The 56,138-nt window shown below is 59.7% G+C and carries 57 protein-coding genes (1 of these 57 running past the window's edge); 49 read left to right on the top strand and 8 right to left on the bottom strand.

Going from position 1 to position 56,138, the window contains the following annotated elements; genetic code table 11:
* Nucleotides 1-210 precede the first annotated feature (210 nt).
* The 4 genes from AC1D1F_RS16860 to AC1D1F_RS16875 form a co-directional block, all read right to left on the bottom strand.
* Nucleotides 211-984, bottom strand: coding sequence for a tetratricopeptide repeat protein (locus AC1D1F_RS16860; protein WP_477678015.1), 774 nt, complete (start codon nt 982-984; stop codon nt 211-213).
* 57 nt (nt 985-1,041) lie between these two features.
* Nucleotides 1,042-1,701, bottom strand: coding sequence for a TetR/AcrR family transcriptional regulator (locus AC1D1F_RS16865; protein WP_477678014.1), 660 nt, complete (start codon nt 1,699-1,701; stop codon nt 1,042-1,044).
* A 103-nt stretch (nt 1,702-1,804) separates the two neighbouring features.
* Entirely contained in the window at nt 1,805-3,088 is a 1,284-nt protein-coding gene (locus tag AC1D1F_RS16870) for a patatin-like phospholipase family protein (protein ID WP_477678013.1), read from the bottom strand.
* Nucleotides 3,089-3,217: 129 nt separating this feature from the next.
* On the bottom strand, nt 3,218-3,715 hold the full coding sequence (locus AC1D1F_RS16875) for a phasin family protein (RefSeq protein ID WP_477678012.1): 498 nt from the start codon (nt 3,713-3,715) through the stop codon (nt 3,218-3,220).
* Nucleotides 3,716-3,928: 213 nt separating this feature from the next.
* Here AC1D1F_RS16875 and AC1D1F_RS16880 point away from each other — a divergent pair, with 213 nt between their 5' ends.
* From AC1D1F_RS16880 to rfbC, 5 genes are all read left to right on the top strand, one after another.
* A complete protein-coding gene (locus tag AC1D1F_RS16880; protein ID WP_477678011.1) occupies nt 3,929-5,914 on the top strand; it encodes an SDR family oxidoreductase in 1,986 nt (661 codons plus the stop codon).
* 97 nt (nt 5,915-6,011) lie between these two features.
* Nucleotides 6,012-7,076 carry a dTDP-glucose 4,6-dehydratase gene (gene rfbB, locus AC1D1F_RS16885; RefSeq protein WP_477678010.1) on the top strand — a complete coding sequence of 355 codons (1,065 nt, stop codon included), beginning with the start codon at nt 6,012-6,014 and terminating at the stop codon, nt 7,074-7,076.
* Between the two features lie 8 nt (nt 7,077-7,084).
* Nucleotides 7,085-7,981 (top strand): dTDP-4-dehydrorhamnose reductase, encoded by an 897-nt coding sequence (gene rfbD / locus AC1D1F_RS16890; RefSeq protein WP_477700781.1) that lies wholly within the window; start codon nt 7,085-7,087, stop codon nt 7,979-7,981.
* Nucleotides 7,982-7,991: 10 nt separating this feature from the next.
* Nucleotides 7,992-8,879 (top strand): glucose-1-phosphate thymidylyltransferase RfbA, encoded by an 888-nt coding sequence (gene rfbA, locus AC1D1F_RS16895; RefSeq protein ID WP_477675923.1) that lies wholly within the window; start codon nt 7,992-7,994, stop codon nt 8,877-8,879.
* The gene (gene rfbC, locus AC1D1F_RS16900) at nt 8,876-9,424 is read left to right on the top strand and encodes a dTDP-4-dehydrorhamnose 3,5-epimerase (protein WP_477675922.1); all 549 of its coding nucleotides are present in this window, start codon (nt 8,876-8,878) and stop codon (nt 9,422-9,424) included. The genes rfbA and rfbC overlap by 4 nt, the downstream gene beginning before the upstream one ends.
* A gap of 13 nt (nt 9,425-9,437) precedes the next feature.
* Here rfbC and AC1D1F_RS16905 read toward each other — a convergent pair whose 3' ends face one another.
* Nucleotides 9,438-11,390, bottom strand: a complete 1,953-nt coding sequence (locus AC1D1F_RS16905; protein ID WP_477697440.1) for a polysaccharide biosynthesis protein — start codon at nt 11,388-11,390, stop codon at nt 9,438-9,440.
* A gap of 35 nt (nt 11,391-11,425) precedes the next feature.
* On the bottom strand, nt 11,426-11,986 hold the full coding sequence (locus tag AC1D1F_RS16910) for a sugar transferase (RefSeq protein WP_477675920.1): 561 nt from the start codon (nt 11,984-11,986) through the stop codon (nt 11,426-11,428).
* A 300-nt stretch (nt 11,987-12,286) separates the two neighbouring features.
* Between AC1D1F_RS16910 and AC1D1F_RS16915 the strand changes: the two genes are divergently transcribed.
* The 35 genes from AC1D1F_RS16915 (at nt 12,287) to AC1D1F_RS17085 (ending at nt 46,773) form a co-directional block, all read left to right on the top strand.
* The gene (locus AC1D1F_RS16915) at nt 12,287-12,610 is read left to right on the top strand and encodes a MarR family EPS-associated transcriptional regulator (protein ID WP_477675919.1); all 324 of its coding nucleotides are present in this window, start codon (nt 12,287-12,289) and stop codon (nt 12,608-12,610) included.
* The gene (locus AC1D1F_RS16920; RefSeq protein ID WP_477675918.1) at nt 12,607-14,070 is read left to right on the top strand and encodes a mannose-1-phosphate guanylyltransferase/mannose-6-phosphate isomerase; all 1,464 of its coding nucleotides are present in this window, start codon (nt 12,607-12,609) and stop codon (nt 14,068-14,070) included. Before AC1D1F_RS16915 ends, AC1D1F_RS16920 begins: the two co-directional genes overlap by 4 nt.
* On the top strand, nt 14,067-15,074 hold the full coding sequence (fcl, locus tag AC1D1F_RS16925) for a GDP-L-fucose synthase (protein ID WP_477700782.1): 1,008 nt from the start codon (nt 14,067-14,069) through the stop codon (nt 15,072-15,074). Before AC1D1F_RS16920 ends, fcl begins: the two co-directional genes overlap by 4 nt.
* Before the next feature lie 15 nt (nt 15,075-15,089).
* A complete protein-coding gene (gene gmd, locus AC1D1F_RS16930; RefSeq protein ID WP_477697492.1) occupies nt 15,090-16,184 on the top strand; it encodes a GDP-mannose 4,6-dehydratase in 1,095 nt (364 codons plus the stop codon).
* A complete protein-coding gene (locus AC1D1F_RS16935) occupies nt 16,181-17,980 on the top strand; it encodes an ABC transporter ATP-binding protein (RefSeq protein ID WP_477697493.1) in 1,800 nt (599 codons plus the stop codon). The genes gmd and AC1D1F_RS16935 overlap by 4 nt, the downstream gene beginning before the upstream one ends.
* Entirely contained in the window at nt 17,977-19,134 is a 1,158-nt protein-coding gene (pseC, locus tag AC1D1F_RS16940; RefSeq protein WP_477675915.1) for a UDP-4-amino-4,6-dideoxy-N-acetyl-beta-L-altrosamine transaminase, read from the top strand. Before AC1D1F_RS16935 ends, pseC begins: the two co-directional genes overlap by 4 nt.
* A 1-nt stretch (nt 19,135) precedes the next feature.
* Nucleotides 19,136-19,780 carry a class I SAM-dependent methyltransferase gene (locus tag AC1D1F_RS16945; protein WP_477675914.1) on the top strand — a complete coding sequence of 215 codons (645 nt, stop codon included), beginning with the start codon at nt 19,136-19,138 and terminating at the stop codon, nt 19,778-19,780.
* Nucleotides 19,777-20,655, top strand: coding sequence for an aldo/keto reductase (locus AC1D1F_RS16950; protein ID WP_477675913.1), 879 nt, complete (start codon nt 19,777-19,779; stop codon nt 20,653-20,655). Before AC1D1F_RS16945 ends, AC1D1F_RS16950 begins: the two co-directional genes overlap by 4 nt.
* On the top strand, nt 20,652-22,679 hold the full coding sequence (locus AC1D1F_RS16955) for an aminotransferase class III-fold pyridoxal phosphate-dependent enzyme (RefSeq protein ID WP_477675912.1): 2,028 nt from the start codon (nt 20,652-20,654) through the stop codon (nt 22,677-22,679). The genes AC1D1F_RS16950 and AC1D1F_RS16955 overlap by 4 nt, the downstream gene beginning before the upstream one ends.
* Before the next feature lie 8 nt (nt 22,680-22,687).
* A complete protein-coding gene (gene pseG / locus AC1D1F_RS16960) occupies nt 22,688-23,830 on the top strand; it encodes a UDP-2,4-diacetamido-2,4,6-trideoxy-beta-L-altropyranose hydrolase (protein WP_477675911.1) in 1,143 nt (380 codons plus the stop codon).
* Nucleotides 23,820-25,094: a UDP-4-amino-4,6-dideoxy-N-acetyl-beta-L-altrosamine N-acetyltransferase gene (gene pseH / locus AC1D1F_RS16965; protein ID WP_477700783.1), complete on the top strand. Its 1,275-nt coding sequence runs from the start codon at nt 23,820-23,822 to the stop codon at nt 25,092-25,094. The genes pseG and pseH overlap by 11 nt, the downstream gene beginning before the upstream one ends.
* A gap of 2 nt (nt 25,095-25,096) precedes the next feature.
* Nucleotides 25,097-26,143, top strand: a complete 1,047-nt coding sequence (gene pseI / locus AC1D1F_RS16970; RefSeq protein ID WP_477675909.1) for a pseudaminic acid synthase — start codon at nt 25,097-25,099, stop codon at nt 26,141-26,143.
* Nucleotides 26,136-26,807 carry a PIG-L deacetylase family protein gene (locus tag AC1D1F_RS16975; protein ID WP_477675908.1) on the top strand — a complete coding sequence of 224 codons (672 nt, stop codon included), beginning with the start codon at nt 26,136-26,138 and terminating at the stop codon, nt 26,805-26,807. The genes pseI and AC1D1F_RS16975 overlap by 8 nt, the downstream gene beginning before the upstream one ends.
* Nucleotides 26,804-26,995, top strand: coding sequence for a hypothetical protein (locus AC1D1F_RS16980; RefSeq protein WP_477675907.1), 192 nt, complete (start codon nt 26,804-26,806; stop codon nt 26,993-26,995). The genes AC1D1F_RS16975 and AC1D1F_RS16980 overlap by 4 nt, the downstream gene beginning before the upstream one ends.
* 40 nt (nt 26,996-27,035) lie before the next feature.
* Entirely contained in the window at nt 27,036-27,770 is a 735-nt protein-coding gene (locus AC1D1F_RS16985) for a cytidylyltransferase domain-containing protein (protein ID WP_477675906.1), read from the top strand.
* Nucleotides 27,770-28,675, top strand: coding sequence for a hypothetical protein (locus AC1D1F_RS16990; protein ID WP_477675905.1), 906 nt, complete (start codon nt 27,770-27,772; stop codon nt 28,673-28,675). The genes AC1D1F_RS16985 and AC1D1F_RS16990 overlap by 1 nt, the downstream gene beginning before the upstream one ends.
* A complete protein-coding gene (locus AC1D1F_RS16995) occupies nt 28,668-29,639 on the top strand; it encodes a Gfo/Idh/MocA family protein (RefSeq protein WP_477697571.1) in 972 nt (323 codons plus the stop codon). The genes AC1D1F_RS16990 and AC1D1F_RS16995 overlap by 8 nt, the downstream gene beginning before the upstream one ends.
* A complete protein-coding gene (locus AC1D1F_RS17000) occupies nt 29,636-30,943 on the top strand; it encodes a DegT/DnrJ/EryC1/StrS family aminotransferase (protein ID WP_477677396.1) in 1,308 nt (435 codons plus the stop codon). Before AC1D1F_RS16995 ends, AC1D1F_RS17000 begins: the two co-directional genes overlap by 4 nt.
* Nucleotide 30,944: 1 nt before the next feature.
* Nucleotides 30,945-31,484 carry a GNAT family N-acetyltransferase gene (locus AC1D1F_RS17005; protein WP_477697585.1) on the top strand — a complete coding sequence of 180 codons (540 nt, stop codon included), beginning with the start codon at nt 30,945-30,947 and terminating at the stop codon, nt 31,482-31,484.
* Entirely contained in the window at nt 31,481-32,236 is a 756-nt protein-coding gene (locus AC1D1F_RS17010; protein WP_477677398.1) for a hypothetical protein, read from the top strand. The genes AC1D1F_RS17005 and AC1D1F_RS17010 overlap by 4 nt, the downstream gene beginning before the upstream one ends.
* A gap of 46 nt (nt 32,237-32,282) precedes the next feature.
* The gene (locus AC1D1F_RS17015) at nt 32,283-33,737 is read left to right on the top strand and encodes a hypothetical protein (RefSeq protein ID WP_477677399.1); all 1,455 of its coding nucleotides are present in this window, start codon (nt 32,283-32,285) and stop codon (nt 33,735-33,737) included.
* The gene (locus tag AC1D1F_RS17020) at nt 33,734-34,402 is read left to right on the top strand and encodes an acyltransferase (protein WP_477677400.1); all 669 of its coding nucleotides are present in this window, start codon (nt 33,734-33,736) and stop codon (nt 34,400-34,402) included. The genes AC1D1F_RS17015 and AC1D1F_RS17020 overlap by 4 nt, the downstream gene beginning before the upstream one ends.
* Nucleotides 34,403-34,468: 66 nt before the next feature.
* On the top strand, nt 34,469-35,116 hold the full coding sequence (locus tag AC1D1F_RS17025) for a class I SAM-dependent methyltransferase (RefSeq protein ID WP_477677401.1): 648 nt from the start codon (nt 34,469-34,471) through the stop codon (nt 35,114-35,116).
* Between the two features lie 70 nt (nt 35,117-35,186).
* Nucleotides 35,187-36,128, top strand: a complete 942-nt coding sequence (locus tag AC1D1F_RS17030) for a hypothetical protein (RefSeq protein WP_477677402.1) — start codon at nt 35,187-35,189, stop codon at nt 36,126-36,128.
* A 10-nt stretch (nt 36,129-36,138) separates the two neighbouring features.
* On the top strand, nt 36,139-37,143 hold the full coding sequence (locus tag AC1D1F_RS17035) for an NAD-dependent 4,6-dehydratase LegB (RefSeq protein ID WP_477677403.1): 1,005 nt from the start codon (nt 36,139-36,141) through the stop codon (nt 37,141-37,143).
* Between the two features lie 46 nt (nt 37,144-37,189).
* Entirely contained in the window at nt 37,190-38,323 is a 1,134-nt protein-coding gene (locus AC1D1F_RS17040; protein WP_477700784.1) for a LegC family aminotransferase, read from the top strand.
* Complete coding sequence (locus AC1D1F_RS17045; protein WP_477677405.1) at nt 38,320-38,937, top strand: acetyltransferase; 618 nt, start codon at nt 38,320-38,322, stop codon at nt 38,935-38,937. The genes AC1D1F_RS17040 and AC1D1F_RS17045 overlap by 4 nt, the downstream gene beginning before the upstream one ends.
* A 14-nt stretch (nt 38,938-38,951) precedes the next feature.
* Nucleotides 38,952-39,944, top strand: a complete 993-nt coding sequence (gene neuB, locus AC1D1F_RS17050) for an N-acetylneuraminate synthase (RefSeq protein WP_477697445.1) — start codon at nt 38,952-38,954, stop codon at nt 39,942-39,944.
* The gene (neuC, locus tag AC1D1F_RS17055; protein ID WP_477697444.1) at nt 39,941-41,119 is read left to right on the top strand and encodes a UDP-N-acetylglucosamine 2-epimerase; all 1,179 of its coding nucleotides are present in this window, start codon (nt 39,941-39,943) and stop codon (nt 41,117-41,119) included. The genes neuB and neuC overlap by 4 nt, the downstream gene beginning before the upstream one ends.
* Nucleotides 41,116-42,192 (top strand): nucleotidyltransferase family protein, encoded by a 1,077-nt coding sequence (locus AC1D1F_RS17060; protein WP_477697443.1) that lies wholly within the window; start codon nt 41,116-41,118, stop codon nt 42,190-42,192. Before neuC ends, AC1D1F_RS17060 begins: the two co-directional genes overlap by 4 nt.
* Complete coding sequence (locus AC1D1F_RS17065) at nt 42,189-43,352, top strand: N-acetyl sugar amidotransferase (RefSeq protein ID WP_477676161.1); 1,164 nt, start codon at nt 42,189-42,191, stop codon at nt 43,350-43,352. The genes AC1D1F_RS17060 and AC1D1F_RS17065 overlap by 4 nt, the downstream gene beginning before the upstream one ends.
* Before the next feature lie 8 nt (nt 43,353-43,360).
* Nucleotides 43,361-44,128: an imidazole glycerol phosphate synthase subunit HisF gene (hisF, locus tag AC1D1F_RS17070; RefSeq protein WP_477676162.1), complete on the top strand. Its 768-nt coding sequence runs from the start codon at nt 43,361-43,363 to the stop codon at nt 44,126-44,128.
* Nucleotides 44,118-44,762, top strand: a complete 645-nt coding sequence (gene hisH, locus AC1D1F_RS17075) for an imidazole glycerol phosphate synthase subunit HisH (RefSeq protein ID WP_477676163.1) — start codon at nt 44,118-44,120, stop codon at nt 44,760-44,762. The genes hisF and hisH overlap by 11 nt, the downstream gene beginning before the upstream one ends.
* Complete coding sequence (locus tag AC1D1F_RS17080) at nt 44,759-45,454, top strand: acylneuraminate cytidylyltransferase family protein (RefSeq protein ID WP_477676164.1); 696 nt, start codon at nt 44,759-44,761, stop codon at nt 45,452-45,454. Before hisH ends, AC1D1F_RS17080 begins: the two co-directional genes overlap by 4 nt.
* Nucleotides 45,455-45,513: 59 nt before the next feature.
* Nucleotides 45,514-46,773 (top strand): hypothetical protein, encoded by a 1,260-nt coding sequence (locus AC1D1F_RS17085; RefSeq protein WP_477697398.1) that lies wholly within the window; start codon nt 45,514-45,516, stop codon nt 46,771-46,773.
* Here the strand turns inward: AC1D1F_RS17085 and AC1D1F_RS17090 are convergent.
* Both AC1D1F_RS17090 and AC1D1F_RS17095 read right to left on the bottom strand, forming a co-directional pair.
* On the bottom strand, nt 46,761-47,252 hold the full coding sequence (locus tag AC1D1F_RS17090) for a hypothetical protein (RefSeq protein WP_477676166.1): 492 nt from the start codon (nt 47,250-47,252) through the stop codon (nt 46,761-46,763). The genes AC1D1F_RS17085 and AC1D1F_RS17090 overlap by 13 nt on opposite strands.
* Nucleotides 47,249-47,812: a hypothetical protein gene (locus AC1D1F_RS17095; protein WP_477676167.1), complete on the bottom strand. Its 564-nt coding sequence runs from the start codon at nt 47,810-47,812 to the stop codon at nt 47,249-47,251. Before AC1D1F_RS17095 ends, AC1D1F_RS17090 begins: the two co-directional genes overlap by 4 nt.
* Before the next feature lie 221 nt (nt 47,813-48,033).
* Here AC1D1F_RS17095 and rfbF point away from each other — a divergent pair, with 221 nt between their 5' ends.
* The 9 genes in view from rfbF to AC1D1F_RS17140 are tightly spaced (at most 56 nt apart) and all read left to right on the top strand, a layout consistent with a single transcriptional unit that may run on beyond the window.
* Nucleotides 48,034-48,810 carry a glucose-1-phosphate cytidylyltransferase gene (gene rfbF / locus AC1D1F_RS17100; protein WP_477676168.1) on the top strand — a complete coding sequence of 259 codons (777 nt, stop codon included), beginning with the start codon at nt 48,034-48,036 and terminating at the stop codon, nt 48,808-48,810.
* A complete protein-coding gene (gene rfbG / locus AC1D1F_RS17105; RefSeq protein WP_477676169.1) occupies nt 48,807-49,883 on the top strand; it encodes a CDP-glucose 4,6-dehydratase in 1,077 nt (358 codons plus the stop codon). The genes rfbF and rfbG overlap by 4 nt, the downstream gene beginning before the upstream one ends.
* 5 nt (nt 49,884-49,888) lie before the next feature.
* The gene (gene rfbH, locus AC1D1F_RS17110; RefSeq protein WP_477676170.1) at nt 49,889-51,211 is read left to right on the top strand and encodes a lipopolysaccharide biosynthesis protein RfbH; all 1,323 of its coding nucleotides are present in this window, start codon (nt 49,889-49,891) and stop codon (nt 51,209-51,211) included.
* A 32-nt stretch (nt 51,212-51,243) separates the two neighbouring features.
* Nucleotides 51,244-52,044 carry a transketolase gene (locus tag AC1D1F_RS17115; protein ID WP_477676171.1) on the top strand — a complete coding sequence of 267 codons (801 nt, stop codon included), beginning with the start codon at nt 51,244-51,246 and terminating at the stop codon, nt 52,042-52,044.
* On the top strand, nt 52,041-52,964 hold the full coding sequence (locus AC1D1F_RS17120; RefSeq protein WP_477676172.1) for a transketolase family protein: 924 nt from the start codon (nt 52,041-52,043) through the stop codon (nt 52,962-52,964). Before AC1D1F_RS17115 ends, AC1D1F_RS17120 begins: the two co-directional genes overlap by 4 nt.
* Nucleotides 52,964-53,896: an NAD-dependent epimerase/dehydratase family protein gene (locus AC1D1F_RS17125; RefSeq protein WP_477676173.1), complete on the top strand. Its 933-nt coding sequence runs from the start codon at nt 52,964-52,966 to the stop codon at nt 53,894-53,896. The genes AC1D1F_RS17120 and AC1D1F_RS17125 overlap by 1 nt, the downstream gene beginning before the upstream one ends.
* Nucleotides 53,893-54,834, top strand: a complete 942-nt coding sequence (locus AC1D1F_RS17130) for a glycosyltransferase family 2 protein (RefSeq protein WP_477676174.1) — start codon at nt 53,893-53,895, stop codon at nt 54,832-54,834. Before AC1D1F_RS17125 ends, AC1D1F_RS17130 begins: the two co-directional genes overlap by 4 nt.
* Before the next feature lie 31 nt (nt 54,835-54,865).
* Nucleotides 54,866-55,831 carry a lysylphosphatidylglycerol synthase transmembrane domain-containing protein gene (locus AC1D1F_RS17135; protein ID WP_477676179.1) on the top strand — a complete coding sequence of 322 codons (966 nt, stop codon included), beginning with the start codon at nt 54,866-54,868 and terminating at the stop codon, nt 55,829-55,831.
* Nucleotides 55,832-55,887: 56 nt separating this feature from the next.
* Nucleotides 55,888-56,138, top strand: partial view of a glycosyltransferase family 2 protein gene (locus AC1D1F_RS17140; RefSeq protein ID WP_477676175.1) — the 5' portion only. 496 nt of this gene lie beyond the right edge of the window; only the first 251 of its 747 coding nucleotides appear in the window; it begins with the start codon at nt 55,888-55,890; the stop codon falls past the right edge of the window.

The raw sequence follows: 56,138 nt of genomic DNA on the forward strand, positions 1-56,138 counted from the left end.
GAGACCCCGCCGACCCCGCCTGAACCGAGCACCGCAGGTTGCCCGTAGCGAAGCGAAGGGACGCAGCAACCAGGGTCGCCTTTTCTTTTGCTTAMTTTTCTTTTGGCGAAGCAAAAGAAAAGTGAGTAGCTGCCGGGCTACCCCCGGCCAGCAACCCTCAGCAAAGGGCGAGGGCGCGCAAGCCGGAGCAAGACCCAGCCAAGCGCAAGCTTAGTCTTCCAACTCCGCCTTAGCCATCTCCACATCCAACCGTTCCGTCGCATCCAGCGCCTTGCTGGCCGCTGCCTGCTCATAAAGCTTGGTGGCCTCTTTCATCTTCTTGTCGCCTTCAAGCATGACCATCCCGTTGGCGTACTCGATCATGCCGATGGCCGAGCCGGGGTGTAGTTTCAGGGCGTCTTTGTAGAGCGACAGGCCCACGTCCTTCTTGGCGCCGTAGGTCATGCCGCCTATCAGCGAGCCGACCTTGTCGATCACCTCGGCGTGGAAGGCCGCCAGCGCGATGTGGGCGTCGGCGTGTTTGGGCGAGAGCTTGATGGCCTGCTCAAGTGCGTTCTTCACCTTGGTGCCAAGGCCCTGGGCCAGGGCCTTGGCCACGCTGATGCCCTGGCTGTAGCGGCCCAGCGCGTAAGCCTGCCAGTACCAGGCGTTGGCGTTCTTCGGGTCGTCTTTTTGCTGGGCTTCGGCGCGGGCGGCGACTTCCATGAAGAGGTCGAGCTTGGCTTTTTCCTTGGTTTCCAGGTAGGTGGCGTACATGCTGGCGGCTTTGTTGGCCACCGTGATGCCGTCTCCGCCGGCCTTGAGGCCGGCGTCAAAGGCCTTCTGGAATTCACCGTTGTGGAACAGCACCCAGGCCTGCAGTACGTCGGCATCCTTGGGTAGGGGCTCGCAGTCGCCTGTGTGCAGGCGGGCCCAGCTCTTTTTCAGGCTGGCGGCATCGAATGCGTAGTCGCCGGCATGGGGAAAAGCGGTCCATTTGGCCATGTGTCTTGTCTCCTGTAAAAATTGTTGGTGTTATCAATGAGGGCTGTTTGAAGGAACTCAAGCCGGGTTGCTGTAAGCGCCGACCAGGGCTTGCAGGTGCGCGCGCTGGCTTTGCTCCAGGTAGGGGATCAGCAGGTTGAGCACGTGGTGCGCGCCGCGCAGCAGCGCGGCCTGGGCGTTGGCGGGCTCCAGCGCATTGCGCGGGTCGCGCACGTACTCGAAGCTGAGCCAGTAGGTGAGCACCACCACCATGCTGGTGGCCGTGGCCTCAACCTCGCGCGAATCGATGGTCACGGCGCCGGCGCGGCTCATGCCGTCGAGCAGGCTCTTGATGGCGCGTGTCTTGTTCTTGAGCACCCACTGGAAGTGGGTTTCCAGCCGGCGGTTCTTGCTCAGCAAGTCGTTGAGGTCGCGGTAGAGGAAACGGTACTGCCAGATCAGTTCGAACAGCGTGTGCATGAAAAACCAGGCGTCCTCCACGTCGCGCACGCCGTCGCTGGCGTTGAGCAGTTCGCCCAGGGATTTTTCATAACGGTCGAACAGCGAGTTGATGAGCTCGTCTTTGGCGGGGTAGTGGTAATAGAGGTTGCCCGGGCTGATGTTGAGCTCGGCCGAGATCAAGGTGGTCGACACATTGGGCTCGCCAAAGCGGTTGAAGAGGTCCAGGGTAACCTCCAGGATCCGCTCTGCTGTTCGGCGCGGCGCTTTTTTCGCCATTTTGTCTACCTCGTATTGTTCTTGAACTCTAACCCGGCGCTGGCCGGCGCGAAACTAGGGAAGTCCACCAAGCCTCAATATCCGCCCATGGAGAACCTTTGGGTTACGCCGGGACCGCCGTGCGGGAAGCCGGTTGCAGTGCATGGCTTAAATCCTCCATCACTTCCTCCAGCGAGGCGATGGCGCGGCCCACGCGGGTGGCGGCCGGCCTCGCGGCCACCAGGTGGCGCTTGGGATCCTCCAGAACGTCCAGGTTCAAGCTCACGCCGTGCCGCGCGAGCTTGGCCGACAGCGTGGTCTTGCGTGAGCGCAGCATCTGCCGGGTCTGCTGGTAGGCGTGCTCGGCCAGTTCGCGGCGCTGACGATAGCTGAAGGTATTGGCCAGGAACAGCTCGGCATCGCGGTGGTCGGGCTCCAGCAGCACGATGTCGGTGTCGGGATAGGCGTGTTCGTAGTGCTTCATGCCCAGCTCCAGCCGCGAATGGATCATGGAGCGGAAGGTCTGGCTCATCACCGCGGGCAGGCCGCCGCTCACGATGCGCGGGATGGCCTGCTTTTCAGGCGGCAGGCCGCGGCGCATGACGCGCTGGTCCATGGCCAGCCGGGGAGCGCGCGTGGAATTGAAAGGCACCAGCGGGTTCAGGCAGAACATCAGGTCTATGCCCTCGTCCATGGCCACGCCGGCGTGCATGGTCTTCTTGAGGGCGCCGTCCACGTAGTAGTGGCTGTCGATCTCCACCGGGGGGAACAGGCCCGGCAGGGCCGAACTGGCCTGGACGGCCTTGGAAATCGGCACATGGTCCCAGCCGGGGCGGCCGAAGGGCGCGGCGTCGCCGCTGTCCAGGTTGGTCGCCACCAGCGTCAGGCGCGTGCGAAGTTGCCGGAAGTCGTTGGTGCGCCCAGGCTTGGAAAACAGTTTTTCGAGCTGCGTGTCGACTTTGTCGTTGGCAAAAATGCCCGTGGGCAGGGCCGGCCCCAGCGCCTCCAGTGCATGCACAAAAGACTTGCGCCCAAAGGTGGCGCGCCACGCGGCCGATGCGGCCAGGCCGGGCAGGGTGATGCCGCGCCGCAAAAATTCGCCATAAGCCGGCACCATCAGCCAGGCCGGGTCAAACACCTCCGAGGCCTGGTCGCCGTTTTCGATAAAGGCAGCGCAGAGTTCGCGTGGTGTCATGCCATTGGCCAGGCCCGCCGCGATAAAGCCGCCGGCCGAGACACCGACATAGTGGTGCAGTTCAGTGAACGAGATGCCTTGCAGGGATTCATCGAGTGCGCAGAGGGCGCCGATCTCGTAAATGGCCCCCAATGGGCCTCCCCCGGCGAGGGCCAAGGCAATGCGCGGCTGGCTCGTGGAGGGTTTGCTTTTTGAACGCTTGGCAGAGGTCATGGAAAGAAAGTGTAGACGGCGGCCCCGGAAATAATTGCTGCTTTGCAGCAAAACCGCGCAGGCGGAGAGGCGCGCACAGGCGTAAAAAAAGGGACGGCATGTCCCTTTTTCTGGTGAAGCTCGAAGTGCTTAAGCCGACTTGCGCGCGGCCGGGCGCTTGGTGGCCGGGGCCTTTTTGGCGGCGGTCTTGGTCGCCGTCTTGGCGGCCGGGGCCTTGCCGCTGAGTTTTTGCACGTTGCGGTTCAGTTCGTCGATGCGGGCGATCAGTGCGTCCACGTCCTTGGCGGAAGGCACGCCAAGCTTGTTCAGGGCCTTGGCGACACGGTCTTCAAAAATGTTTTCGAGCTTGTCCCACTGGTGGCCGGCTTTGGACTGGATGTCGGTGGCCATGGTGGCCATCTTGTTGGTGGCCTCGGAGATTTTCCCTTCGGCGACGGCCTGGGTTTTGCGCTGGATGGACAGGCCTTCCTTGACCAGGGTTTCAAACACTTTGCCGCCTTCTTCCTGCGCCTTGGAGAAGGCGCCCAGGCCGGCCAGCCAGATTTGCTGCGCGGACTCTTTGACGGCGCCCGACAGCTGGGGACCGGATTTTTTGTCGGCGCTCATTTTTTGCAGTTTCTTGACCATGGTGGACTCCAGACAGTGAGGGTTGTGGATTTGCGCGGACAGTATGCCGCATAGACCGGAAAATATAAGCCTTCCCCGCGGCGCTGTTTAGGTGCCCCGCTCTATGGAAAAGCACGCCCCGCGCCGCTGAGCGCGGGTTTCTGCTGAATAGAGAGTCATGCGCTTTAAGCAAGAATCAGTTTTTGATCGACAGTTCAGCGGAGAAAACACAACATGCATTATTTCGTCACGGGGGCCACAGGCTTCATCGGCAAACGCCTGGTCAAAAAACTTCTGGAACGAAAAGGCACGACCGTTCATTTCCTGATCCGCAAGGAAAGCGCCGGCAAAGTGGCGGCACTGAGGGAGTACTGGGGCGTCAGCGCCGCGCGGGCTGTCGCCATCCATGGCGACCTGACGAGCAAGAAACTGGGCGTCAGCAGTGAGGACATCAAAAAGCTCAAGGGCCAGGTTGGGCATTTTTACCATCTGGCCGCCGTCTACGACCTGGGCGCCGACGAGGAAAGCCAGATCGCCGTCAACATCGAGGGCACGCGCAGCGCGGTGGAGTTCGCCAAGGTCATCGATGCCGGGCACTTCCACCATGTGAGCTCCATCGCCGCGGCCGGCCTCTATGAAGGCGTGTTCCGCGAGGACATGTTCGAGGAGGCCGAGAACTACGAGCACCCGTATTTCATGACCAAGCACGAGAGCGAAAAAATCGTGCGCAAGGAATGCAAGGTGCCCTGGACGGTGTTCCGACCCGCCATGGTGGTCGGCGACAGCACCACCGGCGAGATGGACAAGATCGACGGCCCCTACTATTTCTTCAAGCTGATCCAGCGCATGCGCCAGCTCCTGCCGCCCTGGATGCCGGCCGTGGGCCTGGAAGGCGGGCGCATCAACATCGTCCCCGTCGACTTCGTGGTCGACGCGCTGGACCACATCAGCCACAAGACCGGCATCGCCAAAAAATGCTTCCACCTGGTGGACCCGGTGGGCTACCGCGTCGGCGACGTGCTGGACATCTTCAGCCGCGCGGCCCATGCGCCCAAGATGAACCTGTTCATCAACGCCGCCCTGCTGGGTTTCATCCCGCGCGGCGTCAAGAAGAGCCTGATGGCGCTGGCGCCGGTGCGGCGTGTGCGCAACGCGGTGCTGGCCGACCTGGGCCTGCCCGAGGACATGCTGACCTTCGTCAACTACCCGACCCGTTTCGACTGCCGCGAGACCATGGCTGCGCTCAAGGGCGCCGGCATTGAGTGCCCCAACCTCAAGGACTACGCCTGGCGCCTGTGGGATTACTGGGAGCGCCACCTGGATCCCGACCTGCACATCGACCGCTCGCTCAAGGGAACAGTGGGCGGCAAGGTGGTGCTGGTCACCGGTGGCTCTTCCGGCATAGGCCTGGCCGCTGCGCACAAGTTCGCCGAGGCCGGCGCGGTCACCGTCATCTGCGGGCGCGACCAGGACAAGCTCGATGAAGCCTGCAAGGAAGCCAAGGCCAAGGGCTACCAGTTCGTGGCTTACCCGGCCGACATCGCCGACATGGCCGATTGCGATCGTTTCCTCAAGCTGCTGATTGCCAACCACGGCGGCGTCGATTTCCTGATCAACAATGCCGGCCGCTCCATACGCCGCGCGATCGAGGCCAGCTACGACCGTTTCCACGACTACGAGCGCACCATGCAGCTCAACTACTTCGGCTGCCTGCGCGTGACCATGGGCCTGCTGCCCGGCATGGCGGCCAGGCGCAAGGGCCATGTGGTCAACATCAGTTCCATCGGCGTGCTGACCAACGCGCCGCGTTTTTCGGCCTATGTGGCCTCCAAGGCCGCGCTGGACGCCTGGACGCGTTGCGCGTCGAGCGAGTTCGCCGACGTCGGCATCAGCTTCACCACCATCAACATGCCGCTGGTGCGCACGCCCATGATCGCGCCTACCAACCTGTACAACAACGTGCCGACGCTGTCCCCCGAAGAGGCCGCCGACATGATCGCGCAGGCTTGCATCTTCAAGCCGGTGCGCGTCGCCACACGCCTGGGCATCACCGGCCAGCTGATGCACGCGCTGGTGCCGCGCATCGCGCAGATCGCCATGAACACCAGCTTCCGCATGTTCCCCGACTCTTCGGCCGCCAAGGGCGAGAAGGGCGCCAAACCGCAGCTGTCGGCCGAAGCCGTTGCCATGCAGCAGATGATGCGTGGAATTCACTTCTGACCGGGGCGGCGGCCCTTGCCCACGGCCTTCCCGCCGCGAGGCCGAGGGCATAATGTGAGCCGGTGCCGCACTGCAGCGGCGCATGGAAGGTGAGCTCATGATTTTGGTTACGGGGGGAGCCGGATTTATCGGCGCCAATTTTGTCCTTGACTGGCTGGCAGGCAGCGACGAGCCGGTCGTCAACCTGGACAAGCTCACCTACGCCGGCAACATGGAAACACTGGCGCCCCTCAAGGGCGATCCACGGCACGTTTTTGTCAAGGGCGACATCGGCGACAGGGCCCTGGTCGCTGAACTGCTGGCCAGGCACAAGCCGCGTGCCGTGCTCCATTTCGCGGCGGAGTCGCATGTGGACCGTTCCATCGCGGATCCCGAAGAATTTATCCAGACCAATATCGTCGGCACCTTCCGGTTGCTGGAAGCCGTGCGCCAGTACTGGGCCGGCCTGCCGAACGGCGAGAAGGCCGCGTTCCGCTTCCTGCAGGTGTCCACCGACGAGGTTTACGGTTCGCTCAAGCCCGCCGACCCGGCTTTCAGCGAAACCCACCGCTACGAGCCGAACAGCCCCTACTCGGCCAGCAAGGCGGCCAGCGACCACCTGACCCGGGCCTATCACCACACCTACGGCCTGCCGGTGCTCACCACCAATTGCTCCAACAATTACGGCCCTTACCATTTCCCCGAAAAACTGATCCCGCTGATGATCGTCAACGCCCTGGCCGGCAAGCCGCTGCCGGTCTACGGCGACGGCCAGCAGGTGCGCGACTGGCTGTACGTCAAGGACCACTGCAGCGGCATTCGCCGCGTGCTCGAAGCCGGCAAGCCCGGCGAGACCTACAACATCGGCGGCAACAACGAGAAACCGAACATCGACATCGTCCATGCGGTGTGCGCCCTGCTCGACGAGTTGCGCCCGCGCGCCGGCGGTAGCTACCGCGAACAGGTCAGCTTTATCAAGGACCGGCCGGGCCACGATCGCCGCTACGCGATCGATGCCGCCAAGATGACGCGCGAATTGGGGTGGAAGCCCGCCGAAACCTTTGAAACCGGCATCCGCAAGACCGTGCAGTGGTACCTGGACAACCCTGAATGGGTCACCCATGTGCAGAGCGGGGCTTACCGCGACTGGGTCGATGCCCAGTACGCGACGGCCGCGGCCTGAGCGCGCGCATGAAGATACTGCTTTTCGGCAAGAACGGCCAGGTGGGCTGGGAGCTGCAGCGCAGCCTGGCGCCCCTGGGCGAGCTGGTCGCGCTGGACCGCCACAGCCATGACTTTTGCGGCGACCTCGCCAATCTGGACGGCATCCGTGAGACGGTGCGCCAGATCCGGCCTGACGTCATCGTCAATGCCGCTGCCTACACCGCCGTCGACAAGGCTGAAAGCGATGCCACCACCGCGCATACCGTCAATGCCGAAGCGCCGGGCGTGCTGGCGGAAGCGGCGGACGCCGCCGGGGCATGGCTGGTCCATTATTCGACGGACTATGTGTTTGACGGCAGCGGCAGCAAGCCCTGGGAAGAAAGCGACCCGACCGGCCCGCTCAGCGTTTATGGGCGGACCAAACTCGAGGGCGAGCAGCGCATTGCAGCGCGGTGCGCCCGGCACTTGATTTTGCGCACCAGCTGGGTCTATGCGGCCCGGGGCGGCAACTTCGCCAAGACCATGCTGCGCCTGGCCGCCGAGCGCGACCGCCTGACGGTCGTCAGCGACCAGTTCGGAGCGCCTACAGGGGCCGACCTGCTGGCCGATGTCACGGCCCACATGCTGCGCGGCGCGCTCACTGGGTCCACAGCGGGCTTTGCCGGGATCTACCACGTGGCGGCCGCGGGCGAAACGTCCTGGCATGGCTACGCGCGCTTTGTTCTCGATTACGCGGCGAAAAGCGGCAGGGCGCTCAAGGCCTCACCGGAGACCGTGGATCCTGTCGCCACATCGGCCTTCCCGACACCGGCGCTGCGCCCGCATAATTCGCGCTTGAACACCGCCAAACTTCGTGGCGCCCTTGGCCTGCAGCTTCCGGCATGGCAGCAGGGCGTGGCCCGCATGCTGGCAGAAATTACCTGATCGCTCAAACATGACTCAACGCAAAGGCATCATCCTGGCCGGCGGCTCCGGTACCCGCCTGCACCCGGCCACATTGGCCATCAGCAAACAGCTGCTGCCGGTCTACGACAAGCCCATGGTGTATTACCCGCTGAGCACGCTCATGATCGCCGGTATCCGCGAGGTACTGATCATCAGCACGCCGCAGGACACGCCGCGCTTCGAGCAGCTCCTGGGGGATGGATCGCAGTGGGGCATGAACCTTCAATACGCCGTGCAGCCCAGCCCCGACGGCTTGGCCCAGGCTTTCATCATCGGGGAGAAGTTCCTGAACGGCGCGCCCAGCGCCCTGGTGCTGGGCGACAACATTTTTTACGGCCACGACCTGCACAGGCTGCTCAATGAAGCGGATGCCGAAACGTCGGGGGCGACGGTGTTTGCCTATCACGTAAAGGACCCGGAGCGTTACGGTGTCGTGGCGTTTGATGCCACCGGACGCGCGCGCAGCATTGAAGAAAAACCGGCCGCACCCAAAAGCAATTACGCCGTCACGGGCCTGTATTTTTATGATGCCCAGGTCGTCGAGATCGCCAAGTCGATCAAGCCAAGCGCTCGCGGCGAGCTTGAAATCACCACGGTCAACCAGCGCTACCTGGAACAGGACCAACTGAAGGTGCAAATCATGCAGCGCGGCTATGCATGGCTGGATACCGGCACCCACGACAGCCTGCTGGATGCCAGCCAGTTCATCGCGACGCTGGAGCACCGCCAGGGGCTCAAGATTGCCTGCCCGGAGGAGATTTCCTGGCGCAACGGATTCATTGACGACGCCCAGTTGCACAAGCTCGCCGAGCCGCTGGCAAAAAGCGGCTACGGCCAATACCTGCAGAATCTTTTGAAGGAGGCCGGCCGGCCATGAAAGTCACACCGACGCCGATCGCGGACGTGCTCATCCTCGAACCCCGGGTGTTCGGTGACCAGCGCGGCTTCTTCCTGGAGAGTTTCAACCAGCGCGCATTCAATGCCGCGACCGGCACCGATTTCAGCTTTGTCCAGGACAACCACAGCCGGTCGGCAAAAAACGTGCTTCGCGGCCTGCACTACCAGGTCGGGCAGCCGCAAGGCAAGCTGGTGCGCGTCGTGCGGGGTGCCGTCTTCGACGTCGCGGTCGATATCCGCCCCGCATCGCCGACTTTCGGCCAATGGTTCGGCCTGGAGCTCAGCGAGGAGAATCACCGGCAGCTGTGGGTGCCGCCCGGCCTTGCGCACGGCTTCCTGGTGCTCAGCGACAGCGCGGAATTTTTGTACAAAACGACTGACTACTATGCGCCCGAGCAGGAGCGCTGCATTGTCTGGAACGACCCCACGCTGGGGATCGCCTGGCCCCTGGAAGGCGGCTCGCCCCTGCTTTCAGGCAAGGATGCCGCGGGTTTGAGCTTTAAAGAGGCGGTGTCCGCACCCTAGAACCCGTGGGTTCTTAAAGGCTTGCCAGGCCGACGAGGTCGCTGTCCTGGGCGTCGGGGGTGAACCCGCTGACGTGCTTGAGCAGCAATATCCGCAAGGTGGCGGTGTCGTTGGCTTTCACCGCCTGCTTGAGCACTTCCAGGTCTCCGCGGAAATCCGCCCAGGGCACAAATTCTTCGTGCGCTTTGAGGATGCGGGGATGCAGCGTCGCGACGGGGTTGTCGCCGATCAGCAGCTCTTCATACAGCTTTTCGCCGGGGCGCAAACCGGTGACCTCGATCGCGATGTCGCCGTCGGGGCGGTTTTCGTCGCGCACCGTGAAGCCGGAGAGCTTCACCATGCGGCGCGCCAGGTCGATGATGCGCACCGGCTGGCCCATGTCCAGCACATAGACTTCGCCGCCTTCGGCCATGGCGCCCGCCTGCAGCACCAGCTGGGCGGCCTCGGGGATGGTCATGAAATAGCGCGTCACGTCGGCATGGGTCAGGGTGATCGGGCCGCCGGCCTCAATCTGGCGCCGAAACAGCGGCACGACGCTGCCGCTGCTGCCCAGGACGTTGCCGAAGCGGACCATGGCAAAGCGCGTGCGGTTGTTCACTGCAGGGGCTCCAGGGCCGAAACTCGGGGCCGGTGTTGCCGAGAGCGCTTGCAACACCATCTCGGCGAGACGTTTGCTGGCGCCCATGACGTTGGTGGGCCGCACGGCCTTGTCGGTGGACACGAGCACGAAATGGCTGACACCGGTTTCTATCGCGGCGCGTGCCGTATTGAAGGTGCCCAGCACATTATTGGCGACCCCCTCGGCGGGATTGCTTTCGACGAGCGGAACGTGTTTGTAGGCGGCTGCGTGGTAAATCGTGTGCGGCTGGTAGGCCCGGCAGATTTCCAGCATGCGGCCGTAGTCGCGGACATTGGCCAGCAAGGGTGCAATTTCCACGGCCTCGCCATGTTCGGCAATGCGCCGGCATAGGTGACCCAGCTCCTGGTGGATGCTGTAGAGGCCGAACTCGCTGTGTTCGACAAGGATCAGGCGCGCGGGCCGCTCCTGCAGTATCTGGCGGCACAACTCGCTGCCGATGCTGCCTGCGGCGCCGGTGACCAGCACCACTTTGCCCTTCAGGTTGCGCGCCAGCAGCGCGCGATCGGGCGGCACGGGATCGCGGCCCAGCAAATCTTCCACATCAAGGTCTTTGATGTCCGCCAGGGCCACACGGCCATGGGCCAGGTCGGTGAGTCCGGGCAGGGAACGCACGTGGACCGGGAGTGGCTGCAGTTCGTTCAGGATCTCGTTGCGGCGGGCTCGGGTAATGGACGGCAGTGCCAGCAGCAGGTCGGTGATTCCGTGTTGTTCCACCAGGCCTGGCAGTTCTGCCGGTGCGTAAACCGGCACGTGATTGATGGTCAGGCCTTGCAGCGCCCGGCTATCGTCCACAAATCCCAGCAGTTTGAATTCATGGGAAGTGGCGATGGCATTGGCGATTTGCACGCCAGCGGAGCCTGCGCCGTAAATCAGCAAGCGGCTGACTGGCATGTCCCGGCGCTGGCCGGCTGAAAGACTGCTCAACCATTGCCTGGCAACAGCACGGCTGCCGCCCACCAGGAGTATCAATATCAGCGGTTGCAGCAGGCCAAGGGAGCGCGGCACATCCGGCCAAGACATGACTACCAGCAGGCCGGAAAACACGACCGCATACAGCGATACGGCGATCACCAGCGCTCGCATCGCGGCCATGCCGCTATGCCGGAAAACCGCGCGGTAAAGACCGTTGCGCCAGAAAATCGGAGCGGCCAATAAAGGTGCCAGCGCATAAGGCAGCCACTGGTGGATGCTGTAGGGCCAATGCAGGGTATCGAGCCGAAGCGAGTAGGCCACCCATACAGCCACGACGCCCGTGACGATGTCAGCGAACGCCACCATGAGTTGCTTGACGCGCCGTGACTGGCCCAGCAGTTTTTGTTTGATCATTGACTTTGCATCGTAAGTTAGGCCGGCCCGGCGGCTCAATGGGACACGCCGTCGCGACGCAACACCTTGGCTGCGGTCAGCCACAAAATCCGGATGTCGAACCAGAGCGAGCGCCGGCGCAGATACTCTGCGTCCAGCGCCACCTTTTGGGGAATCGGCAATTCGTCACGACCATTGATTTGCGCCCATCCCGTCAGTCCCGGCACCAGCTCGTGCACCCCTTGCGCCGTGCGCAGGGCAATCAGGTCGTCCTGGTTGAACAGTGCCGGACGGGGTCCCACGAAGCTCATGTCGCCAACCAGGATGCTCCAAAGCTGCGGGAGTTCGTCGAGGCTGCTCTTGCGCAGGAACGGGCCGATCGGGGTCAGGTGCGCCGCCGGGTTCTCCAGCAAATGCGTGGCGACGGCCGGTGTGCCGGTGCGCATGCTCCTGAACTTGGGCATCCTGAATATGCGGTTGTGGCGGCCAACGCGATCGGACCAGTACAAGGCGGGGCCGGGGGACGTGAGCCTGACCAGGACAACGATGATCAGGATGGGAAGGGCCAAGACGGCCGACAGCATGATGGCCAGGGCCAGGTCAAATAGCCTTTTCAAAGGAACTGCACCTTTTGCTGAGTTGTTTTGCTTTTCATGAATGATCCCTTTTTACCCAGCCTCCCGGGTAGCGCTGTTGTTTCCACAACAGCGTTTGTGACGCTCGATTCTATGCTGACGTCCTTCGGGGAACGCAGGCATTTCAAATAGGGATGTTGGCCCTCTGCCCTCCACAGAGTTGAAAAAGAAGTTTCATGTGGCTATACTGTTCATCAGTTGAACAAGCCCCTCTCCAAAAGGATGCCAATAGGTGGCATCGACACCCGTTTCCCCTGATCTGGCCGGTCAATCCAAACAAAGATGTCCACTGAAGAGTCCCATTTGCAGGTGCTGCGTTTGCTGCAGACAAATCCACGAGTCAATCAGCGCGGCTTGGCGGATGCCTTGGGGATCAGCCTTGGCAAAACAAACTACTGCCTCAAAGCGTTGATGAGCAAAGGGCTGATCAAGGTGCAGAACTTTCGTAGTAGTGATAACAAGCTTGCGTACGCCTATCTGCTGACGCCGTCAGGGATGGCGGAGAAGTCGAAGCTGACGGCGAAGTTTTTGAAGCGAAAGCTGGCAGAGTATGAGTCGTTGCAAGCGGAAATCGAGCAATTGAAAACCGAGATTGACAACGAATGAACTTACCTACGATTCAGGCAAGGCCGGTAGTTCTCTGTGGTGGATCCGGAACGAGGCTCTGGCCACTTTCGCGAACAGGCTTTCCCAAGCAATTCCTTTGTCTTACGGGTGAAGAGAGCCTGTTTCAGCTGGCTACCAAACGATTGATGAGCGTAGGTAATGCGCAAATTGATGTTGGAGCTCTGTACATCGTTACCAATGAGGAGCACCGTTTTCTGGCGCAAGAGCAATTGCGCGAAGCGGGCATTGAACTTGAGTGTTCGCTTCTGGAACCCGTGGGACGTAACACTGCGGCAGCGCTGACTCTGGCCGCTCTTGCTGCAATGGAAAATGGGGATGATCCTGTTCTGCTTGTGACTCCCGCTGATCAAACTGTCGTCGATCAGCCGGCTTTCGCCACCGCCATGCAGGCGGCAATTCGCGAGGCTGCCACCGGCGGCATCGTCATCCTTGGTATCACGCCGGATCGGCCGGAATCCGGCTATGGCTACATCAAGACTGCCTCGAGTGCCGTCCCGCCAGTGGAAAGTTTTACCGTGGAGCGTTTTGTCGAGAAGCCCGATGCCTCAACGGCACAGCGATATCTCGATGAGGGTGGGTATTACTGGAATGCCGGAATGTTCGTGCTGAAGGCCTCGGTGTGGATGGCGGCGCTGGAACGTTTCCGCCCGGATATTGCCCGAGCTACTCGCGCCGCATGGGCAAAGCGCAGCATCGACCAGAAATTTGTTCGTCCCGGAAAGCCGGAATTCACCGCCGTCCCCGCCGAATCCGTCGATTACGCCGTGATGGAACACTGCTGCGGTAGTGATTTTTCGCTAAAAATGGTCCCGCTTGATGCAGGCTGGAGTGACCTGGGCGCTTGGGATGCCGTCTGGCAAGTCCTGCCCAAGGACGACAAGGGCAATGCCTGCTTTGGAGACGTCTTGACCGTTGACAGCCGGAATACCCTGGTACATGCCACCAGCCGTCTTGTCAGCCTTGTGGGCGTAGACAACCTCATCGTTATCGAAACTCCCGACGCTGTCCTGGTGGCTGATCAATCTTGCAGCCAGGACGTCAAGCACATCGTCAACCAGCTCACTGCTGGCGGGCGGGAAGAACTCGCGATGCACCGCAAGGTCCATCGCCCCTGGGGTTGGTACGACAGCATCGACGATGGGCCGCGCTTCAAGGTCAAGCGTATCCAGGTCAAACCCAAAGCAAGTCTTAGTCTGCAAAAACATCATCACCGGGCAGAGCATTGGGTGGTGGTCAAGGGTACAGCGGAGATCACCTGCGGGGACAAGACGACCATGCTTACCGAAAACCAATCCACTTATATTCCCTTGGGCGAAATTCATCGCCTGACCAACCCCGGCACGATTCCGTTGGAAATTATTGAAGTGCAGTCGGGCAGCTATTTGGGTGAAGACGATATCGTCCGTTTTGAAGATCGGTACGGACGGAGTGACCGATGAGGGCCGCCGCAAAGATTTATGTCGCCGGCCATCGGGGCATGGTCGGCTCGGCCATTGTCCGTCGATTGCTGGCCGCGGGCCACCCGGCCGAGCTGTTGCTCACCCGCACCCACGCGGAGCTTGACCTCACGGACCAGGCCGCGGTGCGCCGTTTTTTCGAAACCGAAAAACCCACGCAGGTGTATCTCGCGGCAGCCAGGGTCGGCGGCATCCACGCCAACAACACTTATCCCGCCGGGTTTCTTTATGAAAACCTGATGATCGAGGCCAACGTCATCGACAGCGCTTACAGAAGCGGCGTGCAGAAGCTGCTGTTCCTCGGATCCAGCTGCATTTACCCGCGCCTGGCCGCGCAGCCCATGCGCGAAGATGCCTTGTTGACGGGCACGCTGGAGCCCACCAATGAGCCCTACGCGATTGCCAAGATCGCCGGCATCAAGCTATGCGAGAGCTATAACCGCCAGTACGGCGACAGCCATGGCCTGGACTACCGCAGCGTGATGCCGACAAATCTGTATGGCCCCGGGGACAACTACCACTCCGAGAACTCCCATGTGATCCCGGCGCTCATCCGCCGCCTCCATGAGGCGAAGGTGAAAAATGCGCCGCAGGTGATCATCTGGGGCAGCGGAACACCGAAGCGGGAGTTTCTGTATGTCGATGACATGGCCGCTGCATCCGTCCATGTGATGGACCTGGACAAGGTGAGCTACGACCGGCATGTGTTGCCCATGCAAAGCCATATCAACGTCGGCGTCGGCAGCGACATCAGCATCCGTGAACTCGCCGAATCCATCGCCCGCGCGGTCGGGTATTCCGGCGAGTTCAGCTTCGATACCAGCAAGCCGGACGGTGCGCCGCGGAAGTTGATGGACAGCGCCAGGCTGAACGCACTGGGCTGGCATGCGGAGGTCGGCCTTGAGCAGGGGCTGGCGGCTGCGTACCAGGATTTCCTGGGATCGCATTCGAGCGCACAACCTCAGTCACAACCGGCCCGAAAATAAAGAAAGCCTCACACGATGTCCTCACAACAAAAGGTTGCATTCATCACCGGCGTTACCGGGCAAGATGGTTCGTATCTCGCCGAGCTGCTGCTGCAGAAAGGGTATATCGTGCATGGCCTCAAGCGCCGCACGAGCCTGTTCAACACCGACCGCATCGACCACCTGTACCGGGACCGCCACGAAAGCGGGGTGCAGTTCTTCCTTCATCACGGCGATATGACCGATTCGTCCTCGCTGATCCGCATCATCCAGCAGATCCAGCCGGACGAGATCTACAACCTCGCGGCGCAGAGCCACGTGGCGGTCAGTTTCGAGGAGCCCGAATACACGGCCAATTCGGATGCGTTGGGCGTGCTGCGCCTGCTGGAAGCGATCCGCATTCTTGGCCTGGAGAAAAAGACCCGTTTCTACCAGGCGTCCACCAGCGAGCTGTATGGCCTGGTGCAGGAAACCCCGCAAAAGGAAACGACACCTTTCTATCCGCGCAGCCCCTATGCGGTGGCCAAGCTCTACGGCTACTGGATGGTGGTCAATTACCGCGAGGCATACGGGATGTATGCGTGCAACGGCATTCTGTTCAATCACGAAAGCCCTGTGCGCGGCGAAACCTTTGTAACGCGCAAGATCACGCGCGCGCTGGCACGCATCAAGCTCAACCTGCAGGACTGCCTCTACCTCGGCAACATGGACGCCAAGCGCGACTGGGGGCATGCACGCGACTACGTTGAAATGCAATGGCTGATGATGCAGCAGGAAAAACCCGAGGATTTCGTGATCGCCACCGGCGTGCAATTTTCGGTCAGGGATTTTGTCGATGCCGCAGCCAGGGAACTGGACATGCGCATCCGCTGGGAAGGAACCGGCGTCGACGAGAAGGGCTATGACGGCAGCGGCAGATGCATCGTCAGCGTGGATCCGCGCTACTTTCGCCCGACTGAAGTCGAGACCCTGCTGGGCGACCCGACCAAGGCCAAGGAAAAACTGGGCTGGACGCCCAAGACCACGTTCGCCGAACTCGTCGCGGAAATGGTGCGCGAAGACCTCAAGGCCGCCGAGCGCGATGAGCTGATCAAGCACCATGGCTTCAAGACGATGGATTACCACGAGTGACCGTGCAACGTCATCAGTCCCTGTTTGAACTTCTGCGCCGGCTGTGGCCTCACATCAGCCCGCGGCGCAGGGTCCAGCTGGGCGTCCTGTTTGTCCTGATGATCCTCGCTTCCCTGGCCGAGGTGATCAGCATCGGGGCGGTGTTGCCGTTCCTGGGCGTGTTGACCAATCCGGAGCCGATTTTCAGGCAGCCTTATGTGCAGGGCATGATCCAGTGGCTCGGGTTGACAGAGTCCAGGCAACTGCTGTTGCCCTTGACCGTTGTGTTCGCCGTGGCGGCGATTGTCTCCGGTGTGATGCGCTTTATTCTCCTCTGGGCGCAGACGCGGCTGAGCCATTCCATCGGCGCCGATTTCAGCATCAGCATCTACCGCCGCACGCTCTACCAGCCTTACGCGGTACACCTGGCGCGCAATAGCAGCGAGGTCATTGCCGGCATTTCAGGCAAGGCGAACGGGCTGGTGAACGGCACCATTCTGCCCATCCTCGCCATCGTCAGTTCCCTGCTGATGCTGGTGACCATCGTGGCGGCCCTGACCGTGATCGAGCCGCTGATTCCCTTTGTCGTGCTGGCAGGCTTCGGCACGATTTATGTGTTGATCCTCCTGGCGACCAAGAAGCGGCTTGTCGAAAACAGCATATGCATCAGCCGGGAGCAGAACCAGGTCATCAAGGCGCTGCAAGAAGGCCTCAGCGGGATTCGCGATGTGTTGATCGATGGCGCGCAGGCGGCGTACTGCAAAACCTATCTGAATGCAGACCAGCCGCTTCGGCGGGCAATGGCCAACGTCCAGATCACCAACAGCAGCCCGCGCTTCGGCATCGAGGCCCTGGGCATGGTGGTCATCGCCGTGCTGGCCTATGTGCTGGGCAAGCGGCCGGAAGGCATTACCACCGCGATCCCCGTGATCGGCGCCATGGTGCTGGGGGCGCAACGCCTGTTGCCTGTGATGCAACTGGTCTATTCGAGCCTGGCGCACATCCATGCCGGCCGGGCGCCCTTGCAGGACACCCTGGAACTGCTCGACCAGCCTTTGCCCGCCTATGCCAGCGAGCCCCGGCCGGAGCCGATCGCGTTCCGCCACAGCATCGATCTGAAAGGCCTGCGCTTTCGCTATACGCCGGACGGCCCGCTGGTGTTGAATGCATTGAATCTGACGATACCCAAGGGCGCCCGCATCGGCTTCATCGGCAAGACGGGCAGCGGCAAAAGCACGCTGCTGGACATCGTAATGGGCCTGTTGCCGCCTACCGAAGGCACCATGCAGGTCGACGGGGTAACGATCACCCCGCAAAACCATCGCGCCTGGCAGGCGAATATCGCGCATGTGCCGCAAGCGATTTTCCTGTCCGACAGCACTATCGCGGAGAACATTGCCTTCGGCGTGCCTCCAGGCCAGATCGATCAGGTCCGCCTGCGTGCGGCCGCCGGGAAGGCGCAGATCGCGCAGACGATTGACACCTGGGACAAGCAGTACGAAACCATGGTCGGCGAGCGCGGCATCCGTCTGTCCGGGGGGCAGCGTCAGCGCATCGGCATCGCCCGGGCACTGTACAAGCAAGCCAATGTCATCGTGTTCGACGAGGCCACGAGTGCACTGGATAGCGAGACCGAACAGGCGGTGATGCAGGCAATCGACAGCCTCGGCGATGAGTTGACCATCCTGATCGTGGCCCATCGTTTGACGACACTGAAGAATTGCTCCCAAATCGTCGAGCTGAGTGCCGGCGCTGTCAAACGGGTGGGCTCCTATGCCGAAATCATCAGCCACCCTTCACAAGGTATTTCCCAATGATTCCCTACGGCCGACAAGATATTTCCCAAGCCGACATCGATGCCGTGCTGGAAGTCCTGAAATCGGACTTCCTCACACAGGGGCCGATGGTCCCGTTGTTCGAGCAGACCATAGCCACTCACGTGGGCGCCGGGCACGCCGTCGCGGTCAATAACGCCACCGCGGCACTGCACATCGCATGTCTCGCGCTCGAATTGGGAGAGGGTGACTGGTTGTGGACATCGCCGATCACCTTCGTCGCCAGTGCCAATTGCGGCCTGTACTGCGGAGCGAAGATCGACTTTGTCGACATCGATCCCGCCACCTACAACATGAGCGTGGAAAAGCTGGCCGAAAAGCTGGCATTGGCGGAGAAGGAGGGCCGGCTTCCCAAAGTGGTCGTTCCCGTGCACTTCAGCGGCCAGTCCTGCGACATGGCGGGCATTCACAAGCTCAGTCAGCAATATGGATTCAAGGTCATCGAGGACGCATCGCATGCCATCGGCGCCAGCTACCAGGGCCAGCCGGTCGGGAACTGCAGATACAGCGACATCACCGTGTTTAGTTTCCACCCGGTGAAGATCATCACGACCGGTGAAGGCGGCATGGCGCTCACCAATGATCCCGCTCTGGCGAGCCTGATGCAGCGCTTTCGAAGCCATGGCATCACCAGTGAGGCCAAGAAAATGCAGCCGCGGCCGGGCGACGAGATCTGGAACTACCAGCAGATTTGCCTCGGTTACAACTATCGGATGACCGACATCCAGGCCGCCTTGGGTGTGAGCCAGATGAAGCGGCTGCAGGAGTTGGTTCAAACGCGCCATCGCGTCGCCGAACGCTACGACAGCGAACTGGCCCGCTTGCCCATAACGCTGCCGTGGCAGCACCCGGACTGCTACTCTAGCTATCACCTGTATGTTATTCGGGTTAAGTCTGGCTTCGCGACCCAACGGCAAGTTTACGACGTGCTGCAAACCGCAGGGATTAATGTCAATTTGCATTACATACCTGTTTACCGGCAGCCCTATTATGAAGATAGGGGTTTCGTTGTGGGCTACTGCCCCTCTGCGGAGCAGTATTACAAGGAGACTTTAAGTCTGCCAATGTTCCCCACCCTTCGCGAAGCTGATCAAGCGTTGGTCATCGCAACGCTGCATAAATATTTGAGTGAATGATATGCAGAAAGTCATTTTTTTGAACGATGAGGGTGACGCGTGGTTTGAACGCAATCACCAAGCCATGCAGGATCGGGAATTCAGTCGCGAAGAGCCCGTTATCAATGCTTCGATAAAGGCACTGCCGTTGATCGGACATTCAAAGCCGAGGTTGCTGGAAGTCGGCTGTGGAGAGGGAAAACGACTGGCGTGGATGAGTGAACATCTCGGCATGGAGTGCCATGGGATCGAACCATCTGGGAAAGCTGTGGCCTCGGCGAAAGCAATTGGAGTTCTCGCTCAACAAGGCACGGCGGATGCTTTGCCATATGACTCGGGCACGTTCGATATTCTTGTATTTGGATTTTGCTTATACCTTTGTGATCGCGAGGATTTATTTCGGATTGCCCAGGAAGCCGATCGTGTCTTGAGGCCGGATGGCTGGATAGTTATCCAGGATTTTTTCTCTTTAGCACCCGCTCGGCGTGAGTATCACCATAAACCCGGGATTTTCTCCCACAAGATGGATCATCGTCGCCTCTTTGATTGGCACCCTGCCTACACTTGCTTTTCCCACGAATTGACTCAACATGGCGGACCAGGATTCACGGACGACCCGCAAGAGTGGGTTGCAACCTCGGTGCTGAGAAAGGCACGTTTCGCATGAAGCGGCTTGCATTGGGAACTGCTCAGTTTGGTTTGCGCTATGGCATTGCCAACAAAGGTGGACAAGTAGGGTTAGGTGATATCGCGGAAATTTTGGCACTTAGCCGTGAAAATAATGTCGACACGCTAGACACCGCTATTGCTTACGGCCAAAGCGAAACCAGTCTCGGAGGGGTCGGCATCAATGGTTTCAAAGTAGTAACCAAACTGCCAGCAATGCAAGAGGATGTCGACAACGTGGAGGCATGGGTGCGTGAACAGATGAAAGCCTCTCTTGCGCGCTTGGGCGTGACACGGATTTACGGCTTGCTACTGCACCGCGCCGAACAGCTCATTGGGCCTCATGGTCAGGCGCTTGCCCGGGCGTTGCAGGCACTCAAAGAGGATGGTTTGGTTGTGAAGGTCGGGGTATCCATTTACGAACCGGAGCAGCTGGCTTCAATCATTCCGGTCTGCATGCCTGATCTAGTGCAGGCGCCATTGAATCTGCTTGACCGGCGCCTGGTTTCATCGGGCTGGTTACAGCGCTTGCACGATTCTGGCGTGGAAGTGCACACGCGCTCTGCGTTCCTTCAGGGGCTGCTACTGATGCCTCGAGTCTCGATTCCATTTAAGTTTGAACGCTGGAGCTCCACGTGGGATATATGGCGTGAGTGGCTGACTGAAAATACGGCCTCCGCGACTCGTACCTGTTTGCAATACCCGCTTTCTTTTCCTCAGGTTAGTCGCGTTGTTGTCGGCGTGGATACCGTCGAACAATTTAAGGAACTACTGAGCGATTTAGCGGGCATAGATATGGCTGCTCCATTGCCGGACTTTACCTGCACCGACGTGGACCTCCTCGATCCTTCAAAGTGGAATCAAGCTAGATCATGAAAATCGTTGCTGTCGTCCAGGCCCGCATGGGCTCGACCCGATTGCCCAACAAGGTCATGAAGACGATCGGCGGCGTGCCGATGATCGCGCTGCTGTTGGCCCGTCTTTCGCGTTCCGTCGAGTTGCACAAGATCATCGTGGCCACGTCGATCGATCCCAGGAATCGCGTCCTGGTCGAGCATGTTCAAGGCTTGGGTTATGCCTGTGAACAGGGCAGCGAGAACGACGTGCTGGATCGCTTCGTCAAGGCCGCCAAGGCGCACCAGACCGATGTGGTCGTGCGCATCACTGGCGACTGCCCGATGGTGGATCCCGCGCTGGTAGATGAATGCATTCGCCGATTCCGCCTCGCCGGTGTCGATTATTTCAGCAATGTGAGCCCGGCCACCTATCCCGATGGACTGGACATTGAAGTAGTGACCCTGGCCGCGCTGGAGCGGACGCTGCAGGAAAGCGACAGCCAGTTCGACCGTGAGCACGTGACGCCTTATGTTCGGACATCCGGTCGTTTCGCGACAGCCGCGATGCAGAACGAGCAGGACCTGTCTAGTTTGCGCTGGACCGTCGATGAGCCGGCTGACTTCGAGGTAGCGAGCAATGTCTTTGCGCACTTTGCCCCGAATATCCATTTCGGGTGGCGCCAGGTGCTTCAACTGCAATCGGATGCGCCCGCGATGTTCGCGGCCAACCACCAGATACTACGAAACGAAGGAGCGGCAATGGGTAACGGTCAAAAACTGTGGAAACGAGCCAAGCAGATCATTCCGGGCGGCAACATGCTGCTCTCCAAGCGCGCCGAGATGTTCCTGCCCGAGCAATGGCCGGCTTACTTCAGCAAGGCCAAAGGCTGCAAGGTCTGGGATCTCGACGGCAAGGAATACATCGACATGTCCATCATGGGCATTGGCACCAACATCCTGGGCTACGGTCATCCGGAAGTGGACGCCGCCGTCCAGCAAACCGTGGCGGCCGGCAACATGTCTACCTTCAATTGCCCTGAAGAGGTTTACCTGGCTGAGAAGCTCGTTGAACTTCATCCATGGGCTGACATGGCCCGGCTGGCACGCTCAGGTGGTGAAGCCAATGCCATTGCCATACGCATTGCACGCGCAGCCTCAGGTAAAGACAAGGTGGCTGTGTGTGGCTATCACGGCTGGCACGACTGGTATTTATCCGCCAATCTGGGTGATGGCGAGAATTTGGCTGGCCACCTTTTGCCGGGCCTGGATCCAAAAGGTGTACCGCAAAGCCTGCGCGGCACGGTATTTCCGTTCAACTATAACAATTACGCAGAGCTTGAAACCCTGGTAAGCGCGCAGGACATTGGTGTCATCAAAATGGAGGTTGTGAGGAATAAAGGTCCTGAAGACAACTTCCTGCACAAAGTGCGCAAACTCGCCACAGACCGCGGAATAGTTCTGATCTTCGACGAGTGCACTTCTGGCTTTCGCCAGACTTTTGGGGGCTTGCACAAAATGTATGGCGTAGAACCCGACATGGCCATGTTTGGAAAGGCTTTAGGCAATGGCTACGCCATAACGGCAACCATTGGCCGGCGCGAAATCATGGAGGCCGCTCAATCTACCTTCATTAGCAGTACTTTCTGGACGGAGCGCATTGGACCGAGCGCGGCGTTGAAGACATTGGAAGTCATGGAGCGGATGCAGTCTTGGAACACAGTTACGCAGACTGGCATGGAGATCCGCCAGCTTTGGCAGCAATTAGCAGATAGACATGGCCTGGGTATTGACCATTGGGGGTTGCCTGCGCTTACCGGGTTCACCTTCCAGAGCCCTCATGCATTGGCCTATAAGACTCTTATCACCCAGGAGATGCTTGCCAAGGGTTATCTGGCCGGTAATAGTGTTTATGTGTGCACCGAGCACACACCTGAAGTTGTTGCCAGTTTCTTCGAAGCACTCGATCCTGTTTTTGGCCTGATCAAAGAATGTGAAGACGGTCGTGACGTGATGAGCCTGTTGAATGGCCCTATATGCCATGGCGGCTTCAAGCGCTTAAATTAACTATTCAGATGCAAGTCGCCTTTCGCACCGACGCCTCGTTGCAAATAGGCAGCGGCCATGTCATGCGCTGCTTGACTCTCGCCGACGCGCTCAAAGCACAGGGGGCGGAGTGCCATTTCATCAGCCGTGAGCACCCCGGTCATCTGCTGGAGTTGATACGCCAGCGCGGGCACAAGGTTAGTGGTTTAGTGCCGCCCGCCACGCCTCCTGAGGTGGCTGTTAAAAGCAAATTAAATGAAGACCTCATTCCCAAGCAAGAATCGATACACGCTGCCTGGTTAGGCAGCACCTGGCAGGCCGATGTGCAAGAGACGACCGCCATTCTGGCCACCCTGCAACCCGCCTGGCTGGTAGTCGACCATTACGCGCTTGATCAGCGTTGGGAAGAGGCGCTTGCGCCGCATTACCGCAAGCTGTTGGTTATTGACGATCTGGCAGACCGACCACACCACTGCGACGTACTTCTGGACCAGAACTGGTTTGGCGAGGACACTCCAGCGCGCTATCGCAACCTGGTGCCACCACATTGCAAGTGCCAGCTAGGGCCCGAATACGCGCTACTAAAACCTGAATATGCGCAATTGCGGGAATCGATGCCCCCGCGTGATGGCACCGTGCGCCGGATGGTGGTATTCCTTGGTGGCAGCGACGCGACCAATCAAACGAGCAAAGTGCTGGAGGCGTTGGTGCAGCCCGGCTTTGCACACCTGCGGGTGGATGTTGTGATCAGTCAAAACCATCCGGATATCGAATGCGTCGCTGCACAAGCTGCCGCCAGACCGGGAACTACCTTGTATCAGGACCTGCCTACGCTTGCGTCCTTGATGGTGCACGCAGACCTGATGATCAGCGCTGGGGGTTCGACCACTTGGGAGCGCATGTGTCTGGGTTTGCCTGCCATTGTCATCAGTGTTGCCGCCAATCAAACCCCCACCAACCTCGCTTTGGTGAATGCAGGCTATATTGTTTTCTTAGGCGATAAGAACGAAGTAAGCAGCTCAAATATTGCGAAGGCTATTACTTGGTGTCTGGAAAATCCCGCGGCGCTCAAGGCGCAAAGCCTTCTTTGTCAAAAATTGGTAGCAGGCGATGGCGCGCAAATAATTAGCCAGCAACTGCTGCAAGGTGGCGGGGCCCGATATGCCGCTTAGACCACTCACAGAGGAAGACCTGTCGCTTGTGCGAGCCTGGCGCAATGCTCCCGAAGTGCGACGCAACATGTACACCACGCATGAAATCTCTGCGGCCGAGCACCAGGCGTGGTTTGCGAGACTGAAAGACGACGCCACATCGCGCTGGTTTATCCATGAAGATGCTGTGGGCCGGGCCGATGGCGTTGTTTACTTTACCCATCTTCAGTCTTCAAGCGGGAGTGCTTTTTGGGGGTTCTATGCTGCACCAGGTGCTTTGCAGGGCACGGGTACGCGGCTGGGGTTGGATGCCCTCGACGCTGCTTTTGCCGTGTTGGGCCTCCATAAGTTGAATGCTGAGGCCATTGCGAGTAACGAGGCAAGTCTGCGATTTCAAAAAAAGTTGGGGTTTAAAGAAGAAGGTCAATTCCGTGACCATCACTTCAACGGTCAAAGCTACGTCAATGTCGTACGGCTTGGTATCTTGGCTTCAGAGTGGGCGCTCAAACGAGAAGAGATCCAGAGCCAAATCGCCGAGGCGAATCCGGGGGGACAACCAATCAATGCGTTTGAACCGAATCCAGGAGGAGTGCGAAAATGTTACATCGTGGCAAGTTGCAAGCCTTGGAACGAGTCCAATTTCAACTTGTTGAAATCTGAGATTGAGGCAGACTGGCGCTGGGTAAGCACTCAAGAACAACTGTCACAAGCCCTTCTTACCTGCAACCCGCGCTATATTTTCTTTCTACATTGGAACTGGTTCGTTGCCGGCGATATTTGGAAAAACCATGAATGCATTTGTTTTCACATGACAGATGTTCCCTATGGCCGGGGAGGGAGCCCGCTACAAAATCTGATTGTTGTTGGGCACAAGGAAACGAAACTCTCGGCGCTGCGTATGGTGGAAGAGATGGACGCTGGGCCGGTTTACACAAAAAGACCGCTGTCGCTAGAGGGCCGTGCCGAATCAATCTATAGGCGTGCAGGCGCACTCAGTTTTGACATCATTCGCTGGTTGATTGCAAACGAACCAACACCGGTGCCCCAGCAAGGGGAGGGGATTACATTCAAGCGGCGTAAACCGGCGCAAAGTATATTGCCAGCCCAAGGTGACCTTGAAACGGTGTATGACCACATACGCATGCTTGATGCGCCGAGCTATCCATTGGCTTTTATTGAGCACGGTGAATTTCGGCTTGAGTTTTCCAATGCCGTTTTCAAAGGCGACGACGTAACGGCCGATGTCAAAATTTGCAAAATCAAACCACCGTCAGCGGAGGATTAATGATGACCTACAAAATCAATGGCCGTGCAATCGGCCCAGACCACCCACCCTACATCATTGCCGAGCTTTCGGCTAACCATAATGGGGTGTTGGCTCGTGCGCTGGAGACGATTGATGAAGCCGCACGCGCCGGCGCAGATGCCATCAAGTTGCAGACCTACACCGCAGATACGATGACGATCGACTGCGACCGCCCGGAATTCCTTATCAAAGGAGGGCTTTGGGACGGCTACAAGCTCTATGACCTGTATAAATGGGCCGAAACACCTTTTGAATGGCATCAGGCGATGTTTGAACATGCACGCAAGCGTGGCATCACGGTGTTTTCCACCCCATTCGATGAAACGGCTGTTGACCTGCTTGAAAGCCTAAATGCGCCGGCTTACAAGGTGGCTTCTTTTGAGGTTACCGATTTGCCACTTATCCGCTACATCGCAAAGACCGGCAAGCCGATGATCATGTCAACCGGTATGGCAAACGAATTAGAAATTGAAGAAGCCGTTACCACAGCGCGTGAAGCCGGTTGTGAAAATCTTGTGCTTTTGCACTGCATCAGTAGCTACCCTGCTCCCATGGATCAGGCAAATTTGCGTCAAATGGCAGAGCTTGCGCAGCGCTTTGGCACTATTCCAGGCTTGTCGGATCATACGTTGGGCACCACTGCATCTGTGGGTGCTGTTGCGTTGGGTGCATGTGTCATTGAAAAACACTTCACCTTGAGCAGGGCTGACAAAGGCCCTGATAGCGAATTTTCCATTGAACCCGCTGAATTTGCGCAACTCTGCCAAGCATCGCGTGAGGTGTGGTCTGCGATTGGCAAAGTGGGCTATGAGCGGCAGCAGGCCGAAACTGGCAGCAAATTGTTCCGTCGTTCGATCTACTTTGTACGTGACGTGGCGGCAGGTGCGGTCGTCACGGCGGAGGATATCCGGCGCATTCGACCGGGGATGGGATTGGCACCCAAGCACTTTGACACGCTTGTTGGGAAGCGTTTGAAAGTTGGTGTTGCACGTGGCACAGCTACAAGTTGGGATCAGTTTGATGCGTAAAACCGTCTTGGTCGTAGCTGCCCACGCCGATGACGAGGCGCTTGGTTGCGGTGGAGCGATTGCACGCCACGTTGCGGAGGGCGACATTGTGCATGCTGTATTTCTGACCGATGGTGTAAGTTCTCGGCAGGGTTCAAATACGCATGAGTTGGATCGGCGGCTTGCTGCCACTGAACAAGCGCGCCAGGTCCTGGGTATTGCGACAACTATTTTCCTGGGATTGCAAGATAACCGCTTGGATGGTTTGCCGCTTATTGATGTCATCCAGCCCTTGGAAGAAGTTATACGTCAACTCAACCCCCAGGTCATCTACACCCACCATTATGGCGACTTGAACATCGACCACCGTGTCGCACATCAGGCCGTCATGACTGCTTGCCGTCCGACGCCGGAATGCTCTGTCAAGGAAATTTACGCGTTTGAGGTAATGTCAAGCACGGAGTGGAGCAGTGCAAGCCTGCGGCCGTTTTTGCCTACGATGTTTATTGATATTTCTGCTTACCTGCACATCAAGGTAAAGGCTTTGCAGGCTTATGCCCTGGAAATGCGGCCAGTGCCACATTCCCGTAGCGTGGAGCATTTAACTGCACTTGCGCACCATCGTGGATATTCCGTGGGTGTGGATGCCGCAGAGGCTTTTATGGTGATAAAGACTTTACGGTGATAAGCGACAAAGGCGAGTTCGGCAAGGCCCTCAAGGCCGGCGACCTGTTCACCAACGGTGCGATCCGCAGCGTCAGGCCCGGCTTTGGCCTTGCGCCAAAATACCTGGATGAGGTGGTCGGCCATTACCTCGACGGCGGTGCGGTGTTCGGCACGGCCGCGACCTTGAATCATCTGAAGGGGCGCTGAAGTCGCCTCCCGCCGCATAAGGTTTATTGAAAGAATCCGCATGAGAATCGTTGCAACCATCGAAGCGCGCATGACTTCCAGCCGCCTGCCGGGTAAACCGCTGCTGACTGCCGCAGGTGCGCCCATGCTTGAGCACCTGGTACGCAGATTGAAGGCCGTGCCGTCGATCGATGCGATCGTCCTGGCAACGACGGTCAATGCCGCCGACGCACCGCTGGTCGAACTCGGCGGCCGTCTCGGCATCTCCGTATTCAGGGGGGACGAGAACGATGTGATGCAGCGCGTCATCGATGCCGCCGCCTCGGCCGATGCCGATGTGGTAGTCGAGATCACGGGTGATTGCCCGATCATCGATCCCGAGGTCGTCGAGCAGACCATCCGGATGTTCAAGGCCCATCACGCCGACTACGTGAGCAATGCCCATGTGCGAAGCTATCCCGACGGTATGGATACCCAGGTGTTCACGCTGGATACGCTCAAACGGTCGGCGCGGATGACAGACGATCCACTCGATCATGAACACGTGACGCTGCATATCCGGAATCATCCGGAAGTGTTTACGCATGTGCATCTGGTTTCGCCGCCCGAAACGCATTGGCCCGAGCTGGGCCTCACGCTCGACGAGCACAGCGATTACGAATTGCTCAAGAAAATCATCGAACATTTCGATGCGCACACTCCCTTGTTCTCCTGCCTCGATGCGGTGCGCTTTCTGCGCAAGTTTCCCGAGTTCGCCGAGATCAACAAGGACGTCGCGCGCAAGGGCAATGCCTGATGGAACATGTTGCAGTCGTCGCCCATGATGCGGGAGGCGCTGAAATCCTGAGCAGTTGGCTGAGCCGCGCCCCTCGCAGTTGCAGCGCTGTCGTTGCCGGGCCTGCCGCGGCGATATTCAGGCGGAAGTGCCCCGAAGCCGAATACCTGAGCCTGGATGAGGCGCTGGACAAGTGCGCTTGGGTGCTCTGCGGTACCGGCTGGCAGAGCAGTTTTGAGCGCGAGGCGATTATGCGCGGCCGGGCGAAGGGAAAGAAAACGGTGGCTTTCCTGGATCACTGGGTCAACTATCGTGAACGTTTCCAGGAGGCAGGTCAAAGCGTATTGCCCGATGAGATATGGGTCGGCGACGAAGATGCGGAGCGCATTGCCCGTCCTCTCTTCCCGGAAGTTCCCGTGGTGTTGCAGGCGAATCCGTACCTCGAGGATTTATTGGTGGAAATCGCCCGGATGAGCGCCGGCAAATCCCGTCCGTCCGCAACGAGTGTCTTGTATGTCTGCGAACCTGTTGCCGATCATGCCCTCGCGCAGTATGGCAATGAGCGTCACTGGGGCTATAACGAGCACGATGCGTTGCACTTCTTCCTGGAAAACATCGATCGCCTGGGGAAGAAGATCGATGTCATCACCATTCGTCCTCATCCATCGGAGCGCGCGGATAAATACCATTGGGCTCGCGATTTCACGGCGCTGCCCATCAAGTTCGGCGGACAGCGGACCTTGCTTGAGGAGACCATCGAGTCCGACATCGTCGTCGGTTGCGAATCGATGGCGATGGTGGTCGGCCTGTTGGCAGGGAAGCGCGTGATCAGCACCATTCCGCCGGCTGGCCGGCCTTGCCAGCTACCCCAGGGCGGGATCGAGCATATGCAAAGGCTGGCCGCAGGGGCCGCGCATCATGTCTGAGTCTTGCGTCATCATCGGTCTCGGCCAGATCGGGGTGGGATACGACCTCGATCTTCCGGCCGACGCCGCCGTTTACACGCATGCCCGCGCGATTGTTGCGCATCCCGCATTTCAGCTCGTGGGAGGGGTGGATGTTTTGCCCGATCAGCGCGCCCGCTTTGAGCAACACTACGCCTTGCCTGTTTTTGATTCTGTCGAATCCGCAATGCGGCAGCTACAACCGGATGTGGTGGTGATCGCGACGTCCTCCGCATCGCATTGCGCCATCCTCGCCGAAGTCGTCAAGACCTGCCGGCCCAAATTGATAGTGTGTGAGAAACCCCTGGCGTACCAATTGGAGGAGGCCCGGGCCATGGTGCGGATTTGCGAAGACGCCGGAATCGACCTTTTCGTGAACTACATTCGCAGGACCGACCCTGGCGTGATCGAGATCAAGCGGCGGATCGAAAGCGGTGAGATCAGCACGCCGGTCAAGGGAAATGCCTGGTATTCGAAAGGAATACTGAACAACGGCTCACATTTTCTCAATCTGCTCGAATTCTGGCTGGGCGATATAAAAAGCACCACAGTCATAGATTCTGGCCGCCTTTGGGATGACCACGATCCTGAGCCCGATGTAGAAGTCCGGTTCGAGTGCGGTGCCGTGGTTTTTCGCGCGGCTTGGGAGGAAGCCTTTTCCTATTACGGCGTGGAATTGTTGAGCCATTCCGGGCGCCTGAGGTATGAGCGGGGCGGCGAGTTGATCGAGTGGCAGGCAGTGTATTCCGACCCAAGCTTCAAGGGCTATAAAATCCTGGGTAGCGAACGGGAGGAGATTGCCAATGGCATGGCGATCTATCAATGGCACGTCTACGACCAGATCCGCGATCACTTGGCCGGCAAAGCCACCGCGCTGTGCACCGGGCGGCAGGCCTTGAAGACGCTTGAAGCAATCGAATCCATCATTAAACAGAGAACATCATGAGCACAGAGAAACTGGCACTGTTCGGCGGGCCCAAGGCAATTACCCAGCCATTCCAACGATACAACTCGCTCGGCAAGGAAGAGGTCGACGCGGCCCGCCGCGTGGTGGAGAGTGGCAATCTGTCGCAGTTTCTGGGGTGCTGGGAACCTGATTTTTTCGGCGGCCCCAAGGTCCAGGAATTCGAAAAGCAATGCGCCGCGTATTTCGACGTGAAGCATGCCATCACAGTCAATTCCGCGACTTCCGGCCTCATCGCCGCAATCGGTGCGGTCGGTATTGAGCCGGGCGACGAAGTGATCGTGTCGCCCTGGACGATGTGCGCGAGCGCCACCGCAATCCTGCACTGGAATGCGATCCCCGTTTTTGCCGATATCGACCCGGTGACGTTCTGCCTCGATCCTGCATCCGTAGAAGCCAACATCACGCCTTACACAAAAGCCATCATGGCGGTTGATATCTTTGGCCACTCGGCCGATATGGATGCGCTGATGGCAATTGCCGCGAAACATGGGTTGAAAGTTATCTCGGACACCGCGCAAGCGCCTGGCGCCCTTTACAAGGGCAAGCTGGCGGGCACCTTGGCGCATGTCGGCTGTTATAGCCTGAACTACCACAAGCACATCCATACCGGTGAAGGCGGCATTCTGGTCACGAATGACGATGCGATCGCCGAAAAACTACAACTGATCCGCAACCATGCCGAGGCAGTCGTCGCCGGCAAAGGCGTGACTGACCTGAGCAACATGATTGGCTACAATTTTCGCCTCGGCGAAATCGAGTGCGCGATCGGCATCGAGCAGCTCAAGAAGCTCAAGGGTTTCGTCGCCAGCCGCCAGCATGCCGCCGCAGGACTGGCCGCGGGTCTGGCAGGCTTGGCCGGGCTGCGGACACCGGTTGTCCAGCCTGACTGCACGCACGTGTATTACACCTATCCGATGCTTCTGGACGTGGCGCAACTCGGTGTGTCGCGTGCCCGCATCATCGAGGCGATCGAAGCCGAAGGACTTGTGGGGCTGGCGGCCGGTTACGCAAATGTGCATCTGCTGCCCATGTACCAGCAAAAGATCGCCTACGGCTCGTCGGGCTTTCCGTGGTCGTCAGATATCTGCCGCCGCGACGTGAGCTATGCGAAAGGCATCTGCCCCGTTGCGGAGGCGCTGCACGACACGACTTACCTCGGCTTCGAAATGTGCTTGCACCAGCTCACGGATCCGGAAGTGCAGGCGATGGTGCGGGCATTCAGGAAGGTCTGGGCCAATCTGGATGCACTCAGGTCCGCATTCCCCACTGACAGGGGCCATTGAGTTGATCGACGGTTTCGTCAGCCTGTCGGGACGCAAGATATTGCTGCGTCCCTTCGAGCAATCGGACATCACGCCCGAGTACGTTGCGTGGCTGAACGACCCCGAGACCGTGAGATACAGCAATCAGCGATTCATCGTGCACACGGAATCGTCGTGCCGCGCATACCGGGAGAGCTTCCTGAACACGCCCAATCTGTTCCTGAGCGTGAGGATCCAAGGCGAGGACCTCGCCATCGGCACCATGACGGCGTATGTCTCCCCGCAGCACGGGGTTGCCGATATCGGCATCATGATAGGACGCAAATCGGCCCGGGGACAGGGTACCGGCCAGGATGCCTGGAATACGCTGGTGAACTGGTTCATCGATGAGCGGCGGATCCGGAAGGTGGCGGCGGGCGCGATGGGCAGCAACAAGGCGATGATCAGGGTGATGGAGCGGTCGGGCATGCACTGCGAGGCAGTGCGCCCGAGGCACGAGCTGCTGGACGGCGAGCCCCAGGATCTGCATTTCTACGGCAAATATGCGCAGGCGGCCGATTGAGCGCGCTGACGGTGGAGGAAGAGGGACGCATGAAGATTTTGAAGTCGATCTATTCGTGGTTGAGGCAGCGGATTCCGGAAGTCTATTTCCGGATTCGGCATGCCCATTCGATATTCTCAAAGCGATTCTTCACGCTGTCTGTCTTCGGCCACATCGAGCTGGAGAGCGATTTCGGCCTGAATGAGAGCAAGGCAATAGACCGGGGCAATAAAGCGCCGGACGGGCGCTATTACAGCAGGTACCACACCGTCGACTGGGCCGGCCTGCCTCCGTCCATCAAACAGGCAATCAGGAATTACGACAGCGTGCTGAGGATGTTCCTCGGCGATGGATATCTCGTCAACGACGGGCTGGTGTGGCGCAACTATGCGATTCCGGAGGCGTATCGCAACACCGAACTGTTCAGCCAGAACTGGCACTACGACAAGGTGGTCGATTTCAGGAATGTCCAGCTCTTCGTGCTGGTGAGCGATGTGTCGGTCGACGACGGCCCATTCGAGTTCGTCGCCAATCCGGACGAGCACAAGCTCCTGCCATCGGTGATGGATAGAAACAACAAGGATTTAAACCTGATCGCGCGCAAGCTCACGGGCAAGCGCGGCGACACGCTGCTTTTTTCAACCGGCTCGACACCGCATCGCGCGGGTATTCCGGCTGAAGGCCGGTATCGGGACATCTTCAGCATCGCCTTCTTTCCCGCTTATACCAACATTGGGCAAAGTTCGATTGCCTTGCTTGCGGGGCCGGATTGAAACGACATGACATCGCGCCCCAAATGCAGTCCGCAACGGTCATGACATGAGCAAAATCCTGCTTATAGAGCCCTATGAATTCTTGTCGAATGAATACAGGGGCAATAACAAATACGCCATCTATGCGGAAAAGTCGATCGCCTATTGGTCAGGTGATGCACGCCAGACCGTAGCCATCGCCTATCCCGACGCGATTCCCGCCGACCTAGACATCGATGAAATAAAAGCCAAGATCCACTGGACCATGCCGTTGTGGTTCCGGTGGATGGGACAGGCCGATAGATACGAGGATTTTCAGCACTCCTGCCTGTTGTTCGTCGTCTGCCTTGCGCAGAAAATGCGCGCGCTCGGGGTGAAGTCCGTAGTCTTCTTCACGGGGGTCGCCCACCACATTGAGTATTCCCTGATCGAGGCCGCCTGCCAGATTGCAGGAGCGCAGCAGGTCTATTTATATCCGATGCCTTTTTGTGCATCGCCGAGTCGCTTGTTGCCCGTGGTGCAACACGCTTCGATCCGGGACCGGAGCATTCTGGCGGTAAAGGTCTCGGACAAGCAGGTTCGGGACGAGGTGATTGCCTACCGGGACAACCATCTTGCCGCCAAGCCACCGCAGCTGAACGAAAAGATCGACCGGACGGCGACGAGCTACGGTTATGCGCTTGCGCGTGTCGCGATCTTCGGCGCCAAGGCAATCGCGAAAGCGATATTGAGGAAAAATGCCGGCCTCGTCCGGCATCCGATCGACGAGCGCAAAGACTACGATGCCTTGTCGATACTGAGAATCGTCCGGCACCAGAAACGCGCGCTCGAATACTACCTCTCCAGCATGCTGGATGAGGCTGCGGTGGACCGCCTGATCGAAGCAGAAGGGGCGCTGCCCATCCTGTACGCCCACTATCAACCGGAGGCCTCGACCTTTCCGGAGGGGGGCGATTATCCGACCCATCTGGATGTGGTCATCGCAATCCGGAAACTGGGCTATCGTGGGAAAATCCTGTACAAGGAGCATCCCGGCAGCTGGATTTACTATTCCCGGATCGTTGGTTTCTCGAGGGTCGGGCTGTGCAGGTCAATCGAGTATTTCAGGCAGCTTGCCGCCATGGGTTGCGTCTTCGTGCCGCCGACCTACAAGTTGAGCGAGGCTCGGAGCCGGAAGCTGTTTCCGATCACGGTGACGGGCTCTATCGGGATCGAACGCAGCATGGTCGGGCTCGCCACCTGCTGCGCGGGGCTCCCCTGGTTCAGGGATGCGCCGGGAATCCATGATCTTGCCGGGACTTTCGGCCGGGACGGTGTCTTTTACGACCGGCAGCGTTGGCAGTTCGAGCCAATGGATGGTGTGGATTGGTTTGACCGCGCCCTATCGATGAAGACGATCAACAACTACCCCGGCATAGGCACCGGCGTTTCATCGGGGTCGGCGACGGACAAAGCCGAGTTTTTGAGCGAGTTCGGCGAATTGATGAGGCGGCTGGACAACCAGGTCGCGGCGCCGTCATGAGTTATCTTGCAAAAATAAAAAGAAGGTTGTTGGCCGAAACCGGGTCTGTGTGGTTTCGCCTCGCGCACGGCTTGATGCGCGGAAGGATACGGTCGGACTTCCCGTCGATCGCGAGGTGCCGCTTTGGGATCAACACGGTTTTTCGGGGCGCACTCGCCTTGAACAATAGCGCATTGATCATGGGCGATCAATGCGCCGTGGCCAGCTCGGCGGAACTTGGCGCCGGTGAAGACGGTGTGATCGAGGTCGGGGATGGTGTATCGATCGGCCCCAGAAGCATGATCTCCACGAGCGGCGGGACGGTGAAAATTGGCAGCCGGACATCATTCTTTTCCGATTGCCTTGTGTCGGGCGAGGTTGCCATTGGTGAAGACTGCCTGTTCGCGAACAATGTCACGGTTCTGAGCGGCACGCATCAGATACGCGGCGGCGGCACCATACGTGAAAACGATGCGGCGTTCATGAGATCTCCGGATTACCGCCCGTACGACCCTATCACCATCGGGGCCGATTCGTGGCTGGGAGCGAATTCAGTGATTCTTCCCGGCGTCAGCCTGGGCAAGGGCACCGTGGTCGGAGCTAATGCCGTGGTGACGAAAAACTTTCCCGACTATTCGATCCTGGGCGGAGCGCCTGCCAGGATCATCGGGTCCCGGCTCGCCTAGACCTGAATACCGGCCTGGTTGTCGCCAGGCACGTCGCACTAAACATGCATTGATTGGATCATCAAAGTGAATTTAATTTCCAGAGTTCGCGCCAAAATCAAATCGATCGGTGACCGCAAGCAACAGGCGCTTTACGGCGGCCAGCGGCCGGTCTATCCGAAGAGTGGAGACGGCGGCTTGAAGATACATCTGGGTGCGGGGCCCATCAATATCCAGGGTTGGGTCAGTATCGATGCGCGCCAGGCGCCGCACATCCATTTGAGATCGGAAGGGTTCGCCCTCAACGAGTTTGCGGATGGTGCCATCAGCGAGATCTACATGTGCCATGTGCTCGAGCATTTTTCGTTCGAGGAAATCGATGAAATTCTCCGCAATTTCCGGAAGAAACTGAAAGTCGGTGGCGTACTACGGCTGTCCGTGCCCGACTTCGACCGCCTGGTGGCCGTCTACCAGGCCAACGGCAGCAACCTCGAACTGATCAAGTTCGCCTTGATGGGCGGGCAGGACTACGAGCACAACTTTCACAAGTCGGTGTTCAATCGCGCTGCGCTGGCGGGTCTGCTGGCTTCATGCGGGTTCGAACACATGACTGAATGGAATACCCTTGAGGAGTTCGGCGCGCACCTCGGCGACTGGTCGGAAACGGGTTTCCAGACTCCCAAGGGAGAGTTCCCCATCAGCCTGAACATGAAGGCGATCAAGGCGCAGGCCTAAGCGCGCCACACGCGTTGCGAAACGTTGACGTACCCAATTCATGCTCGTAGAAAACCAATCTATCTGCATCGTGGCATCCACGCTGCCCGTCGGCTTCATCGCGGCGCAGATGGATACGCTGAAGGTCAAAAAGATCTATGTGCTGAGCAAGGCGCACGAGCTGTCTTATCAGAGGTTCAGGAAAAAGCATCCGCAAGTCGAGATCGTCCGCGCCCCCTCCGGCCTCTTAATGCAATCGCTTTATTTCCTGTTTGTCTTGTTGAAGGCGCGCTCAAGCGGTACGCAGGTCGTGTTCTTTCACGAGTGCTGCCTGCCCATGCTCGACCTGCTGCTGACGGTCATCAAGCCGCGTGGATACTATTTTCCGCAGGTGACCATGTCCGGCTTCCAGGAAATCGAGCCCGGAGCGTTCCCGAGAAGCCGGCTGTACCGGCTGCTTGGCTTACTGGGTGTCATCGACCGCTTCAGGTTCTATCGTTCGCCGGCGGTAGGCGACAACGCGATTGAATACGTGATGGCGATCCGCGGCTACCCCGGCTCGATAATCAGCAAGGACGTGGGCTTCTCGCGGGAAGTGGTGTCCAGGTGTTATTCGTGCGGCGGCCAAAAAACCAATAAAATCCTGTTCATTGCAGGGAAGAGTTTTGTTTCCGATGCGAGCCAATCCACGCTTTTCCAATCCCTGATTGACGCCGCCCATGGGCAAGGCTACGTGTGCCACATCAAGGACCACCCGAACCCGGTTTATCGCCTGGATTTGCAGATTGACGGCGCGGTTGTCATTGACCCCTTGCTACCGGTCGAATTGATGGATAAAGACTATCATCTCGCCGTCGGGGTTTCATCGTCGGCGCTGCTGGGTTTCAATGAGCGCGCGGTCAGCTTGGTCCATATGTTCGACGACATGTCGCCGGTTGACAAAAGCTTGTGCGTCAGGCATTTCGAAGAGGCCTTCCCGGGCAACAAAATCAACTACATCCGCTCCCTGGTGGAGTTTGGAAAACTGCTATGAAAGCCTGACAATGAATGTGAATGCAGTCCTGGTTACCGGCGCCGACGGCTTTATCGGCTCCCACCTTGTGGAGCGCCTGGTGCAACAGGGCTACAAGGTCCGCGCCTTCGTCCAATACAACTCCTTCAACTCGTGGGGCTGGCTGGACCAGTGCCCGGCCGAGATGAAGGGGCAGTTCGAGGTTTTTTCGGGCGACATCCGCGACCCGCATGGCGTCAAAACCGCGATGCAGGGCTGCGACGCGGTGCTGCACCTTGCCGCCCTCATCGCCATCCCGTATTCCTATCACTCGCCCGATACCTATGTCGACACCAACGTCAAGGGTACCTTGAACGTCCTGCAGGCGGCGCGCGAGCTCGGCATCAAACGGCTGGTCCATACCTCGACGAGCGAGGTGTATGGCACAGCGCGTTTTGTCCCGATCACCGAGGAACACCCGTTGCAGGGTCAGTCGCCCTACTCGGCGAGCAAGATCGCCGCCGACCAGATGGCGTATTCCTTCTACGCCTCGTTCGGATTGCCTGTCGTCATCGCCCGTCCATTCAATACTTACGGCCCGCGCCAGTCCGCGCGTGCGGTGATCCCGACCATCATTGCCCAGATCGCCAACGGCAAGAAGCAGATCAGTCTGGGCGCGGTATCCCCGACCCGCGACTTCAATTTCGTGCAGGACACGGTGAACGGTTTCATCGCTGCCCTGGAGTCCGATCGCGGCATAGGCGAAGTCGTCAATTTCGGCAGCAACTTCGAAGTGTCGATCGGCGAAACCGCCAAGCTGATCGCGGAGGCGATGAACGCGGAGGTGGAGATCGTCACCGATGAGAACCGCCTGCGTCCTGCCAATTCAGAAGTCGAGCGGCTTTGGGCCGACAACACCAAGGCGCTGGAACTGTTCGGATGGGCGCCGGCCTACGGCGGCCGCGACGGGCTTAAGCGCGGGCTTGCCGAAACAGCGGCGTGGTTTCTACGCCCTGAGAATCTGCGCGGCTACAAGGCCGACATCTACAACATCTGATCAATCCCACCAAGTGCAGACACCACAGAATATCCCCGCACAGGTAGTGCAGGCCCTTACACAGGTATGCGGCCCGGGCCCGGTCGCCTTGCATGAGCCGCGTTTCGGCGGGCAGGAATGGGCCTATGTCAAGGACTGCCTGGACTCCACCTTTGTCTCGTCCGTCGGTGCCTATGTCGACCGCTTCGAGGCGGACCTGGCCCGGTTCACCGGCGCGAAACATGCTGTCGCCGTTGTCAACGGCACCGCCGCGCTGCATGTGGCGCTGCTGCTGGCCGGAGTCGTGCCCGGCGACGAGGTGCTGATCCCCGCGCTGACTTTCATCGCGACAGCCAATGCCGTGCGTTATTGCGGCGCCACGCCGCATTTCGTGGACAGCAACATGGAGACACTCGGTCTCGACCCGGCAGCGCTGCGCGAGTGGCTCAAGCATTGCAGCGAGCAGCGCGGCGGCGTTTGCGTGAACAAGCAGACCGGGCGCCCGATCCGTGCCCTTCTGCCCATGCATACCTTGGGGCACCCGTGCGATCTGGCCGGCTTGCTGGCGGTGGCCGGTGAGTTCGGCCTTGCGCTGGTCGAGGATGCCGCCGAGTCGCTGGGCAGTCTCTACCAGGGCCGCCATACCGGAACCAGCGGCCTGGTCGGAACCCTGAGCTTCAACGGCAACAAGACCATCACCACCGGCGGCGGCGGCGCCATCCTGACCAACGACACGGCCCTGGCGCGTCGTGCGAAGCATGTGACCACTACCGCGAAACGCCCCCACAGCTGGGCGTTTGAGCATGACGAGGTTGGCTACAATTACCGCATGCCGAATATCAATGCCGCCCTCGGCTGCGCCCAGCTTGAGCAGTTGCCCGGATTTCTGCAGTCGAAGCGCCGCCTCTATGCCAAATACCTGGCCGCTTTCGCGACGACACCGGAGATCAGCCTGGTTGCCGAGCCCGCCGGCTGCGAAAGCAATTACTGGCTACAGGCCATCATGTTGAGCGAGACTGTCGCCGGGCAGCGCGACGAGGTACTGAAGGCGACCAACGGCGCCGGGCTGATGACACGCCCGGTCTGGACCTTGCTGCATCGCCTGACCCCCTATCTCGACGCCCCTCGCGCTCCTCTACCTGTCGCCGAGTCACTCGAGCGTCGCCTGATCAACATTCCCAGCAGCGCGGGTTTGGCGTGAAGCCCCTGCTGCTCATCGGCGGCGGCGGCCACTGCCGCTCCTGCATCGATGTGATCGAGGCCCAGGGCCAGTACACGATTGCCGGCATCGTCGACTTCAACGAAACGGATGCGTCGGCCCGCCTGGGCTATCTCTGGTTGGGAAGCGATGACAACTTGCCGGACCTGCTCGAGAAATACCCGTCGGCACTGGTCACGGTGGGGCAGGTAAAAAGTCCCGATATCCGAATGGCCTTGTTTGAAAGACTGCAAGCCCTGGGCGCTGACTTCCCCACAATCGTCTCGCCGCTCGCGCATGTTTCACGTCATGCGGTGGTGCTACCTGGCACGATCGTCATGCATGGTGCGATAATCAATGCTGGCGCCACGGTTGGCGCAAACTGCATCATCAATAGTCAGGCCCTGATTGAGCACGACTCGATCGTGGCAGCGCATTGCCATATCTCCACCGGCGCCAGGCTGAACGGGGACGTGCATATCGATATGGGCTCGTTTGTTGGCAGCGGTGCGGTCGTCCACCACGGCGTGCGGATTGCCAGCCGTTGCGTCGTCGGCGCAGGCGCCATAGTGGTGAAAAATTTGACCGAAGGTACGATCTTTCGGGGTACGCGATGAATAGTGCTCGCACTTTGATTATTGCCGAAGCCGGGGTTAACCATAACGGCGATATCGCCATGGCCAAGCGTCTCATCGAGCTTGCAGCCGAGGCGGGCGCCGACATGGTCAAGTTCCAGACTTTCTCGGCCGATCGCCTCGCCACCGGTACCGCCGGCAAAGCCGAATACCAGGCCCAATCCACCAGCGCGACCGAGTCGCAGCACAGCATGTTGAGCCGCCTCGAGCTGAGCGCCGAGATGCACGCAGTGCTGGTCGAACATTGCCGCCAGCACGGGATCGCCTTCTTCAGCACCGGCTTTGATATCCAGAGCCTGGATTTTCTGGTCGGTCTGGGGCTGGACCGGATCAAGATCCCTTCCGGCGAAATCACCAATCTGCCCTATCTGCGCCATGCGGGCGGGCTGGGTAAACCTTTGATCCTGTCTACGGGCATGGCCTCGCTGGGCGAGATCGAAAACGCGCTGGCCGTGTTCGAGGCCGCCGGCGTTTCTCGTGATCAGGTGATCGTGCTCCACTGCAATACCGAATATCCCACGCCCATGTCCGACGTGAACCTGCGCGCCATGCAAAACATCGGCAAGGCGTTCGATGTCGCCGTCGGCTACTCCGATCATACGCAGGGCATCGAGGTCGCGATTGCCGCGGTTGCGCTGGGTGCTTGCGTGATCGAAAAGCATTTCACCCTGGATCGCAGCCTGCCCGGCCCCGATCACGGCGCGAGCCTGGAGCCTGATGAACTCAAGGCGATGGTGAGGGCTATCCGCAATATCGAAGCCGCCATGGGCGACGGCGTCAAGCGCGCCAGCCCCAGCGAAAGCAAGAACAAGCCGGTTGCCAGAAAGTCCCTGGTAGCCAATGCGCCGATCCGCGCGGGCGAAAGGTTTACGGCCGAAAACATCACCGCCAAGCGCCCCGGCACGGGCATATCGCCGATGCGCTGGGACGAGGTCATCGGTCGCATGGCATCACGCGACTTTGCCGCCGACGAGTTGATTTCGCTGTGAAAAGAATTTGCGTCGTTACCGGCACCCGGGCTGAATATGGCCTGCTACGCTGGCTCATGGAAGGCATCCGGCAATCGCCGAAACTCGCGCTGCAGGTGATTGCCACAGGGGCACACCTGTCGCCGGAGTTCGGCCTCACGTATCGCGATATCGAGGCAGATGGTTTCGCCATCGATCGCAAAGTCGAAATGCTGTTGAGTTCGGATACGCCTACCGGCGTGACCAAATCCATGGGCGTGGCGATGATCGGCTTCGCCGATGCTTTTGCCGGGCTTCGCCCCGACCTGGTGCTGTTGCTGGGCGATCGGTACGAGATATTTTCCGCCGCAGCCGCTGCGACGATCGCACGCATTCCGGTCGCGCACTTGCATGGCGGAGAGACGACCGAGGGCGCTTTCGACGAGGCCATGCGCCACTCCATCACCAAGATGGCCCACCTGCATTTCGTCGCGGCCGAAGCGTACCGCCGCCGCGTCATCCAGTTGGGCGAGGATCCGGCCCGCGTTTTCCTGGTGGGCGGCCTGGGCATCGACAATGTGCTCAAGCTGGACCTCCTCGATCGGGCGGCGCTGGAAGCGGCGCTGGACTTCAAGCTGGGCCCGAAAAACCTGCTCGTCACCTTCCATCCGGCGACGCTGGAGCCGGGCGCGGCGGCCGGGCAGATGGACGAACTGCTGGCCGCGCTGGATACCTTGCAAGACACCCACCTCATCTTCACCATGCCCAACGCGGATACGGAAGGGCGGGCCTTGAGCCGGCAGTTGGAGGCCTACGCCGCCGGCAGGCCGGATGCGAAGGTCTACGCCTCGCTCGGGCAGCTGCGTTACCTGTCGGCCATCGCCCATGTCGATGCCGTCGTCGGCAATTCCTCGAGCGGGCTCGCGGAGGTCCCCAGCTTCAGGAAGGCGACGGTCAATATCGGCGACCGCCAAAAAGGCCGCCTCAAGGCGCAAAGCGTGATCGATTGCGCGCCGGACCGCGAAAGCATCAAGGCGGCGCTGGCGGAAGCTTATTCAGCAAATTTTCAGGCAAATCTGGGCCAGGTGATGAGTCCCTATGGAGATGGCGGCGCCAGCCAGAAAATCCTGCATATCCTGGAAGATTACGATTTCCCGGCTTCCCTCAAGAAAACATTTCATGACTTACCCGTCATGGATGCGGCAGGACTGACATGAGCGCCTCAATTGAACTTTGGCGCCAAGGCATCCTGCCGCTCAGTGCGAATATCCAGCAGGCGATCCTGAATCTCGACGAGGTCGCGATCAAGATCGTGCTGATCGTCAACGAGAGCGGACGGCTGGAAGGCACGATCTCAGATGGCGATATCCGCCGCGGCCTGCTCAGGGGGCTGGATATGAGCAGCCCCCTGGCGGAGATTGTCCATCGCAACGCCCTGGTCGTGCCTCCGGGATTGGGGCGGGATACAGTTTTGCAACTGATGACGGCCAACAAGATCCAGCAGATTCCCATCGTCGACGACGATCAGCGTGTGGTCGGGTTGCATCTCTGGGATGAGGTCACAACGCCGGCCGCGCGTTCCAACCTGATGGTGATCATGGCGGGGGGCAAGGGAACGCGCCTGATGCCGCATACGGAAAACTGTCCCAAGCCCTTGGTACCGGTGGCCGGCAAGCCCATGCTGGAACACATCATCGAGCGCGCCAAGTCGGAGGGATTCAACCACTTTGTCCTGGCCATCCATTACCTGGGCCACATGATCGAGGACTATTTCGGCAAGGGTGACAAACTCGGCGTGACCATCGATTACCTGCGCGAGCCTGCGCCGTTGGGCACGGCCGGGGCGCTCGGCCTGCTCAACCCGCGGCCCGATGCGCCCTTCGTGGTGACCAACGGCGATGTGATCACCGACATCCGCTATGGCGAGTTGCTCGATTTTCACAACCGCTATACGGCGGCGGCGACGATGGCCGTGAGACTGCATGAGTGGCAACACCCGTTTGGCGTTGTTCAGACGGACGGCATCGACATCGTTGGCTTCGAGGAAAAACCGGTTGCGCGTAGCCACATCAATGCAGGGGTTTATGCACTGATGCCTGAAGCACTCGACTGTCTTGTGCCTGGGGTGCCATGCGACATGCCTGCCTTATTCGAACGCCTGCAGGGCAAGGCGATGCGCACGGTGGCTTACCCGATGCACGAACCGTGGCTGGATGTAGGCAGGCCCGACGATTTGAAGTTTGCAGCAGATTCCATTAGCAATAGTTTGGTGAAAGAGTTGAAGCCATGAAGAGAGATTTAATCAAGCAATACAATTTGCCGCCCGAAATCAGGTTCTGCAAGAAGTGCACGGTTTCCAATCAGCGTCCGCGTATAACCTTCGATGCGCATGGCGTCTGTTCCGCTTGCAATTACGCCGAGTTCAAACGCACGCAGATCGATTGGGCGCAGCGTGAGAAGGAACTGGTTGATCTGTGTGACCGATATCGCAAGAGCAATGGCGAATACGACGTCGTTGTGCCATGCAGCGGCGGCAAGGACGGCAGCTTTGTGGCTCACCAGCTGAAGTTTAAATACGGCATGAACCCGCTTGCGGTGACGTGGGCGCCGTTAAAGGCCACCGCAATCGGGCGCCAGAATCTTGATGCATTCATTGCCTCCGGTTTTAACCATATCCTGGGCACACCGAACCCCCAGGTAACCAAGAAGCTCACGCACTTGTCGTTCAAGCATCTGGGTGACCCATTTCAGCCGTTTATCTATGGGCAAACCAATTTTCCGCTGCACATGGCCGTCAAACACAATATTCAGCTCATCATGTATGGCGAGAATGGTGAGATCGAGTACGGCGGCGACATGAAGAACGCCTTCCGGCCGACGCGCGACATCCAGGATCACGACAAGCATTACTTCTCGGGGTTGCCGCCGGAATTCTGGGCGGAGCATGGTGTCTCCCTGGCGGACTTGTATCCCTTCATGGCGCCCAGCTATGAGGACACCACGAAGAACAAGACCGAGATACATTTTCTGGGCTATTACAAATTCTGGGACCCGCAGGAGAACTACTACTACTGCAGGGAACATACTGGTTTTACACCCAACACCGAACGTTCTGAGGGTACGTACTCGAAGTATGCAAGCCTGGATGACCAGATTGATGGATTTCATTACTACCTGTCGTACATCAAATTTGGCATCGGCCGCACGACCTCCGATGCAGCCCACGAGATCCGTGACGGAAAAATCACGCGGGAAGAGGGTGTCGCGTTGGTCAAGCGCTATGACCATGAATTTCCGAGGAAGTATTACAAGGAATTCCTGGAGTTTTGTTCGATTACCGATGCGGAAGTGCACGAGGTCATCGATAGCTGGCGCTCGGACCACATCTGGCAGCAGCAGGATGGTGAGTGGAAGCTGCGCCATGCAGTCTGGCACGAAGGTGTTGAATAAATAAGTGCATGAGCAATACACGTCTCATTGCCCGGCTTGATATCAAGGGCGCGAACCTGATCAAGGGGGTGCACCTCGAAGGCTTGCGCGTTATCGGCGATCCCGGCGACTACGCGAAGAAATACTACGAGCAGGGCGCGGACGAACTGTTGTATATCGACATCGTCGCCAGCCTGTACGGGCGCAACAAGCTGACGGACATCATCCGTGCGGCCGCCAAGGATGTCTTCATTCCCATCACGGTGGGCGGCGGCATCCGCAGTGTCGAGGATGTCAGCGACCTGCTCGGCGCCGGTGCCGACAAAGTGGCGATCAACACGGCTGCGGTGCTCCGCCCCGAGCTGATCCATGAGGTTTCTCGGCGTTTCGGGTCGCAATGCATGGTACTGTCGATCGAGGCGAAACAGCAGTCACCGGGGCACTGGGAGGTGTACACGGACACCGGGCGCGAAAGAAGCGGCCTTGATGTGGTCGAGTGGGCGCGCAAGGGCGAGGCGCTCGGCGCCGGGGAAATCCTGGTGACTTCGATTGATCGCGAAGGTACTCGCCAGGGATTCGATCTGGCGCTAACGCGGGCGATCACCGACGCCGTCGGCATTCCGGTCATCGCAAGCGGTGGCATGGGCAAGGCTGACGACCTGATTGCGGTGGTCAGGCAAAGCGGGGCGAACGCGGTGGCAATGGCGGATATCCTTCATTACGAGCGCGCGACCCTTGGGGAATTGCGGCAAGCTGCGAAAGCTGGCGGAGTGCAGGTGCGTGCATATGAGCGCTGATGTCGTTGTCATCGATTACGGGGTAGGTAACCTGCTGAGCGTAAGCCGCGGCCTGGAGCATTGCGGCGCCTCTGTGCTGGTGTCAAATGATCCGGAAACTATTCTGGCCGCGCCGCGGATCGTCCTGCCGGGTGTCGGGGCCTTTCGCGATGCCATGGCCGAGTTGCATCGCCGCAATCTGGACGAGGTGGTGCGCGCTTTCGCCCGCCAGGGCAAGCCCCTGCTGGGCATCTGCCTGGGCATGCAGCTGTTGCTCGACGAGAGTGAGGAATTCGGCGTGACCCCCGGCTTGGGACTGATTCCCGGGCGGGTGATTCCCATCCCGACCAGCACCAGCGACGGACGCGCGCAGAAAGTGCCCCATATCGGCTGGAGTGAACTGTCCCTGCCGGATGGCAGGAGCAGCTGGGACGGCACGCTGTTGCAGGGAATGGGCCCCAGCGAGGCGTTCTATTTCGTCCACTCCTTCATGGCCGCCCCGCAAGACCCCTCGCACCGCGTGGCCGATTGCCGGTACGGCGGTGCCCCCGTGAGCGCGGTGATCGCGCGGGCCAACATTCATGGTTGCCAGTTTCATCCGGAAAAAAGCGGGACCGCCGGCCTGAAGGTGCTCAAGCATTTCCTGTCCCTATGAAGATACTCGCCCTCGTTCCCGCGCGCGGCGGTTCCAAGCGCCTTCCCGGAAAAAACACCCGTGTGCTCGGGGGCAAGCCCTTGATCGAATGGAGTATCCAGGCCGCGCAGGGAATCCCCGAAATTGTCGACATCGTAGTGTCCACGGACGATGAGGGGATCGGCGGCATCGCCCGCAAAGCGGGTGCATCGGTGCCGTGGCTGCGGCCGGCGGCGCTGGCAACAGACGAGGCCTCTTCAGTGGACGTGGCCTTGCATGCGCTTGATGACTACGAAGGTCTGCACGGCCCCTTGGATGGCTTGCTGCTGTTGCAACCGACATCGCCCTTCCGCAGCCGGGAATCGGTATTGCGGGGGCTGGAAATGTTCCGGGCGCATGCGTTCCGTTCGGTCGTCGGTGTATCGCAGGCGAGCACGCATCCGCTGTGGTGCTTCCGGATCGACGGCGTCTCGATGAAGCCTTTTGTCGAACGCAGCCAGGCGGATCTCCGTGCTCAGGTCCTGCCGCCTGCCTACGCGCTCAACGGCGCGTTCTACCTCATTTCCCCCGCCGAGCTGCGCGCATCGCGCTCTTTCTGCAATAAAGACACGATCCCCCTTGTCATGGATACGCCCCTTGAAGGGGTCGATATCGACACGGAAACGGATTGGCAGTGGGCCGAGTATCTGCTTGGCCTTGCGCTGCCAAAGTAAAGTCATGCCGGCCGGCTTTTTCATATGGGGCGGCCCATCTCTCCTTGCCGCTGGCGCTCATGATGCAGCCCCCCGATGACATGAATACAGAAAAGATCTCCGGTCGACTGGCCGCCGTGCTGCTGGTCCTTGTGTTCCTCTATGCCACGACCTACCAATTGCCGTTTATGGCCGCCGTCGATTGGGTCCAGGCAACCGACGTCTACTCTTACCTGCATATTTCAGGATCGGCCCCAGGGCTTCCCGCGGAACGTATCGCCTATCACTTCTCGCAGCGATGGATTCCACATTACCTGGTGGGCATCGTTTCGGTCTTGTTCTCCGTCGATCTCGGCATGGTGTACACGCTGACCGTGTTGTTCCTGATATTCGCAATTGCATGGATATCCTTCGGCGTTTTGCGGCAAAGTACGCCGAACGCCGCATTCGCATGCCTGCTCTTCCTCATTGTTTCGCTGTCGGCGTTTTCGTACCGGCTGATCATCTTCGTGCCGGGCCTTCTCATCGACCTGGTCTGCGTGCTGGGCCTGGCCATCACGCTGAGTGGCCTCGTCAATCGCAGGGTCGGCTGGATATTGTTTGGCATGGTGGTTGCCACCTTGGGCAAACAGTTGTCGCTGCTGCTCCTGCCCGGCGTATTGCTGTACGCCCTGGCCGTCTTCGGTCGTACGGAGGGCAGGCGTGCCGCATTGATGAAGTGCTTCTGGATCGGTGCCGTCACCGTAGGCACCTATGCCCTGTTGATCGCGACGTCGGCGCATTTCGCATATCCAAATTCAATCACACGCACGGTGCTGTTCGCTCTTTTCCCCTGGCTGGTATCGGCCCAGTTTTCCGTCTCCGGCTTCGCCGAGCATATTTCCCGCGTCCTGGTGCCATTGCTTCCTTTCATCGGCATATTCATGCTGGCATGCTGGAAGCGGGTCACGGGGAGGGAGATGCTGCGGCGCTTGATGGCGCTCGAGAATGTCGCCCTGATTCTGATGGTGCTGGGGCCGATGGCGTATGCCTTCCTGCCCGGTCCGCAGGTACAGATGGGCAACCAAAGCCGCTATGTCGCGCTCAGCATGCTTCCGATGGCCCTGCTGACCTTGCGCTGCGCGCCCGCTGTCCAACTCGATTTGGCCTGGGGCGACTATCTATGGCTGGGCGTCGTCCTATGCGGTATTTCGTATCACCACCGCTACACCGTCGTGCAGGCAACGCCGGGTGTGTTCGTTGCGGTGCACCTTTTGAGCCTGCTGTGTCTGCTGGGATGGTTTGCCTGGAAAATGCAGGCTGGAGGACGGGCGCCCTTGCCCGCGGCTCAGGAGGCCTGACCGGGCTCGATTGAAAAGGGGCGCCCAAACAGCCGGATCGCCCCAAGCAGGGCGCGGCCCCTGGCGGTAAGAAGCAGGCCCCCATCCTGCGCCACGACCAATCCGCTGCCCTGCATCATCTCCAGGCGTGTCAGCAGGCCGTCTTCCGCATTGAAGGCGGCATCGAAGGCGGCAAGGTCGAGCGAGCCTTGCGGTGCCGCGTGAAGGTAGGCCAGCATTTTCAGCGTGACCGAGTTCAGCAGGTTGATCAACACCATCAGGTAAAACAACCAGGCCGCCAAGAACAGATACAGCTCCACCAGGTCGAGCCGAAACGCCGAGAGCTGATAAGCCAGGAGCGCCAATGTGGCCGCGCCGCCCAGCGCCACCCCCTTGGGCATGAAGCGTGCACCCCCCGTCAGGCGGCACACCAGTACATGCAGCGCAAGTGTGATGGCAAGGAGCAGCACGACTGTCTGCAGGACATGCAAGAGGCTCATAGACGCTTCAATCCGTAGATTGCCAGCACCCACGCGCCGACCGTATGGACACGCCGGCCGAGCGGGGTGATCGAATAGATCCCCGCCTGCTCCTGGGCAAATCCCAGGTGGACCATCTGCCCGAGCCTGCTGTCCCTCAGGTCCCGGATACCGACGCCACCGGCTTGCATGCGCGACTCCAGGCTTTGCGGTGTCACGGGCTGCTGCTCCGATTCCAGTGTCTGCATGGCGGCCATGATGCCGACCGAGATGCTTTTCCGGCAAATGCCGATCAGGGCGAAAACAAACACGTAGTGCAGGGAAAAGTAGATGAATGCGCCCGTCGCAATGCCCAGCAGGGCGTGGCTGTCGATGCCGGCGCCGGCCAGCGCGGCCACGACCGTGACGCAGAGGTAGGCAAGGAAAATTCGCGAGTGGACGCGGTTCACACGTGTGTAACTGTCGGCGCCGGCCGCCGTCTTGTCGACCACGATATAAACCAGGAACGCCGCAAAGAAGGCGATGGCGCCGTAGATACCGATATTTTCGATATCGCTCGAATAACTGGGGAAGGGAAACATGCGGGATCCAATAGCCGAAATTGAAACGGTGTCCATAGCCTGGTTCTGCCCGGCACAGGGCGCGTACAGAGGAATTACTACTTCGGGCGCATGTTAAACTACGAAGGTTTTATCCGCCAATCTTTCCATAGGTACCGCGATGGGTTCGAGTATTCGCCGATCAGTGATGTCACCTGCGTTTGAACATCTCTTTGTGCGCGCCTCAGGCGGCTGGAACTGACATGAAAGCCGTTATTCTGGCCGGCGGGCTTGGAACACGCATCTCCGAAGAGACCGCCCTCAAGCCCAAACCGATGATCGATATCGGCGGCAAGCCCATCCTCTGGCATATCCTGAAAATCTACTCCCATTTCGGGATCAACGATTTCATCATCTGCTGCGGCTACAAGGGTTATGTCATCAAGGAGTACTTCGCCAACTACTTCCTGCATAGCTCGGATGTCACCTTCGATCTGCAGCGCAACGAAATGGAAGTGCACCATCGCTATGCCGAGCCCTGGCGTGTCACGCTGGTGGACACCGGCGAGGAAACCATGACCGGCGGACGCCTGAAGCGCATCGCCCGCTTCGTCGAGGGCGAGGAGGCATTCTGTTTCACCTACGGCGACGGCGTCAGCAATGTCAATATTGCCCAGTTGATCGACTTTCATCGTGAGCACCAGCGGCTGGCCACTTTGACAGCCGTGTTCCCGCCGGGCCGGTTCGGTGCGCTGAATATCGCGCCCGACCACAACGTCATGTCCTTCAAGGAAAAGCCCAAGGGCGACGGCGGCATGATCAATGGCGGTTTCTTCGTGCTGTCCCCCAAGGTCATAGACCTGATAGCCGGGGACCAGACCAGCTGGGAACGCGAGCCGCTGGAGATGCTGGCCGCCTCCGCGCAACTGAAGGCCTATCCGCACGAAGGTTTCTGGCAGCCGATGGACACACTGCGCGACAAGAATCACCTCGATGAGCTGTGGGCATCCGGCAAGGCGCCCTGGAAGGTCTGGGAATGAATCCCGGGTTCTGGAAGGGCAAAAAGGTCTTGCTGACCGGCCACACCGGCTTCAAGGGCGCGTGGCTGGCATTGTGGCTGCAGCGCCTGGGCGCCGTCGTCAGCGGCTATGCGCTGGCGCCGCCCAGCTCGCCCAGTCTGTTCGAGCTTGCCGATGTGGGCAGGGGCATGCACTCGCTGGTCGGCGATATCCGCGATGCCGCCGCCCTGGCGGAGGCCGTCGCCAATACGGCGCCGGAAATCGTGATCCACATGGCTGCGCAGTCGCTGGTGCGTGTTTCCTACGACACACCCGTCGACACTTATGCCGTGAATGTCATGGGTACGGTGCACCTGCTTGAGGCCGTGCGCCGGACGGCCGGCGTCAAGGCGGTCGTGGTGGTGACGACCGACAAGTGCTACGAAAACAGGGAGTGGGCCTGGGGCTACCGTGAGAACGAAGCCATGGGCGGCTACGATCCCTACAGCAGCAGCAAGGGTTGCGCCGAACTGGTGAGCGCGGCCTACCGGTCCTCATACTTCAATCCCGATGCCTATGGCACGCACGGCGTGGCCGTGGCCACCGCACGGGCCGGAAATGTGATCGGCGGCGGCGATTGGGCGCAGGACAGGCTGGTGCCCGATATCCTCGCCGCATTTGCCGGCGGCAAGGCGGTGCAGATACGGCACCCGAATGCGATACGCCCGTGGCAGCACGTGATGGAGCCGCTGTGTGGGTACCTCACCCTGGCGGAGCGCCTGTACACGCAAGGGCCCGCGTATGCGGAAGCCTGGAATTTCGGGCCGAACGATGCCGACGCCAGGCCGGTCAGCTGGGTGGCCGACGAGCTGGCGAAGGCTTGGGGCGGCGGCGCCGGATGGCAACCGGTCGAAGGCGTGAACCCGCACGAGGCGCACCATCTCAAGCTTGACATCTCCAAGGCGCGCAGCCGGCTGGGTTGGCATCCGCAGTTGCCGCTCGCGCAGGCGTTGAAGCTGGTGGTGGCGTGGGCAAGGGGTCAGCAAGGCGGCGCGGATGCGCGCGCCCTGACGTTGGAACAGATTGCCGCGTATCAATCGCAGGCGAAAAATTGAACAGCATGCAAAACGCAAGAACAGAATCCATACGTGAAGAGATCGCCAGGCTGGTCGACGAGTACGCCTCGATCGCGTTCGCGCCCCAGCCCTTCTTTCCGGGCGCCACCGCTGTCCCCCCGTCGGGGAAGGTACTGGGCGCGGGCGAGCTGAAGAACATGGTGGCCGCCTCGCTGGACGGATGGCTGACCACGGGCCGCTTCAATGCGGAGTTCGAAAAAAAACTGGCCGCGTTCATCGGTGTCAAGCATCTGCTTACCGTGAACTCCGGGTCATCGGCGAATCTCGTTGCCTTCAGCACGCTGACCTCCCCCAAACTCGGCGGCCGGGCAATCCAGCCCGGCGATGAAGTCATCGGCGTCGCCGCCGGATTCCCCACCACTGTCAATCCGATACTTCAGTTCGGCGCGGTGCCGGTCTTCGTGGATGTCGACCGCCTGACCCACAATATCGACGCGAGCAAGATAGAGGCCGCCATCTCGCCGAAAACCAAGGCCGTCATGCTGGCGCATTCGCTCGGCAACCCGTTCAATCTCGACGTGGTCACCGAGTTGTGCAAGCGGCACAATCTCTGGCTGATCGAGGACTGCTGCGATGCGCTGGGTTCGACCTATCGCGGCCAGATGGTCGGTACCTTTGGCGACATCGGAACCCTGAGTTTCTATCCCGCCCATCACATCACCATGGGCGAGGGCGGTGCGGTGTTCACCAGGCACGACGAACTCAAGACCATCGCTGAAAGCTTTCGCGATTGGGGCCGGGATTGTTATTGCCCTCCAGGCAAGGACAACACCTGCGGCAAGCGCTTCTGCTGGAAGCTGGGCGACCTGCCGCAGGGGTATGACCACAAATACACCTATAGCCACCTGGGGTACAACCTCAAGATCACCGATATGCAGGCTGCGTGCGGACTGGCGCAGCTCGATCAAGCGCCCGCCTTCATCCAGGCGCGCAAGTCGAATTTCGCGTTCCTGCACCAGCGCCTCCAGGACTGCCAGGAGTTCCTGTCCCTGCCGGTGGCGACCGAGCACTCCGACCCGTCCTGGTTCGGCTTCCCCCTCACCCTCAAGGACCAGAGCCCGGTGAGTCGCCTCGACCTGCTGACCTATCTTGATCAGAACAAGGTCGGCACGCGGCTCCTGTTCGCCGGCAATCTGACACGCCAGCCCTATATGGCGAATGCGAAGTACCGCGTCAGCGGCGACCTCACCAACACGGACAACGTGATGAACAACACATTCTGGATCGGCGTCCAGCCCAGCCTGAGCGAGGAGATGCTCGACTTCGCGGCGCGGAAGATAGAAACCTTCCTGGGCGTCAACTTTTGAACCATGTGACCCATCCGCAAGAGAACATGACCATGGACTGCAGAAGCTTGCGCAAGACTGTCCTGGACATGGCCTACGCGGGTGCCACCGTGCATATCGGTTGCGCATTCTCCATCGTCGAGCTGCTGGCGGTCCTGTACCGCAATCACCTGCGCTATCCCGGCAATGCGCCCGAGGCCGCCGGCCGCGACTACCTGGTCTTGAGCAAGGGGCATGGCGTCATGGCGCAGTACGCCTGCATGTACGAGAAAGGCTGGCTCAAGCACGAGGACATCGCTACCTACTTTGCCGACGGCAGCGACTTGAAGGGTTTGTCCGATTCGCGCATTCCCGGCCTGGAGGTGACGTCCGGCTCGCTCGGGCACGGCTTCTCGGTTGGCGTGGGCCTAGCCCTGGGCGCTCGGCTCAATGGCACCGATCAGAAGACCTACGCCATCGTGGGCGATGGCGAATTGAACGAAGGGCCGATCTGGGAGGGCGCCATGTTTGCCGCCCACCATGAGTTGGACAACTTCATGGTGGTGGTGGACGAGAACGGCTTCCAGGCGATGGGCGCCACCGACGATGTGATTCGCCTGGGCTCCGTCAAGGACAAGTTCCTGAGCTTCGGTTTCGATGCGCTTGAGGTCGATGGTCATGACGAAGCGGCGATTGACGCGGCGATCCGGCAGCTTTGGTTGGATCCGTCGCACCGGCCCAAGGCGCTTGTAGCCCGGACGGTGAAGGGCAAGGGCGTCAGCTTCATGGAAAACAACAATATCTGGCATTACACGCGGCTCGACGCCGGGACCTATGCCCTGGCCGTCGAAGAAGTGGCGCGGGGCGAATCATGAGGACGGCTTTCAGCGAAACACTGGTCAGCCTGGCCAAGGCCGACCCGCGCATACTGCTGCTTACCGGTGATCATGGCTATGCCTTGTTCGACAGCTTTCGCAAGGCGTGCCCGCAGCAGTATATCAATGCAGGAATCGCCGAACAGAATATGGTCGGCGTCGCCGCAGGGCTGGCGCGCAGTGGCTTTCATCCCTTTGTGTACGGCCTGAGCGCCTTCATTCCGATACGCGTTGTCGAGCAGATCAAGCTTGATGTGGCGCATGACAATCTCCCCATGGTGTTTATCGGCGACGGTGCCGGTTTCGTCTACAGCCATCTGGGGACCAGCCACCAGGCGACCGAAGACATCGCGTGCACGAGATCCATCCCGAATCTCTCGATTTTTTCACCGGCCGACCGATTTGAAGTGCCGGTCTGCATGCGATGGGCTCACGCCGCGAAATCGCCGGTTTATCTACGCCTGGGCAAGTCCGATCGCGGCGACGTGCATACGGCGGCGCCGGGCATGGACGTGGGCAGCGTCTTTCCTGTCGTCGCAGGCGGTCCGCTCGCCGAGGTGGCATTGATTGCCACCGGCTCCATGGTCAGCACCGCGAAAAGAATCGCCGCGGATCGTTTTCCCGGCGCCTCGGTCTGGAGCGTGCCCAGCATCAAGCCCATCGATTCGCAGCAGGTCGCCGATATCTGCCGCCGGCATCGTGCGGTAGTCGTTCTGGAAGAGCATTCGGTCCTGGGTGGCCTGGGCGCGGCCATCGCGGAAATCGCCGGCGAGTTCGCGCCCGTCCGGATACTGCGAATCGGGACGTCGGATCGTTTTTCTCACCATTGCGGCAGCTACGAATACCTTCTGCGCGAGCATGGGCTCGACCAGGCGGCAATTGAGTTGCGTATGGCAGCCTTCCTTGGGCAGGCCGGCTGATGCGCATTGCCATCCTGGGCGCAACCAGCGAGGTCGCACGAGATCTGGCCGCTCTCATGCTCGAAGCCGGAGGGGATGAGCTCTTCCTCTACGCGCGAAGGCCGGATGCCGTCCAGGCGTGGCTGGCACCCCGCAGTCTTCCCGCCCCGGCCGCCAACGCATCGCTGGATGCGTTCCCCGGCGACCAGGCCTTCGATGCCATCATTAACTTCGTGGGTGTCGGAGATCCGGGCAAGGCGCTGGCGCTCGGCCCATCCATTCTCGATGTAACGCAGACCCACGACGATATGGCGCTGGACTATCTGAGGCAACATCCGGCGTGCAGGTATATCTTCCTGAGCAGCGGTGCCGTCTATGGCGGCAACTTCGTAGACCCGGTCACGGGGACGGAACCTGCCCAGGTGGCCATCAATCGCCTGTGCCCCGGTGACTGGTACGGCGTGGCCAAGCTCTACGCCGAATGCCGCCATCGCGCCAGGCCGGATGACGCGATAATCGACCTGCGCGTCTTTAGCTACTTCAGCCATACTCAGGATATGTCGGCGAGCTATCTGATGGCGGATGCGATACGTGCGATCGAAAGCGGTACGCCGTTGACGGTGTCGGCCGGCAACATGATGCGCGACTACCTTCATCCGGTCGATTTCATGCAACTGGTCAAGGCGGTGCTGAAAGCGCCGCCGGGCAATGGGGCCATCGATTGCTACAGTCGGGCGCCAGTAGACAAGCTTTCCCTGCTCGCGGCCTTGCAGGAGCGTTTCGGGTTGCAGTACAACATAGCCGCGGACACGCCGGCTTCCGGGCGCGGCGGAAAAGTCAACTATTACTCGGAAAGCCGGGCTGCCGAGGAATACGGATATCGTCCCGCTTTCGGTTCGATGGATTGCATACTCGGAGAGTCCGAAAAAATCCTCTACGGACGTGCGACATGAAAAAACTCATCAGTATTGTTACCCCTGCCTTCAATGAAGAGGGCAATATCGAAGAGCTGATCTCGCGGGTGAGGACGGTCTTCGAGGCTCAGCTTCCCGAGTACGACTACGAGCATATCGTGATCGACAACGCCTCGAGCGACCAGACTGCGGCCATCGTAAAGCGGCTCTGCGCGGTGGACAAGCGCATCAAGTTGATCGTCAATTCACGAAATTTCGGCCATATCCGTTCACCCGTCTACGCCATGAAGCAAGCCAGGGGCGACGCCGTCTTTTCGCTGGTCTCCGATCTCCAGGATCCGCCTGAACTGATTGCCGAGTTCGTGCGCATATGGGAAAAGGGTGAATACAAGATGGTGCTGGGCATCAAGAAGACGAGTGCCGAATCGCCGGTGTTCTTCCTTGTGCGGAAGACGTACTATGCGCTCGTCACCAAGCTGTCGGAAGTGCAGCTGGTCAAGAACTTCACGGGGTTCGGGCTGTACGACCGGCGCGTGATTGACGCGATCCGCTCGATCGACGATGCCTATCCCTACTGGCGCGGACTGATCTGCGAAGTCGGTTTCTCCAAGTACCTGTATCCCTACGACCAGCCGGTGCGGTCGCGTGGGATCACCAAGAATAATTTCTACACCTTGTATGACATCGGCATGCTTGGCATCACCACGCATTCCAAGCTGCCGCTACGGATATGCACCATCTTTGGCTTCATGGCATCGCTCCTGAGCCTGCTGATCGCGGTGATGTATGTTGTCGTCAAGATCCTGCACTGGGACGAAATGAGCTTGGGGATTGCCCCGCTCGTCATCGGCATGTTCTTCTTCGGGTCTATCCAACTGATGGTCATCGGATTCCTCGGCGAGTACGTGGGCAACATCCACACCCAGACATTGAAGCGGCCATTGGTCGTCGAGCTTGAGCGGGTAAATTTCGAATGAGGCAGCTGCGCTTGCGACGGCCGTGGCAACGATGAAAAAACCGGTGTCGCGTTGGGTTGCGTACCTCCCACACGCGGCGATTGCAGCTTTTTTCCTGGCATGTTTCCTCGCGTTCCAGGGGGACCTGAGGAAGGTTGATCTCCGGGCGTTGCCCCAGGCCTACGGCGTGTATGCCTGCGTGATCGCGCTTGCGTTCACCAGCTATGTCATACGGGCAGTGCGTTGGCGCATGTACCTGCAGCAGCTGGGTTACGACTTTCCACCGTTTTTCGGTGTACTGACCTATATTGCCGGGTTCGCATACACGCTTGCCCCCGGCAAGGTTGGTGAGTTGATGAAGGTGACCTACTACGGCCGTTACGGAATTCCATTGAGCGCCGTGGCGGCGGCATTCTTTGTCGAGCGCCTCGCCGACCTCGGTGTTTTTGTATGTCTCGCGCTAGTGTTCCTCGGTTTCCAGGCCAAGGGTTACGGCACCATGCTGGCGATAGCCGGACTGTGCGTGCCGGTGGTTGTCCTCGCAATCGCGGTGCTCGATGCGCAGCAGCTGCGCAGGATATTTCGGATTCCCTTCGTTCGCAAACCGCGCCTGGACGCTATCGGTGATGCAATCGTGAATGCGACGTTGTCGGCGAAGCAGCTCCTGACATTGCGCCGACTGGCCGGTGGTTTGCTGCTGGGCTTTCTGGCCTGGGGTGCGGAATGCACGACGCTTTTTGTTTTGGCACAGATAGTCCCGCAAACTTCCATCGGTTTCGGCGATTCGATCGGAATATATGCTGCCGCCATCGTCGTCGGTGCGATTTCGTTTCTGCCGGGCGGACTGGGCACCACCGAGGCCTTGCTGGTGGCACTGCTGGTTGGCTACGGGTTTGGGATATCCGATGCGCTTTTATTGACACTCGTATGCCGGTTATTGACCCTCTGGTTCGCAGTCGGGCTGGGCTGGGCCGCAGTCGGACTGTTACGGCTGTTGCGGCGGGAGGCCTCGCGGTGACGTCGGTAGGGCACGACGTTGCGGGCGCGACCGATGGGCCACCCAAGGTTTCGGTGGTGACCGTCGTCTTCAACGGGGAGATGCATCTCGAAGCCACCATTCGCAGCGTGCTGGGCCAGGACTATCCGCACCTCGAATATATCGTCATCGACGGTGGCTCCACCGACGGCACCCTGGAAATAGTCAGGAAGTATGCGGACAGAATTTCCTGCTGGCGCAGCGAGAAGGACGAGGGCATCTACGACGCCATGAACAAGGGGCTGCGGCTGGCAACGGGTGCATGGATCAATTTCATGAATGCCGGTGA

The organism is Polaromonas sp. P1_H6 (genome assembly GCF_056405195.1).

What these genes read in the sequence shown, in the direction of transcription:
- AC1D1F_RS16880 (WP_477678011.1), top strand. Translation starts at nt 3,929, where the DNA reads ATGCATTATTTCGTCACGGGGGCCACAGGCTTCATCGGCAAACGCCTG.
- AC1D1F_RS17130 (WP_477676174.1), top strand. Translation starts at nt 53,893, where the DNA reads ATGAAAAAACTCATCAGTATTGTTACCCCTGCCTTCAATGAAGAGGGC.
- AC1D1F_RS16985 (WP_477675906.1), top strand. Translation starts at nt 27,036, where the DNA reads ATGAGAATCGTTGCAACCATCGAAGCGCGCATGACTTCCAGCCGCCTG.
- AC1D1F_RS16870 (WP_477678013.1), bottom strand. Translation starts at nt 3,088, where the DNA reads ATGACCTCTGCCAAGCGTTCAAAAAGCAAACCCTCCACGAGCCAGCCG.
- AC1D1F_RS17120 (WP_477676172.1), top strand. Translation starts at nt 52,041, where the DNA reads ATGAGGACGGCTTTCAGCGAAACACTGGTCAGCCTGGCCAAGGCCGAC.
- AC1D1F_RS17065 (WP_477676161.1), top strand. Translation starts at nt 42,189, where the DNA reads ATGAAGAGAGATTTAATCAAGCAATACAATTTGCCGCCCGAAATCAGG.
- AC1D1F_RS16920 (WP_477675918.1), top strand. Translation starts at nt 12,607, where the DNA reads ATGAACTTACCTACGATTCAGGCAAGGCCGGTAGTTCTCTGTGGTGGA.
- AC1D1F_RS16915 (WP_477675919.1), top strand. Translation starts at nt 12,287, where the DNA reads ATGTCCACTGAAGAGTCCCATTTGCAGGTGCTGCGTTTGCTGCAGACA.
- AC1D1F_RS17035 (WP_477677403.1), top strand. Translation starts at nt 36,139, where the DNA reads ATGAATGTGAATGCAGTCCTGGTTACCGGCGCCGACGGCTTTATCGGC.
- gmd (WP_477697492.1), top strand. Translation starts at nt 15,090, where the DNA reads ATGTCCTCACAACAAAAGGTTGCATTCATCACCGGCGTTACCGGGCAA.
- rfbA (WP_477675923.1), top strand. Translation starts at nt 7,992, where the DNA reads ATGACTCAACGCAAAGGCATCATCCTGGCCGGCGGCTCCGGTACCCGC.
- pseH (WP_477700783.1), top strand. Translation starts at nt 23,820, where the DNA reads ATGCCGCTTAGACCACTCACAGAGGAAGACCTGTCGCTTGTGCGAGCC.
- AC1D1F_RS17015 (WP_477677399.1), top strand. Translation starts at nt 32,283, where the DNA reads ATGAGCAAAATCCTGCTTATAGAGCCCTATGAATTCTTGTCGAATGAA.
- AC1D1F_RS17085 (WP_477697398.1), top strand. Translation starts at nt 45,514, where the DNA reads ATGATGCAGCCCCCCGATGACATGAATACAGAAAAGATCTCCGGTCGA.
- fcl (WP_477700782.1), top strand. Translation starts at nt 14,067, where the DNA reads ATGAGGGCCGCCGCAAAGATTTATGTCGCCGGCCATCGGGGCATGGTC.
- rfbH (WP_477676170.1), top strand. Translation starts at nt 49,889, where the DNA reads ATGCAAAACGCAAGAACAGAATCCATACGTGAAGAGATCGCCAGGCTG.
- pseI (WP_477675909.1), top strand. Translation starts at nt 25,097, where the DNA reads ATGACCTACAAAATCAATGGCCGTGCAATCGGCCCAGACCACCCACCC.
- AC1D1F_RS17080 (WP_477676164.1), top strand. Translation starts at nt 44,759, where the DNA reads ATGAAGATACTCGCCCTCGTTCCCGCGCGCGGCGGTTCCAAGCGCCTT.
- AC1D1F_RS16945 (WP_477675914.1), top strand. Translation starts at nt 19,136, where the DNA reads ATGCAGAAAGTCATTTTTTTGAACGATGAGGGTGACGCGTGGTTTGAA.
- AC1D1F_RS16995 (WP_477697571.1), top strand. Translation starts at nt 28,668, where the DNA reads ATGTCTGAGTCTTGCGTCATCATCGGTCTCGGCCAGATCGGGGTGGGA.
- AC1D1F_RS16905 (WP_477697440.1), bottom strand. Translation starts at nt 11,390, where the DNA reads ATGATCAAACAAAAACTGCTGGGCCAGTCACGGCGCGTCAAGCAACTC.
- AC1D1F_RS17125 (WP_477676173.1), top strand. Translation starts at nt 52,964, where the DNA reads ATGCGCATTGCCATCCTGGGCGCAACCAGCGAGGTCGCACGAGATCTG.
- AC1D1F_RS16950 (WP_477675913.1), top strand. Translation starts at nt 19,777, where the DNA reads ATGAAGCGGCTTGCATTGGGAACTGCTCAGTTTGGTTTGCGCTATGGC.
- pseG (WP_477675911.1), top strand. Translation starts at nt 22,688, where the DNA reads ATGCAAGTCGCCTTTCGCACCGACGCCTCGTTGCAAATAGGCAGCGGC.
- AC1D1F_RS17000 (WP_477677396.1), top strand. Translation starts at nt 29,636, where the DNA reads ATGAGCACAGAGAAACTGGCACTGTTCGGCGGGCCCAAGGCAATTACC.
- AC1D1F_RS17115 (WP_477676171.1), top strand. Translation starts at nt 51,244, where the DNA reads ATGGACTGCAGAAGCTTGCGCAAGACTGTCCTGGACATGGCCTACGCG.
- AC1D1F_RS17090 (WP_477676166.1), bottom strand. Translation starts at nt 47,252, where the DNA reads ATGAGCCTCTTGCATGTCCTGCAGACAGTCGTGCTGCTCCTTGCCATC.
- pseC (WP_477675915.1), top strand. Translation starts at nt 17,977, where the DNA reads ATGATTCCCTACGGCCGACAAGATATTTCCCAAGCCGACATCGATGCC.
- AC1D1F_RS17095 (WP_477676167.1), bottom strand. Translation starts at nt 47,812, where the DNA reads ATGTTTCCCTTCCCCAGTTATTCGAGCGATATCGAAAATATCGGTATC.
- rfbC (WP_477675922.1), top strand. Translation starts at nt 8,876, where the DNA reads ATGAAAGTCACACCGACGCCGATCGCGGACGTGCTCATCCTCGAACCC.
- AC1D1F_RS17060 (WP_477697443.1), top strand. Translation starts at nt 41,116, where the DNA reads ATGAGCGCCTCAATTGAACTTTGGCGCCAAGGCATCCTGCCGCTCAGT.
- AC1D1F_RS16990 (WP_477675905.1), top strand. Translation starts at nt 27,770, where the DNA reads ATGGAACATGTTGCAGTCGTCGCCCATGATGCGGGAGGCGCTGAAATC.
- AC1D1F_RS16955 (WP_477675912.1), top strand. Translation starts at nt 20,652, where the DNA reads ATGAAAATCGTTGCTGTCGTCCAGGCCCGCATGGGCTCGACCCGATTG.
- rfbB (WP_477678010.1), top strand. Translation starts at nt 6,012, where the DNA reads ATGATTTTGGTTACGGGGGGAGCCGGATTTATCGGCGCCAATTTTGTC.
- hisF (WP_477676162.1), top strand. Translation starts at nt 43,361, where the DNA reads ATGAGCAATACACGTCTCATTGCCCGGCTTGATATCAAGGGCGCGAAC.
- AC1D1F_RS17020 (WP_477677400.1), top strand. Translation starts at nt 33,734, where the DNA reads ATGAGTTATCTTGCAAAAATAAAAAGAAGGTTGTTGGCCGAAACCGGG.
- AC1D1F_RS16865 (WP_477678014.1), bottom strand. Translation starts at nt 1,701, where the DNA reads ATGGCGAAAAAAGCGCCGCGCCGAACAGCAGAGCGGATCCTGGAGGTT.
- AC1D1F_RS16860 (WP_477678015.1), bottom strand. Translation starts at nt 984, where the DNA reads ATGGCCAAATGGACCGCTTTTCCCCATGCCGGCGACTACGCATTCGAT.
- rfbF (WP_477676168.1), top strand. Translation starts at nt 48,034, where the DNA reads ATGAAAGCCGTTATTCTGGCCGGCGGGCTTGGAACACGCATCTCCGAA.
- hisH (WP_477676163.1), top strand. Translation starts at nt 44,118, where the DNA reads ATGAGCGCTGATGTCGTTGTCATCGATTACGGGGTAGGTAACCTGCTG.
- AC1D1F_RS16975 (WP_477675908.1), top strand. Translation starts at nt 26,136, where the DNA reads ATGCGTAAAACCGTCTTGGTCGTAGCTGCCCACGCCGATGACGAGGCG.
- AC1D1F_RS16875 (WP_477678012.1), bottom strand. Translation starts at nt 3,715, where the DNA reads ATGGTCAAGAAACTGCAAAAAATGAGCGCCGACAAAAAATCCGGTCCC.
- rfbD (WP_477700781.1), top strand. Translation starts at nt 7,085, where the DNA reads ATGAAGATACTGCTTTTCGGCAAGAACGGCCAGGTGGGCTGGGAGCTG.
- rfbG (WP_477676169.1), top strand. Translation starts at nt 48,807, where the DNA reads ATGAATCCCGGGTTCTGGAAGGGCAAAAAGGTCTTGCTGACCGGCCAC.
- AC1D1F_RS17135 (WP_477676179.1), top strand. Translation starts at nt 54,866, where the DNA reads ATGAAAAAACCGGTGTCGCGTTGGGTTGCGTACCTCCCACACGCGGCG.